Here is a 56,139-nt window from a genome sequence, read left to right on the forward strand (position 1 = left end):
GCTCGTGCGGCCTCGATCCAGATCAGTTTGCCGTCCGGTGTCCGGGCTTCGGGGGAGTCGCGCCGCAAGCGGGTGGTGTGGCCGAGAGCTTTTCCGAAGGCCCGCCGGACCTTGTGCTCGCGCCGGAACTCTTCGGTTGCCGCGGAGTAGTTCCGGCGCCGTGTCGGGTCACGCATCCACGCCAGTTCAACGGTCGTGAAAATCTCCAACTGAGCGTATTTCATGCCTTTATTGTTCTCAGGGAGTTTCATGATCGGAAGGGTGGGTGTGCCATTGTCGGGTTGAGGTGGATCACACGACTTCGAATGGCAGATAGCGAGTATTCGGTAAGCCGTAAAGTGGTGGTGGATGGGTCCCGGGAGGCGATCCTCGTGCTCATCGTGCCATGAGTTCGTTGGCCGTCTTGGTGTCATCGGCACGAGCGTGCGCCATAGCGTCCTCCTCACAAGGCGCAGATGCGACGAAACCGAAACTTACCACCACGTAACTCCCCGGGCTCGGTCGGCAAGTGCCGTCCCGTTGCATCGACAGTTAGCAATCTTTACGTAATACTCGGGTAACACCTCGCAGAAGATCGACCACTCCGTACGAGAGGACGTTCTCCGTGACAATGAATGCAGGTTTCCCGGGCCGAGCGCTGTCGCGTAGCTGCCGGCGCCTCCTGGTCTTCCTCACCGCGGCTGTCACTGCACTCGTGGGCAGCGTGGTCATCCAGCAGCAGCCCGCACACGCCGCGTGGAACCTCGTGTGGGCCGACGAGTTCAACGGGTCCGGTGCGCCCAGCAGTGCCAACTGGAACTACAGCGTCGGCAACGGCCTCAACCCCGGCCTCAACGCTTTCGACGGCTGGGGCAACGGCGAGTGGGAGTGGTACCGCCCCGAGAACTGCACGCAGTCCGGCGGCAACCTCGTGATGCGCGCTAACTGGCTCACTACGCCTATCACGGTCAACGGCCGCAACTTCTATCAGACGTCGTGCCGCATGACGACGGACACGAAGAAGTCCTTCCAGTACGGACGCATCGAGGCGCGCATGGCGCTCCCCACCGCCACCGGCTCGTGGCCGGCTTTCTGGATGCTGGGTGACGCGTGCGACGAGACGTCCACGAGCGCCTACAACCCGGCGCAGACCTACTACGATCGTCTGCCCACCAACTGGGCCAGTTGCGGCGAGGTCGACATCATGGAACACGCAAACGCGAATGCGACCGTAACCAACAACATCTTCTGGGATCTCCGCACTGGCGTGTTCCCGTGGACAGCGGGTCAGAACGCCAACTACGTCGCGAACCCCGCCGTCAACAACGCCGCGGCCTTCCACGTCTACGCGATCGAGTGGACGGCCGCGCAGATCCGCTGGTACATCGACGGTGTGCAGACGCACGTGATCGACACGACGCCGGCGACCTTGGAGGAGTTCCGCAAGCCGTTCCACGTCATCTTCAACCTGGCGCTGGGCGGCACATACCCCGGACAGAACCCTGTGCAGAGCCAGTTCCCGCTCACCGCATCGATCGACTACGTCCGCTACTACCAGGACGGCGGGGCCACGACGCCGCCTCCCACGGGGGGAGCCGCGACGCAGATCAACGGGCCCAGCGGCAAGTGCGTCGACGTGGCGGGCGACAACACGGGTGGCAACGGCGCGGCTGTGCAGTTGTGGGACTGCCAAGGCACGGCGGCGATCGACCAGCAGTGGACGTGGAACGGGCAGACGCTCGGCACCCTCGGCCGCTGCCTCGACGTACAGGACGCCGGAACAGCCAACGGCGCCAAGCTTCAACTCTGGGACTGCAACGGCAGCGGGGCGCAGAACTGGGTGCAGGAAGGCAATCGGATGCGCAATCCCCAGAGCAACCGGTGCATCGACTCGCCATCAGGCGCCACAGCGAACGGGACCCGAGTGCAGATCTGGGACTGCAACGGATCGGCCGCACAGTACTTCGCGAAGGCCGCGTGACGGCCGGCCGAGGGGCACGCTGACGGTCAGGTCGCGGGAGCGGACAGGCTCCCGCGACCCGTCCGCTCGTTCCCGGATACGACCTCCGCCGCGCTTCGACCGGCACACGACGGCGTCCTTCCTGACCGCCGACGAGGTCGATGCTCTGCTCGCCGACACCACCATCGACTGCAGTGGCCAGCAGTATCGGCCTGCGTGGCGGCGACGCACGAGCGGGAGGCGCTGCTCGAGTGGTACGACAAGTCGGTGCAGCATCCGAGCCCCCGCCCCAAAAGGCGATTCGCACGCAATTCTGAATCGGTCGGGTCATCGACCCTGACTAACCCTGCGGCGACGCCGTGACTCGATGCACTCAATTCGGCATGTCCGCGCCCGCTGCTCCGTGGACGCAGCGTAACAGTCAGCCGGGTGCGCCGAGCGTGGTCGACGGCATGAGAGTGATGCCAATCTGGGCTGGGTTTGATTTTGTTCTGCTCTGCGGTTTGCATTTGACAACCTTCATGCGCGAGTCATGGGTCAGCACTCTGGCGATGAAAAACAATTGCGTAGTCTCTGTGGTGTGGTTAGGTCGGCGCATGTCGATCACGATGCGGCTTGCGACGCCGGATTCGTTGAGCGAGATCGTTGAGGCGTTAGCGGTCTGGCAGCACACCGGCGGGCCGGTGCAGCTTCATCCGGGCGACCTTGGGTGGCACTGGAGGTTCGGCGGGCGGGAGTTGGCGCAGGCCGTCCGGGTGTGGACCCGTAACGGGCAGATCCTGGCCGTTGGCATGGTGGACGACGGGGTGATCCGCATGGGTATCGCACCGAGCGTCGACGAGGACGCCGCGTTCGCCGCCCGGCTGCTGGCCGATCTGTCGGATCCGGGGCAGGGGGTACTGCCCGACGGCGCCGGGGCCGTCGAGGCCCGCTTCGGCGCTGCTCTTCGAGACCTCCTGCGTCGCAGCGGTTGGGTGCCCGACGAACCGTGGACCCCGTTGTCTCGCGAACTGATCGAGCTGGTGGAGGACTGCGGGCTCAGGGTCGAGGTCATCGAGGCGCACGACGTTCGGGATCGGATCGTTGATGATCGGGTCGCGGTGCATCTGGCGGCGTTTGCCAACTCGACGTTCACTGTGGAGCGCTGGCGCGCGATGGCCGCTGCCCCGCCTTACCGTCGGGCCCGGTGCCTGGTCGGTTACGACGGCGACGGCGATGCGGTCGCCGCGGTGACGGTGTGGTCGGCCGGGGACGGGCGACCGGGTTTGCTCGAACCACTGGGCGTTCATCGGGATCACCGTGGCCACGGATACGGCCGCGCCATCACGGTGGCCGCGGCCGCCGCGTTGCAGGAGATGGGGTCGTCCAGTGCGACAGTGTGCACCCCGAGCAGCAACGTCGGCGCCGTGGCGACGTACGTCTCGGCTGGCTTTCAGAAGATCCCGGACGTTACCGACTTCCGCCGCACGAGTTGACCGTGCCACCGCAACCGTGGAGGTAGAGGAAGCTCCCCATGATGAGTTTTCGCTTCTCGACGCGCGCGTCAGCACGACGCACTACTTTCGGCACGAGCGTGCGCGGGGGCATCCGCAACGCCAGGACACTCCCTAACCGATCTGCGTGGGACGCGCGCATTCTCGGCGGCTTGAGAACGTGCCGCCGGAATAGTGGTCGAAGATCGGTTTGTTGCTCGATCGCGGCAGGTTTGCTGCCGGCTCGTACGCGTAGAGCCGCCACGTCGCCCATGTCGTGTCCGTTCCCGCTGGACTCGCCGCCGGTCGTGGACTTTGGTTGAGTGATTTCAAGTGCGCCGGCGGGGTCGCGGAAGGCGCAGTCGCGGATGCCGTAGGGCTGGTCGGTGGGTTCCTGGACGACGGGCGTTGATTGTCGTGTCAAGCCCCGGGGTGTGACGCAGAGTTCGGTGTTCGTAGGTTAGTAGGCGGCGGCGTACTTCACCAGCCAGCGGCTGGTGAACCGGCCCCAGTCGAACAGGTCACCGGCGGCACGTCTGCGGTCACGTTCATGGTCAGCGGTGGCCTGTGCCCGGTGGGAGTTCGCCTCACGGAACAACGCTCGTGCGGCCTCGATCCACATCAGATTGCCGTCCGGTGTCCGGGCTTCGGGAGAGTCGCGCCGTAGCCGGGTGGTGTGGCCGAGAGCTTTTCCGAAAGCCCGCCGAACCATGTGCTCGCGCCGGAACTCTTCGGTTGCCGCGGAGTAGTTCCGGCGCCGTGTCGGGTCACGCATCCACGCCAGTTCAGCGGTCGTGAAGATTTCCAGCTGAACGTATTTCATGCCTTTATTTTTCTCAGGGATTTTCATGATCGGAAGGGCGGGTGTGCCATTGTCGGGTTGAGGGGTGTCACACAAATTCGAATGGCAGATAGCGAGTATTCGGATAGCCGTAAAGTGGTGGGCGGATGGCTTTCTGGAGGCAATCCTCGTGCTCACCGCGCCACGAGTTCGTTGGCCTTCTTGTTGTCATCGGCAGATCAGCAAATGCGATAAGCGGCTTGTGCGAGCAAGCGGGTGAACCGCTGGCCGGGTCGTGGAAGGGGCGGGGCGCAGCAGAACGGGCCGCGGCAGGGTTCGCCGCGGCCCGTTCTTGACGTGCTGGTGCTACTTCAGGCCGAAGGCACGGGTGATCGTCTGTTCGACGCTGTTGCCGTACGTGTCCTTCGCAGCGGCGCGGAGCGTGACGTGCTGCGCGCTCTTCGGGGCTTTCAGCTCGGTGGTCCAGCCGGCCTTGGTCTTGGACAGGCGCTGGGTGACCCAGGTGGCGCCGTCGTTGTAGGAGACGTCGAGGGTGACCGTCTTGATGGATGCGGTGCTCGGGGCGCCGGCCAGGTGGGACGGGAGGACGGTGATCGGGGTGGAGCGGGAGGCCCTGTCCGTGAGGTCCGTGTCGACCTTGTAGTCGAGTTGGATCAGTGGGAGCCGGGTGGTGGTGGCGTCCGAGGTGAAGTCCCAGGTTGTCTTTGTCTTGGTGGAGTACGGGAGGACCGTGGGGTCGCCCTCGGTCGTGGTGACGAGGCGGTAGGGCAGGCGCTTGGGGCTCAGGCCGGTGTTGGAGTCGATCCAGCCCCAGGTGTTGGCCTCGATGACCTTCTTACCCTGCGACAGTGTCACGGTCTGGCCGAGGGAACCTTCCGGCACGGCGTCGCCGGCGTGGTTCTCGCCGGAGCCGCCCCAGCCCGGGACCTCGACGACGATGGTGTCGCCGTCGCGGTGGGGGAGGGTGCCGAAGTCGTTGATGCGCGGGCGGACGATCGCGGCAAGCCACTTCTCGCTGGTGCGGCTGCCGGGCTCGTAGGTGCGGGTGCCGCTGCGCTCGAACGATCGCAGGTCGTCCAGCTCCTGCGACCAGCGGACGTCGTCGTCCGCGGTCACCCAGTCGGTGCGGAAGCGGTCGACCTTGATCGTGGAGGAGGAGCCGACGCGGACGGGCAGGTCCGGGTTCAGGTCGTAGCGCCGCTCGGTGAGCTCCCGGTCGGAGGAGTTCTGGAAGTCGACGTCGACCCGGGCCAGGTCACGCTCGGACGGGCGGTAGACGAGCGACTTCGGTGCTCCGCCCGGCCAGTACTCGGCCAGGTCGTACAGGTAGTCGGTGGTCGGGTGGGAGGTGAGGCGAAGGGTCACGCGGCCCTTGGCGAGCTGTGTGATCAGGCGCTCGCCGCCGTCCTTGGTCAGCGACGCGACGGCGAGTGTCGTCCGGCTGGTGGCGTCGAAGTAACGGCCGGTGCCGGTGTTGACGACCAGGAGTACGGCTGCCCCGGCGTTCTCGGCGGCTTCGACCTGCTCGTCGAGGTCGTTCTGGCGTACCACTGCGATCTTGTTCCTGACCCCTGCGGCCGTCATTTCCGCCGCGGAGCCCGTACCCGCGAAGACTGCCCGGATCTGTTTGGTGCCTTCGGCCGGGACGGTCGAGCCGGGCAGGACGATCAGGTCGTCGTAGGTGGTGCTGCCGTTCTCGATCGCCAGCGGGGGCTGGATCTTGCGCCACCGGGCGGTCACCGACATCTTGCCGTCGCGGGCCTTCTGACCGGGGGTCACCCAGATGCTGTCGTAGAAGCGGTCGATGATGTACGCGTCGGTGGCCTCGGCCGTGCCCAGCTCGCGGTGGTAGGCGAGGCGGATCTCGCTGTTCGCGGCGGTCTTCGGGGTGATCGCCTGGATCTCGCGGGTCGTGCTGGCCTTCAGCTCGACGGTGGTGTCGTCCTCGACGACCACCGTGGGTGCGGTGACCAGCGCCATGCCGCGGGAGTTCGGGCCGTGGGTGCCCTCGACGTCGCCCCACATCCACACGGAGTAGCGGCCCTGCGGCACGAGCACGTCGATGGGGTGGCCGTCGTTGGTGAGGAAGTAGTAGTAGGCGCCGGGCGGGTCGCCGTCGCGGAGCAGCATGATCTCGCCGGGCATGGCCTCGCCGCCGCGGCCGGTGGGCTCGATGACCAGGTGCTTGGGCTGGTCCTCGGTGCTGAGCCCGACGAGCGTGTCGGCCAGCCTGCTGCCGTCGGTGCCGGTGGCGACGATGCTGCCGGTGTAGCGGCCCTTCTCCTTCGTGAGGCTCAGGTCGGCGGAGACCGTCACCGTGGCGGTGCCGCCGGCGGGAACAACAACCTTCGGAGCGGAAAGAGAGATCAATCCGGTGGGTACGCCCGGAGCGGCGAGAGCCAGGTCCAGCGTCACGTCAGCCGCACCGGTGTTCGTGTACGTGATCGGCTTCTCGGTCGTGCCGCTGGGCTCGTCCTCGAGCGGGTGGATACCGAGGTACGCGCTCGCGGTTGCGAAGACCGTCGCCTTGGTGGTCTTGGCGATGTCGACCCGTCCGCTGCCACCGGTGTACGCGTCGTAGTCGGGCGTTTCCTTGGCCGTGCTGACCAGGGCATCCTTGAGCTGAGCACCGGTCCAGGCGGGGTGCTGGGCGGCGAGCAGGACAGCGGCGCCGGCCACGTGCGGGGTGGCCATCGACGTGCCGCTCATCGTGCGGTAGAGGCCCTCGCCCTCGGTCGAGTACTGCGACCGGGCCGCCAGGATGTCGACGCCGGGTGCGGTGATCTCGGGCTTGAGCGCGCCGTCCACCAGGCGCGGGCCGCGGCTCGAGAACTCGGCGATGTGGTCCTCGGCGTCGACGGCGCCCACGGTCAGGGCGGCGTCGGCGGCGCCGGGCGTACCGACGGTCGACTCGGTCGGGCCGCTGTTGCCCGCGGCGATGACGAACAGCGCGCCGGTCTCGGCGCTGAGCTCGTTGACGGCCGTGCTCATCGGGTCGGTGCCGTCGGTCGGGTCGCCGCCGAGGCTCATGCTGATGACCTTGGCCTTGCGGTCCCGGGCGGCCCACTCCATGCCGGCCACGATCCAGGAGTCCTGACCGGAGCCGCCGTTGTCGAGGACCTTGCCGATCTCGAGGTCGGCGCCGGGCGCTACACCCTTCTCCAGGCCGCCCGAGCCCGCGCCCGTTCCTGCGATTGTGGACGCTACGTGCGTACCGTGGCCATGTCCGTCCTTGACGTCCTCACCCGGCACGAAGCTGGCGCTCGCCTCGACCTGGCCGACCAGGTCGGGGTGTTCCGCGTCGATGCCGGTGTCCAGCACGGCGACGTCGATGCCCTCGCCGGTGTTCCCGCCCGCCCAGACCTCCGGGGCGCCGATCTGCGCGACGCTGTCGGACAGGGCGGCGTGGACCTTGCCGTCCAGCCACACCTTGGTGATGCCGTGCGCGAAGGCGGGGGTGGTGCTCGCTTTCCGCGCCTCGGGTGCCGCGGGTGCCTTGCCGGTCAGCGACGTCCAGAAGGTCCCGGCGTGCGCGCGGTCCGTGTTCACCGCGCGGCCCCGGATGCTGGGCAGCGCCCGGACCTCTGTGCTGGCCTCGGGCAGGGTGTCAGCGCTGCGCTTGGCGAACGAGGAGCTCTGGTAGCCGAGGATGACCGGCAGCTGACCGGTCGCGTTGTCGGCGTAACCCTCGCGCTGCAGGTAGGTGATGTTGAACAGGCGCTTGTCCAGCAGGCCGGTGCCGACGTACGGCGCGGCGCTCTCGGGATACACGTACGTGTCCGGGCCGACGGTGGTGATGTGCGCACCGATCTGCTCGCCGTCCGGGCCCTGCACGGTGGTGACGCCGGGCCGTACGGTCACCTTGTCACCGGTGATCAGGGTGATCGTGGTGGCTGTCACCGGGTTCGTAGCGCTGGTGTGACGGGTGGTCGCTTGGGCGTCGGCGGGCGATGGCGGGGTCACTGCCAGCACCGTTACGGCCGCCACGATCAGCGGCACGGACCTGCCGGGGGACGAAAGGCTCAACGGAATACCTCAACTCGATCAGAAGCCTGAAGTGCCGTCGACGCTATAGACGAAGCAACAGTTCTGATCGATGTGAAGGTTTTCGATCTTGTCGGTTAACGACATCGAAACCGAATGCGTAGCCGCTCGAAACGGACGGGGCCGGATCAGGTGGTGACGGGCATCGCGCGGGGCTCGTTCGGAGCGGCCTGCCTGGCGACACCCACGGCGGCCCGGACGAATGCCGCGACCTGCGGTGAGCGCGATGATGCCGGCCAGGCGACCGCGAGGGTGGCCGGGGGGAGATCCTCGACGAGGCGGTAGGCGATGTGGGGACGGGGGAACTGGCGGGCCACCCAGGCCGGGAGGAACCAGAGCAGGCTGCCCGTCTCGACCAGGTTGAAGATCTGCGACAGGTCCCGCATGGCCGGGCTGCCCGGTGGCGGGGGTGCCAGGTTGCCGGTCTCGGCGCCCGAGCCGTTCGGCAGGCGGCGCCCGGTCAGGTCGGCCAGGCGCAGTGTCGTACGCGCCGCCAGCGGGTCGGCCGCGGGCAGCGCGACCATCCGCGGCTCGATCAGCAGCGCCTCGCTGTCGAGGGCGGGGTCGTCGAACGGCATGGCCAGCAGCGCGACGTCCGCACGACCGTCGTGCAGGGCCGGGACCAGGTCCCACGGGCCGGTCAGCAGCAGCTCGACGGGCGTCGTGTCGTAGGCGGCCAGGATCGGTGCCAGCAGTCCGCCGTCGAAGTCGGCCTTGCAGGTCAGCCGCAGGCTCTGCTCCGGCCGGCCCGCGCGCCGGGCCCGCTGCGCTGCCGCGGCGATGGCGTCCAGCGCCACCCGGGCGTCGATCAGCAGGGTCTCGCCGGCCGGGGTGAGCGCGACCTGGCGGGTGGTCCGGACGAACAGGTCGACCCCGAGTTGACGTTCGAGGTCCCGGATCGCGCGGGACAGCGGCGGCTGCGCCATGGCCAGCCGCTCGGCGGCCCGCCCGAAGTGCAGCTCCTCGGCGACGGCCACGAAGTAGCGCAGTTGCCGGGTCTCCAGGTCACTCATACTTCGAGAGTATCAATCGAGATCCCATTGGTCTTTCCGCTCCGCGCCGGAACAGCGTTCACTGGAGTTGTCGATCCGACCGAAGAGGGATGAAAAACAATGATTGTGGTCACCGCTCCCACCAGCAACATCGGTAGCAAGGTCCTGCAGAACCTGCTCGACGCGGACGCCCCCGTGCGCGTCGTGGCCCGCGACCCGGCCACACTCGCACCGGGCGTCGCCGAACGGGTCGAGGTCGTCCGCGGCTCGCACGCCGACCCGGCCGTCGTGACGGAGGCGTTCGCCGGTGCCGACGCTGTCTTCTGGCTCGTGCCCGCGAACCCGAAGGCGGAGAGCCTGGACGCTGCGTACTCGCAGTTCGCGCGGGCGGGTATCGAGGCGTTCACCGCGCAGGGCGTCGGCCGGGTGGTCGGCATCTCGGCGCTGGGCCGGGGCACCGCGGTGGCCGGGCAGGCGGGGTATGTCACGGCGACGCTGGCCATGGACGACCTGATCGCCGCTTCGGGCGTACCGTATCGGGCCGTCGCCAACCCGTCCTTCATGGAGAACATCCTGCGGCAGGTCGGTGCCATCAAGAACCAGGGCACGGTCTACGGCCCCACCACGCACGACCTGGCCCTGCCGCTGATCGCGACCAGGGACATCGCCGCGGTCTCCACGCGGCTGCTGCTCGACGACACCTGGACCGGCTTCGACGAGGTGCCGGCCCTGGGCCCCGAGGACCTCAGCTACGACGATGTCGCCGCGATCATCTCCGACGTGCTCGGCAAGCCGGTCCGCTACGTGCAGACCACCCCCGAGGCCAACCTGAAAATGGCGCTCGATCAGGGTGCCTCCGAGGCGATGGCCCACGGCCGCGTCGACATGGCCACGGCCAAGAACAACGGCCTGGACCAGGGCGTCACGCGTACGCCCTCGTCGAGCACGCCCACGACGTTCCGCGACTGGTGCACCGAGGTTCTGAAGCCGGCCCTCGACGCCTGAGGTGCGAGCGCCTGCCCGAGGTAGCCCGGTCAGGCCCGCATGGTGGTGCCGCCGTCGACGTTGAAGACCTGGCCGGTCGTCCACGCGGACAGGTCGGAGAACAGGAACGCCGCGGTGGCGCCGAGGTCGGCCGGGTCGCCGTGGCGCCAGGACGGGGTGGACTGCAGGATCAGGTCACGGTAGTCCTCGGGCAGGTTGAGTTTGGTCTGCTCGGTGAGCACCAGCCCGGGGGAGAGGCTGTTGGCGCGGATCCTGTCCTTGCCGTAGCGGCGGGCGACGTGCCGGGTCAGGGCGGTGATGCCGGACTTGGTGACCGAGTAGGCGACCTTGTCGGGCATGCCCGCGTAGACGGCGTTGGAGATGGTGTTGACCACCGAGCCGCCACCGCCGGCGATCATGTGGGGCAGTGCGGCCTTGAGGGTGAGCAGGTAACCGGTCAGGTTGACGTCGATCGTGCGCTGCCACGCGGCCAGGTCGATGCCGATCGCGTCGGTGTCCTCGGCGACCTGGTCGGGGTGGATGTTGGCGGCGACGTTGAACAGGCCGTCGATGCGCCCGTACTCCTTGACGGCGCGGTCGATCTGGGCGTTGACCTGGTCCTGGTCGGAGATGTCGGCGACCACCGCGATGGCTTCGCCACCGGCGTCGCGGGCGGCCTGGGCGGTGCGTTCCGCGGAGTCGAGAACCACGTCGCTGACGACGATCCTGGCGCCGCCGGCGCCGAGCAGGGACGCCGTGGCGGTGGCGATGCCACCGGCTCCGGCGAAGACGACGACCTTGTCGGTGAGACCTTCCATGACCTGTCTCCGTTTCGTTGGTGCTACCGGACACGAAACGTACACCTGTGTACGGATGATGGCTAGTAGGCTCCCGGCATGCCCGAGGACCTGCAGCGCACGATGCGGCGAGACGCCGTGCAGAACAGGGAACGGCTGCTCGTCGCGGCCCGGCAGGTCTTCGCCGAGCAGGGTGCGGACGCCGCCCTGGAAGAGGTGGCCCGGCTGGCGGAGGTCAGCCGCACCACGCTCTACCGGCACTTCGCCACCCGCGAACAGCTCGCCGCCACGGTCTTCGAGGAGAACGTCACGCTGATCGAGAAGCGTTCGGCCGAACTGCTCGACACCGACGACGGCATCGTGACGCTCTTCGACTACGTGCTGGATCAGCAGCGGCAGAACCGCGGCTTCGCGCGGCTGCTCTCAGCGACGGACCTCACCTGGCTGACCGCACTCTCGGAGCGCACGATCGCCGCCTTCGCACCCCTGCTGGAACGGGGGCGTGCAGCGGGCATCGTGCACCCCGAGACCGGCGTCAGCGACGTGATGCTGGCCTTCCCGATGGCGGAGGGTGCCATGGCGGACAGCGACATGGCGGGGCGTGAGTCAGCTGCGGACGGGGTGCGCGCGATGCTGCACCGCGCTCTGTTCACCCGTTCGTAGCAGCTCCTGCGGGACTTCGAGACCGGCGAGCAGGCGCAGGGCGTCCTCGGTGGGGCTGCCGGGGTCGGCGGAGAGGACGAGCAGTTCCATGCTCGACTCGCCGGGCAGGGCGAAGTTCTCGTGGTGGAGTTCGAGCGGGCCGACCAGGGGATGCCGGTAGACCTTGCGGCCGTGGGTGCGGGCGCGGACGTCCGCTCGGGCCCAGAGGCGGCGGAAGCGGTCGCTGCGCATGGACAACTCGCCGATGAGGGAGGCCAGGCGGGGGTCGTCGGGGTATTTACCGGCGGCGAGGCGCAGGTGGCCGACGACGTCGAGGGTGCAGTTGTCCCAATTGGCGTAGAGGCCGCGGTCGCTCTCCTCCAGGAAGAGGTGCCGGGCGGTGTTCAGGCCCGGGATCGGGCGGCCGTAGAGGAGCCGGGCGAGGCGGTTCCCGGCGAGCACGTCCAGGCGGTGGTCGACGATCACCGCGGGGGCGCCGGCGACGAGGTCGAGCACACGCAGCAGCTCGGGCCGGACCCGCCCGCCCGGGGCCTTCGCGCGGCGGCGGCGCTGCCGGGAGAGCCGCAGGAGGTGGCCGCGCTCGGTGTCGTCGAGGCCGAGAACGCGGGCGAGCGCGTCGACGACCTGCTCGGAGGGCTGCGTCGCGCGGCCCTGTTCCAGGCGGATGTAGTAGTCGACGCTGACCCCGGACAGGTGCGCGACCTCTTCACGGCGCAGCCCATCGACCCGGCGGCGGCTGTCGGCGGGGATGCCGGCGGCCACGGGGTCGACCCGGGCGCGCCGGGTACGCAGGAAACCCGCCAGATCGTCCATCGCTTCAGTATCGCCCCGCGCTCGCCCCGGCTTCGTCGGCGAGGGTGGCCCTGCGGTTACCAGGAAGTCCGGTCCGATGGAAGCCGCGCCCCTGAAAGTCCGGCGCCGTGCCGCCCAGACTCGGTGGCATGAAGACGTTGATCGTTTACGCCCACCCGGAACCGCGGTCGCTCAACGGTTCGCTCAAGGACCTCGCCGTGACCACCCTGGAAGAGGCGGGGCATGAGGTACGGGTGAGCGACCTGTACGCGATGAACTGGAAAGCCGTCGTGGACGCCGAGGACTACGGCCCGTACGCGTCGAGCCCGTTGCGGGTCGCCCAGGACTCAGGCCGGGCTTTCGACGCGTCGGCGCTCACCCCGGACGTCGCCGCCGAGCAGGAGAAGCTGCTGTGGTCCGACACGATCATCTTCCAGTTCCCGCTGTGGTGGTACACGATGCCCGCCATCCTCAAGGGCTGGGTGGACCGCGTGTTCACGTTCCACTTCGCGTACGGCGTCGGCGAGCACAGCGACACGAAATACGGCGAACGCTTCGGCGAAGGCACCCTCGCGGGCCGCCGCGCGTTGCTCTCGGTGACCACGGGCGGCCCGGAGTCCCACTACGCCGCCCGCGGGATCAATGGCCCGATCGACGATCTGCTGTGGCCGATCCAGCACGGCATCCTCTACTACCCGGGCCTCGAGGTCCTGCCGCCGTTCGTCCTCCACAGCACCGACCGGCTGACCGCGCAGGACTACCCCGAGGTCGCCAAGGCCTGGCAGGAACGCCTGCTCACCCTCGCCACGACCGAGCCGATCGCGTTCCGGCGGCAGAACTTCGGCGACTACGAGATCCCCGCCCTGCACCTGAGGCCCGGCCTCGAGCCCGCCGACCGTACGGGCTTCGCGCTGCACATCCGCGGTTAGCGCACCTCGTCGACGCGGACCGGGCGGTGTTCCCGCAGCGACAGCGTGCAGGCCTCGGCGACCCAGCCGGTCTCCAGCGCGTCCGCGATCGTGCACGGGGACGACCTGTTGCCGGCGACGACGTCGGTGAAGGCGGTCAGTTCAGCGCGGAAGGCGGCACCGAAGCGGTCCATGAAGAACTGGTACGGGCTGCCGGCGGGGAACGTGACACCCGGTTCGACGGAGCGCAGCGGCAACCGGTCCTCCAGGCCGACGGCGATGCTGTCCACCGAGCCGTGCAGCTCGAGCCGGACGTCGTAGCCGCGCTGGTTGTACCGCGAGTTCGAGACCAGGGCGAGGGTGCCGTCGTCGAGGGTCAGCACGACGGCGGCCGTGTCCACGTCCTGGGCCTCGGCGAAGAATTCCGCGCCACGGTTGCTGCCGGTCGCGTACACCTCGACGACCTCACGCCCGGTGACCCAGCGGACGGCGTCGAAGTCGTGCACGCCGCAGTCCCGGAAGATCCCACCGGACCCTTTGATGTACGCGGCCGGCGGCGGCGCCGGGTCCAGGGTCGTGGACCGTACGGTGTGCAGCCACCCGAGCTCGCCGGACGCCACGGCGGCGCGGGCGGCCGCGAACCCGGCGTCGAAGCGGCGCGGATAGCCGATCTGCACCGGCACGCCGCTGTCCCCGACCCGTCTGAGCAGCTCCGCGGCGTCCCCGGCGTGCCGGGCGACCGGTTTCTCGCAGAACACCGGCAGCCCGGCCGCGACGGCGGCCAGCAGCAGCGCGGGATGCGCGTCGGTCGCGGCGGCGATGACCACGCCGTCGACCCCGGCGGCCAGCAGCGCCTCGGGGGAGTCGGCTGCCTCGGCGTCCCACCGTTCGGCGACCTCCTTGGTAAGCGATGTGACGGCGTCGGTGACGACCAGCGATTCCACGGTGGGCAGAGCGGCAAGGGTTCGGGCATGGAAAGCACCGATCCGGCCGAGCCCGATCAAGCCAAGTCGCACGACTGTCTCCTCACTGTGTGGCGGCGGAGCGCGTGCTCCAGGCGTACGGTGTCCCATTGCCCTTGGAGGGCCTGGTGCACGAGCTCGGCCTGGGTCTGCGGAGCGAGACCACCGACTGGCTGGTCCCGGTCGAGGTTCGTCGGGAACGCGTAGCCCTCCGCCGACGCGGCGATCACGTTCGCGGCAGACCCGGTGAACCCGCGCAGCACCGGGTAGAGCGCCGTCACCATCGCCGTGCGGTCGACGGTCTCCATCGCCCGGCCGAACGGTGACGACACCTGCAGCAGGTTGGCCATCCGCAGGATGTCGCCGGACCGGTTGGTCCCGGCGCCGTGGAACAGGGCCGGGTTGAAGAATGCCGCGTCGCCCTTGGCCAGCGGCAACTGGATGTGGTTGCGATCGAAGTACGCGGTGAACTCGGGCTGATGGAACGCGATGTACCCGGCCGGGTACTTCTGGGAGTGCGGCAGGTACAGCGTCGGGCCGCTCTCGAGGGGCATGTCGACGTGGGCGACCGCGCCCTGCAGCGTGAGCGCGGGTGACAGTGCGTGGATGTGCGCGGGATAGCCCATCGCCTGCTCCTGCGACATGAAGCCGAGGTGGTAGTCACGATGCGCGACCTGCGCGGCGCCGCCGGGGTTGACCACGTTGACCTGGGAGGTCACCTGGTAGCCGCGGCCCAGCCAGGCCTCGCTGATCAGCCGGAGCGTGTCGTTGTCGTAGTAGGCGGCGAACGCGGCCGGGTCGCGCAGGGCGAACTTGTCCAGCGCGCCCCACACCCGGTCGTTGGCACCGGGTTTGGCGAAGTGGTCACCGGCGGCCGTCCCGGCGGCCTTCTGCTCGTCGATCAGCTCGGTGAAGACGGCGGTGGCGCGGTCCACGACGGCGGGGGCGAAGGCGCCGGCGAACACCACCACGCCCGGGCCGTCCATCAGCGCCCGGACCAGCTCGGCCCGCAGCTCCCGGGTGTCCGGCACCGCGCCCGGGTAGATCAGCACACCGTCCATCACATCGGTGGCGTGTGGATAGTCCGACAGCTCCGTCTTCTGCTCGCAGACCGCCCGGAAGTCGTCGAGGCTGCAGTCCGCGGCGGTGAACCACGTAGTCATGGCCTCACGCTAAGTTCGGGTCGCGGGCCGTGGACCCTTGAGAACCCCTCAAAAGACCATCATCGTGAAGTCGTGAAGCACCCCTACAAGATCCGCGAGATCGCCGTCCAGTCCGGGCTCAGCGAAGCCACCGTGGACCGGGTGCTGAACGCCCGCGGCGGGGTCCGCGACAGCACCGTACGCGCGGTCGGGCAGGCCATCGCCGACCTCGACCGGCAGCGTACGCAGATCCGGCTCGGCGCCCGGCCGTTCCTGGTCGACGTGATCGTGCAGGCCCCGCCGCGATTCTCCGCCGCGGTCCGCGCCGCCCTGGAAGCCGAGTTGCCCGGGCTGCGACCCGCGGTGATCCGGTCCCGATTCCATCTGCTCGACGCACCGTCCGTACGCGACGTGGTGGCCGCCCTCGACCGGGTCCGCCGCGGCGGATCGCAGGGCGTGATCCTCAAGGCCCCCGACCTCCCCGAGATCGTCGCCGCGGCGCAGCGCCTCACCGTTCCCCTGGTCACCCTGGTCACCGACCTCCCGGCCAGCCCGCGCATCGCGTACGCGGGGATCGACAACCGGTCGGCCGGGGCGACCGCCGCGTACCTCGTCGACCAGTGGCTGGCCGGTCGCGCCGCCGACATCGTCGTGGTCCGCGGCCACGGCTCGTTCCACGGCGAGGACGAACGGGAAACCGGATTCCGCACCGAGACGGGCCTGCGCTCCCCGCCCCGCCGCCTCCACGAGGTCGTCGACGCCGAGGACCGCGCCGACGAGGTCTACCAGGGCATCCGCGCCACCCTGGCCACCCACCCGGCGATCCGGGCGGTCTACTCCCTCTACGCCGGCGCGGGCGGCAACACCGCGGTGATCAAGGCCTTCACCGACGAGCACCGCACGTACGACGTCTTCGTGGCCCACGACCTGGACCGCGAGAACACCACCCTCCTGCGAGCCCGCAAACTCTCCGCCGTCCTGCACCACGACCTGCGCATCGACCTCCGCCGCGCCTGCCACGCCATCATGCAGGCCCACGGCACCCTCCCCGGCCCCATCCGCACCAACCCCTCGGCCATCCAGGTGATCACCCCCCACAACGCCCCACCGGTCGAGTTCTGACCACCCGCGTCCGGGCCGCGGCTCGCGCTTCTCGCCGATTCCTAATCTGCTCCTCGCGTACGCCGATATGTCGGCGTACGCGTCCACCGGCGCGCGGTTGCCAGTCCCGATCGCCGTGAGGAATCGTCGTGCCCCATCGTCCCCTCCTGCGTTTCAACCCGCCCCCGAACTGGCCGCAGCCGCCGAAGGGCTGGACGCCGCCGGCGGGATGGGTGCCGGAGCCCGAGTGGGGTGACCCTCCGGTGGGCTGGCCGCTGTGGGTTCGCCGCAGCTGGGTCTCGCGGCATAAATTTCTGACCGGCGCCGGATCCCTCTTCGTCGTTTTCCTCCTGCTGTGCGTGATCGGATCGTTCGGTTCCGGCGACAGCACATCGAGCAGCAGCAGCTCTGTCGTCGATGCCGCGGCCACGCGAACGATCAAGGCTTCGGCATCCCCGTCCCCGTCCCCGTCGTCAGCGGACAAGGCCGCCGCGGAGAAGGCAGCCGCGGACAAGGCCGCGAAAGACAAGGCCGCCGCCGTGAAGGCTGCGGCAGAGAAGAAAGCTGCGGCGGCGAAGGCTGCGGCGGCGAAAAAGGCCGCAGCGGCGAAGAAAGCCGCTGCAGCAAAGGCCGCCAACCGGCGGGTGACCATGCCTGACCTGGTCGGGCTCAAGCTGAACATCGCCGACTACGCATGGTCGAACGTCGGTCTCACCAATGTGAGCGTCTGCCGCACGCCCGGGGGCTCTGTTCCGCTGTGGTTCTCCCACTGGCGGGTCATCGGACAATCCGTGCCGGCCGGAACGAGGATCAAGGTAGGTACCGAAGTGTGTCTCGATGCCATGAAGGACTCGGACATGTGATCGGGCAACGGTGATGCCAAGCCGCGTCCACCACGGGCCGGGGTGCTGCCGAGGGTGGGGAAGTCGCCTACGGTGGGGGGATGTCGATGATCCTGAACCGCCGCGACCTCGAATTCCTGCTGTACGAGTGGCTCGATGTCGAGTCGCTGACCGCGGACCCCCGGTTCGCGGAGCACGGGCGGGAGACGTTCGACGCGGTGCTCGACCTGTCGCAGCAGATCGCGGAGCGGGAGTTCGCGCCGCACAATCGGCGTAGTGACCTGGAGGAGCCGACGTTCGACGGGTCGGCGGTGACCGTGATTCCCGAGGTGGGCAAGGCGTTGCGGGCGTTCGCCGACGCCGGGCTGATCTCGGCGACGTTCCCCGCGTCGGTCGGGGGTATGGAGTTGCCGCAGGTGGTCGGGCGGGCGTGTTTCGCGTGGTTCCAGGCCGCGAACATCGCCACGTCGGCCTACTCGATGCTCACGATGGGTAATGCGGCGCTGCTGCTCGAATACGGGACCCCGGAGCAGATCGACACGTACGTACGCCCGATGCTCGAGGGCCGTTACACCGGGACGATGTGCCTGTCCGAGCCGCAGGCGGGCTCCTCGCTGAGCGACGTGACGACGCGCGCGGAGCGGCAGGACGACGGCTCCTACTCGATCACCGGGTCGAAGATGTGGATCTCGGCCGGGGACCACGAGCTCAGCGAGACGATCGTGCACCTGGTGCTGGCGCGGGTCGTGGGTGCCCCGGCGGGCGTGAAGGGGCTGTCGCTGTTCATCGTGCCGAAGCACCTGCCCTCCGGCGCGCGCAACAACGTCACCCTGGCGGGGCTCAACCACAAGATGGGCTTCCGGGGTACGACCAACGCCGTGCTCGCCTTCGACGGCGCGACGGGTCATCTCGTGCAGGCCGAGGGCCAGGGGCTGGCGCAGATGTTCCACATGATGAACGAGGCGCGGATCGGCGTCGGGTCGGGTGCGGTGGCGCTCGGGTACACGGGGTATCTGCACGCTCTCGCGTACGCGCGGGAACGGCTGCAGGGCCGGCCACCCGCCGGGAAGGACCCCTCGGCACCGCCCGTGCCCATCGTCCGGCACCCCGACGTGCGGCGGATGCTGCTCGCGTCGAAGAGCTACGTTGAGGGCGGCATGGCGCTCATCCTCTACACGGCCAAACTGGTCGACGTCGGCGAGACCGTGCTGCTCGACGTGCTCACCCCGATCGTCAAGGCCTGGCCGTCGCAGTGGTGCCTGCGCGCCAACGACCTCGCCATCCAGGTCCACGGCGGTTACGGCTACACCCGCGAATACCCGGTCGAGCAGTTCTACCGCGACAACCGCCTCAACCCCATCCACGAGGGCACGGACGGCATCCAGGCGCTCGACCTGCTCGGCCGCAAGGTGCTGCTCAACGACGGCCTGCGGGTCCTGGTCTCGGCCATCTCCGCGACGGCAGACTCCTCGTCCTCGCCGTACGCACCCCGCCTGCTGGCCGCCGCGCAACGGCTGGCCACGGTCACCGCGAAACTGTGGGCCGCCGGTGACCCGGACAAGGCCCTCGCGAACGCGTCGACCTACCTGGACGCCGCCGGGCACATCGTGATCGCGTGGATGTGGCTGTCCCAGCTCGACGCTGCCGGCGACGCCGAAGGCGCGTTCTACGACGGTAAGCGCCTGGCCGCCCGCTACTTCTTCGACCACGAGCTGCCCCGCGTCGGCCCGTGGCTCGACCTTCTCGAATCCGGCGACACCCTGCTGCTGGACCTGGACGACACGGTTCTCTGAGCCGCGGTGGTGGCACTTTCGTACCATCGGCGGGCTTCGAAGATCCGTCGATGGGCCGTCGTGACGAGTTCGTCTTCCCGCGAGTCTGGAGACATCGGACAAGCGAGGAGATGACGATGCGCAAGGTTCTTCTGATTGTCGCCGGGGTAGTGGTGGTCCTGTGCGGAGTCGGCGGCTGGTTCGGCTTCCAGGCACTGAACACCGGCCGCGAGATCAGCAGGTCGTCGATCACACAGCAGCAGTTCGACGCGCAGCAGGTCGGCGGTGTGGAGACCACGGTGCGTGACGCGCTGCCGACACCGCTGCAGGACGAGGAGCAGACGATCTACGGCGACGATGTCACCAAGCAGGGCAAGCCGGACGGCGCCACCTGCACCTACTACGCGATCAAGCCGATCACCGACGGTAAGGACCGGCCGCTGTTCCGGTTCTGCTTCGCCGGGGGCAAGCTCACCGAGAAGAAACAGATCAGGATCGACGGCGCATGAGGGGTACGCCAGCCGCGCCGGCCTCCTGGTGGGGTGCCGCGCGGGCGGCGGGGCCGGGCCGCCTCGCGTACGAGATCGCGCTGGCCGTCACGCTCGCGGGCGTGACGGCCGGTCTGGCGCTGATCCGCGACCAGGCCCCACTTGCGATCGCCGGCCTCGCCGTGCTCGACGTCGTGCTGGTCGTGCTGCGGCACCGGCTCCCCGGGACCGTCCTGGTCATCACGGCGGTCGTCGGCACCGTGCTCGGCCGGCTCGACACGGTGCTGCTGTTCGGGCTCGGGTTCTCCGCGGGTTACCGGATCCGCGAGGCGGGGCGGCTCGGCGCCACGCTCGTCGCGGTGCTGGCCTGCCAGATCGGTGGTGAATGGCTGAAGGCCGGCACGACCAGCGTGCCACAGGTGCTGTTCACGGCCGGCGTGTTCATCGTGGCCGTCGTGTTCCCGGCGACGCTGGCCCGGCTCTCCGCGCAGCGCCGCCGCATCCTGACCCTCATGCACGAGCGGACGGTGCACCTCAGCGAGCAGCAGCAGATCGTCGCCGAGCGGGCCCGGGTCCGCGAGGCGAACCGCATCGCCCGGGAGATGCACGACTCGCTGGGTCACCGGTTGACACTGATCTCGCTCTATACCGGGGCTCTGCGCTCCGCACCGGAACGGCCGGAGGAGACCCTGCGCCTGCTGCACGCCACGTCAACGTCCGCGATGGACGAGCTGCGGGACATCCTGGCCGTCCTGCGGGACGACTCGTCCGACGAGGAGCCACGGCGGCGCGCCACGCTCGCCGACGTCGATGAGCTGATCGCTGACGCCGGAGCGGCCGGCGTGGACATCGAGTTCGTCCGCTCGGGGAAGGCCGTCACCCTCCCCGCCATGATCGACCAGGCGGCGTACCGGACCGTCCAGGAGGGCATCACCAACGCGGTGCGGCACGCCCGGGGCAGCACCATCCGGCCGGCCGTCCGCTACGAGGACGACGCCCTGGTCGTGGAGGTCGTCAACGGCCCGGGCCGCCCGTACGACGGGGTCACCAGCGGACAGGGGCTCTACGGGCTGGCCGAGCGCGTACGGATCGCCGGGGGTGTGCTCTACCACGGCGAGGAACCGGACGGCGGGTTCCGGATCGCCGCCACCCTGCCGCTGTCCGGCACGGCACCGCGAACCCTCGGTGTGAAACCGGCCGCTCCCGACGAGTTCGGCGATGACCTGCGCCGCGTCGACCAGCGCCGTCGGGTGTGGACGGTCGCGGTGGCGCTCAGCGTGCTGCTCGTGATCGGACTGTGCGCCGGTGGGCTGTGGCTGGGCGTGCGCCAGCAGACCGTGAGCCGGGCAACGTTCGACCAGCTGCGGGTCGGCGACAGCGCGGTGGTCGTACGGAGAAAACTGCCGGACCGGACCGCCGAGTTCGACCCGGGCACCACCGCGCCACCGACGCCACCCGGCGCCGACTGTGTGGCCTACCACGCCGCGCCCGTGCTGCAGGGCCCGCGGGCCGACGGCTACCGGTTCTGCTTCCGGGCGGAGGCGCTCATCTCGAAGGAGGCGCTGGCAGATGCCGGCTGACCCGACACCGCTGCGCGTCGTGATCGCCGATGACGACGAGCTGACCCGCGGTGGCATCCGTCTCATCCTCAGCGGCATCGCCGGCGTCGAGGTCGTCGCCGAGGCGGGTGACGGCGTCCAGGCCCGTGACCTGACGATCCGGCACCGCCCCGACGTCGTCCTGCTGGACATCAGGATGCCCGGCCTCGACGGGCTGGCGGCGTTGCGCGAGATCACCCGCAGCTCCCGGGCCGCCGTTCTCATGCTGACGACGTTCGGCGAGGAGGCCTACATCGACGAGGCCCTCACGTCCGGCGCCGCCGGCTTCATCCTCAAGAGCTCGGCCGCCGACGAGCTGGAACCGGCCCTGCGCGCCGCCGCTGCCGGCGAGATGTTCCTGTCACCACCCGTGACCCGCCGGGCCGTCACCGAGCTGCGCCGGCTGCGCCCGGCCCCGCCCGGTGACGACGGCGCCCGCGCCCGCGCTCGCCTCGCGGAGCTCAGCGAGCGGGAGCGGGACGTGCTGAGACTGCTGGCCCAGGGGCTGTCCAACACCGGGATCAGCGAGCGTCTGGTCATCTCCGAGAGCACCGTCAAGACCCACGTCAGCCGCATCCTGCTCAAACTCGGCTGCGAGAACAGGGTTCAGGCCGCCCTGTTCGCTCACCGCACGGACATCATCAACTGATCGGGTACATCCGATAGGTGTACGCGGCCTGCATGGTGATGCTGTTGCCGCTCGCGGCGGGCAGCCCGAACCGTGCGTTGACCCGCCGTTGGCCGCCGTGGCAATCGGTGGCGGCCGGCACCGGGAACGTCGTGTCCTGCAGGACGAACTGCTTGATCGGCGGGCTGGTCGGGATCGTGGTGGTGGGGCCGACGCGGGCGGTGTGCGTCCGGATCGGGTCCGCGGTGCTGCCGATCGTGCAGTGGAGGCCGGATCCGTGGGATCCGGCGCCGCGTGGGCGGGACAGACGTAGGAATGCCCGATACCGCAACGATCCTTGCAGCGATCTTTAGGAAGCTGTTAGCTTTCCGGGCGCGCTGATCGACGGCACCTATAGTCGTCGCGTGTGTGCGTACCTGCTGGTCGCCGAGGATGATCCCGCCCAGGCCGAGGTCATGCGGCGGTACCTGACCGCCGACGGTCATGACGCGGTCGTGGTGCATGACGGGCGGGTCGCGCTGACGCAGGTCCGGCGGCGGCCGCCCGACCTGCTGGTGCTGGATCTCATGATGCCCGGCCTCGACGGGCTGAGCCTGTGCCGGATCCTGCGGGAGGAGTCGGGTGTCCCCATCCTGATGCTCACCGCCCGGTCCGGCGAGAACGATCTGCTGGCCGGGTTCCGGGGCGGGGCGGACGACTATCTGACCAAGCCCTACAGCCCTCGGGAGTTGCTGGCGCGGATCCGGGCGCTGCTGCGGCGCAGTGCCGGGCAGGGCGCCGCCGGTGCGACCACGCTGCGCGTCGGGGCGGTCACCGTCGACCTGAACCGCCACGAGGTGCGGATCGAGGAACAACCGGTGGAATGTACGCCGGGGGAGTTCGCGATCCTCGCGGCGCTGGCCGGATCGCCCGACCGGGTCTTCACGCGCGGCCAGCTGCTCCAGCACACCAACGGCGTCGAGCGTGACTCGGTGGAGCGCAGCATCGACGTGCACGTGCTCAACCTGCGGCGCAAGATCGAGCCCAACCCCCGGCGGCCGTCCCGGTTACTCACCGTCTATGGCGTCGGCTACAAACTCACTGCCACAAGCCTCTGATGTACGCCCCCCGCGTACCGATGCACCGCAGCCTGACGGTCCGGCTCCTGGTCGCCTCCCTGGCGATCGCCGCCGTGGCCGTTCTCGCCACCTCCTGGATCGCCTCGCAGCTCACGTCGCGGACCATCGAGCAGCAGCTCGGGCAGTCCCTGAGCGACGACAAGAGCGTCTACGACGAACTGCTCGGATATGCCGCGACGCATCCGGACTGGTCCGGCGTGCAGCCCGTGATCACCGCACGCGCCACGGCACTGAAACGGCGGATCACCCTCATGACGCAGGATCGGCGGGTCATCGCGGACTCGATGGCGGGCCCGTCGCCGGCGAGTGCCCGGCCGTCCGCCACGATCGACCCGCTGGCGGTGGATCTCGCGCTCTCCGGGCGTACCGACCGCATTGATCCCCGGCTTGTCGGCCCTTTCCGGCTGACGCCGGCCGAGCAGCGGCAGATCCGTGCCGATCTGGCCCGGTCGCTGGACTGCCTGCGCCGATTCGGCGGTGACGGGCAGGTCGTCACCGGGCCCTACGGGCGAGCGAAGGTGGTCGTCACCAGGCTCGGCAAACAGGAGTACCCGTGCGAGCTCGTCCCCGCGGCGACCCGCACCGAGCAGCGGCCGCTGACGGCGTTGCGCGAACTCGTCGCCGCCTGCGCGGGCGAAACGGATCTCGACCGGGTGTGGCTGACACCCGATCTCGTGCTCGACATCGTCGACCCGGTCACCGAACAGCCCAGTGCGGACCGGACGGCGCGGGCTTCCGGCTGCCTGGATCAGGCGAGACGTACGCAGCTCGAGCCGTACGCAGCTCCGGCCGCCCTGCTGTTCGTCACCGATCCGGCCGATCCCACCGCCCAGCCGGTGTTTCCCCTGTCCCAGGACAACCTGCTGCGCACGGGGACCGCCACTGCCGGGGTGCTGCTGTTCGTCGGGTTGCTCACCGTCACCGTCGGCCGCCGCCTGACCCGCCCGTTGCGGGCGCTGACCGAGGCCGCCCACCGCCCGGACGACCACCCGCGCGTGCCCGTCGCCCGGCGCGACGAGATCGGTCACCTGGCCGCCGCGCTCAACGAACTCGCCGAACGCCGTGAGCGGTCCGAGCACCTGCGGCAGGCCATGGTCAGCGATGTGGCACACGAGCTGCGCAACCCGCTGACCAACATCCGTACCTGGCTGGAGGCCGTCCGCGACGGACTGGCCACGGTGGACGAGCCGCTGCTCACGCTGCTGCACGACGAGACCGCGCAACTGCAGCACATCGTCGACGACCTGCGCGACCTGGCCGCCGCCGACGCGGGCACCCTGCGCATCCACCCGGAACCGACGTTCGTGAACGACGCCCTGGAGCAGGTCGTCGAGGCCCACCGCGGTGCTGCCCCGGTCCCGCTGGTCCTCGAGAGCGAGGGCGACCCCGAGGCGATCGTCGACCCTGTCCGGCTGCGTCAGCTCGTCGGCAACCTGGTGTCCAACGCCGTCCGGCACACGCCCGCCGGCGGCTCGGTCTCCGTCCGCTCCCGGGTGACCGATGGCCGGCTCATCATCGAGGTCGCCGACACCGGCACAGGCATCGCCCCGGACGATCTGCCGAAGGTCTTCGACCGGTTCTGGCGGGCCGACGAATCCCGCAGCCGCAGCACCGGGGGCAGCGGGCTCGGCCTGCCGATCGCCCGCCAGATCGCCGAGGCCCACGGCGGCACCATCACCGTCGAGAGCGTGCCCGGCGTGGGAACCACGTTCACCGTGAGCCTAAAAATGTCCTGACATTGGTGTGTGACAGTCCGGCCCATGTCTTATCGCTTGGCCATCATGGTCGCCGGTCTCGCCTGCGTTCTCTCCGGCTGTTCCGGCGGGACCACGGAAACACCCTCCGTCGCCACCTTGCGCTCCGCGCCGGCGCCATCCTCCAGTGCCGCCGCACGGCCGGTGTTCGCCTTCGACGCCACCGAGGACGACAAACTGTCCATGGCCGCGCCCTGGGCCGACTGCATGGTCAGCAACGGCGGTCCCGAGTACGAAAGCAGCGCGGAGACCCTGATCGGGAAGGGCGGAATCATCGCCGACGACGCGAAGGGCAGAGCCGCGCTCGCCACCTGCCTGTCCCTGCAGCCCGAGGCGTTCGAGGATCACCAGAAGCGCACCGACCTGGTGGCCTTCAAGGACAACCAGCGCGAATGGTACCGGTGCGCCAAGGCAGCCGGCTACAAGCTGAACACGCCCGACCCGGACACCGGCCAGTTCGGCCTCGCCGAGATCGGCCCGGACGGGGACTTCGGTTCGCCCAAGATCCAGGAGTGCCGCCGGAAGGCCTTCAAGGACTGATTCTCCCTTTTCTGTTGTCGCCGGGCGGCTGCCGCATCTACCTGGGTGGCTTCCCGGGTCGTCCTCGGCCGGTGGAGCCGACCACCGATGCCCAGGAAGGACCTGAGATGTCAGGGAACACAAGGAGAAGGCGGTGGCTCGTCACCGCCCTGGTGCTGGCCGTCCCCAGCGCCCTGATCGGGTTTGCGGCGCTCCCGTCGCAGGCCGCCACCACGCCGGTCGCGGCCGGCAACCAGCTCTGGACGTTCGCCGCCTCCACCGCGACGACCGGGAAGTTCCTGGCCAAGAGCGTCGCCTCCGGTCTGTGCATCAGCAACAAGGACGGCTCGACGGCAGGGAACAATCCGATCGTCGAGGAGACGTGCTCCGACATCGCGCGGATGCAGTGGTCGTTCAACGAGCTGTCCGCCGGTCAGCCGACGGTCGCCAAGGACGGCACCGGCACGTACTCGACGGTCCAGGCCGCGGTCGACGCGGTTCCGGCGGGCAACACGACCCGGCGGACCATCACCATCAAGGCGGGGACCTATCGCGAGAGCGTGGTCATTCCGTCGAACAAGCCGTACATCACGTTCCAGGGTCTCGGGTCGGGGCCGGCGAACACGGTCATCGTCAACAACAAGCCCGCCTCCACCGCGGGCACGACCGGGTCCGCCACGGTGTACGTGCAGGCCAAGGAGTTCCAGGCCACCAACCTGACGTTCAACAACGACTACGACGAGAACATCGCCGCGTCGCAGGCTCTCGCGCTGGCGCTCTACGGCGACAAGGCGGTGCTGAAGAACGTGCGGGTCACCGCCGACCAGGACACCCTGCTGATCTACAACAGCGCACGGGCGTACATCGCGAACTCGTACATCGAGGGGACCGTCGACTTCATCTACGGCAACGGCCAGGCGGTCTTCAACGCCTGCCAGATCTATCAGAAGCGCAGCACCGGCGGTTACCTCACGGCGGCGAACACCCCTGCGTCCCAGACGTACGGCTTCCTGATCTACAAGTCGACGATCACCGGCTCACCGACCAACCTCACCTACCTCGGCCGGCCGTGGGGTGCCGCCGCTCAGGTGACGTTCCGGGAGTCCTCGCTGAGCGCCACGATCAAGGTCGCCCAGCCGTGGACCGACATGTCCACCAACTCCTGGAAGAACGCCCGCTTCTACGAGTACAAGAACACCGGCGCGGGCGCGACCGTCAACAGCAACCGCAAGCAGTTGACCGACGCCCAGGCCGCGAACTACACGCCGCAGAAGTACCTCGCCGGCACCGACGCGTGGAACCCGGTCGGCTGATGCTCACTCGCAGATCCGCGTTGCTGGCCGCCGCGGCGACGGTGACCGCCGCCACGGACGCCCTCGTCACCGCGCAACCTACTTCGGCCGCCACCGCCCTCAAGGTCTACGTGGCCGGCGATTCGACGGCGTCGACGTACGTCACCGCGTACAAGCCGAGAACGGGCTGGGGTCAGGCCCTGCAGCTCTTCCTGACGCCCGACGCGACCGTGGTAAACGTGGCGAAGTCCGGTGCCAGCTCCAAGAGCTTCATCAATCTGGGGCGGCTCGACCACATTCTGGGCCTGATCGCGAGCGGTGATCTGCTGCTCATCTCGTTCGGGCACAACGACGAGAAGACCGACGACCCGACGCGCTACACGGAACCGTCGACGACGTACAAGTCGTACCTCAGCCAGTACGTCGACAAGGCCCGGGCCAGGGGCGCGAAACCGGTGCTGATCACACCGGTCGAGCGACGCCGGTTCACCAGCGCCGGGGTGGCCACCGCGTCGCACGGCGCCTATCCGGGTGCGATGCGCGAGCTCGCCGCCGCGAAGGGCGTACCGCTGATCGATCTCAGCGCGTCCAGCCTGGCGTTGTGGAACCGGCTCGGGGTCGAGGGGACCAAGAAGTGCTTCCTGTTCCTGACCGCCGGGCAGAGCGCCAACTATCCGGACGGGGTCGAGGACAACACGCATTTCCAGGCCCACGGCGCGATCGAGGTCGCCCGGCTGATCGGCCTCGCGATGCAGGGCCAGGGTGTGCTGCCCGCGGCGTACTTCAAGCAGCTCACGACCACGACCATCCCGGACAGCAAGATCGTCTGGCCGACCACCGCGCCTTACTGAAGGGGTTCCCGTGACCGGGAGAAAATTGGTCAGGGTTGTGTTCGCCGGGATGAACGGCGGCACCAAGGGCGGTGGCAGCAGCACCGTCGTCACCGTGAACACCGCGGCCGCGTTGAAGACGGCGCTGACCTCGGCCACGTCGCAGACCGTCAAGATCTCCGGGATGATCGCGATCACCGGGATGTACAGCGTCGCCTCGAACAAGACGATCCTGGGTTCCGGCGCGAGCTCGGGGGTCACCGGTGGCGGCTTCAACCTGTCCGGCGTCACCAACGTGATCATCCGCAACCTGGTGTTCCGCAACGCGAGCGACGACTCGATCAACGTCCAGTCGGGCAGCACCAACGTCTGGATCGACCACAACGACCTGGCGAGCGGCTACGACGGGCTGATCGACATCAAGCGTGGCTCGGACTACATCACGGTGTCGTGGAACCACCTGCACGACCACGACAAGTCCATGCTGCTCGGCCATGACGACGCGAACGGCGTCCAGGACATCGGGCATCTGCGGGTCACCTATGTGCACAACTGGTTCGACGGCACCAACCAGCGGCACCCCCGCGTCCGCTTCGGCAATCCTGTGCACGTGCTCAACAACTACTACAGCAACATCGGGTCGTACGGTGTCGGCAGCGCGATGAACGCCGGCGTCTACGTGGAGCGCAACTACTTCGAGAACGTGGCCAAGCCGACGATCACCACGGTCGCCGAGTCCGACCCGGGCAACCTCAAGATCCTCAACAACTACAAGGTCAACTCGGGTACGGAGCAGGTCCGCAACGCCGCGAGCGTGGCGGCGGTCCCGTACGCCTACACCCCGGAGGCCGCCGCCGGCGTGAAGGCGACGGTGGTCGCAGGCTCCGGTACCGGGAAGCTCTGAGCTAGACCGGCGCGGGCGCGACGGGCATGGTGACGGGCATCGTCACGGTGAACGTCGAGCCCGCGCCGAGGGTGCTGGTGGCCGTGATGGTGCCGCCGTGGGCCTCGGTGAGTTTGCGGGCGATGGCCAGACCCAGGCCGCTGCCGCCGGTGTGTCTGCTGCGGGAGCTGTCCGCGCGCCAGAACCGGTCGAAGATCTTCGGCAGGTCGGCGGTGGCGATGCCGGTGCCCGTGTCGGTGACCTCGATGGTGAGCCGGCCATCGGTGACCTGGGAGCGGACGGTGACGGTGCCTCCGGGTGGGGTGTGCCGGACGGCGTTGGAGACGAGGTTGCCGACGAGTTGGCGCAGGCGGACGGGGTCGACGATCACTTCGGGGTCGCCCTCGCACGCGAGGGTGAGCCGGACCTGGGTAGCGCCGCGGTGGGCCTCGACGACCTGGTCGAGGGCGTCGTTGATGTAGGTGGGCTCGGGGTGGATGCGCAGGGTGTCCGCGTCGGCGGCGGCCAGGTCGCGCAGGTCGTCGATGACGTGCTGCAGCAGTGCCGTCTCCTCCAGCAACAGGGCGAGCAACTGCGGGTCGGTGGGCGCCAGGCCGTCCTGCGCGGCCTCCAGCCAGGTTCGCATGTTCGTCAGCGGCGTCCGCAGCTCGTGCGCCACGTCGCTGACCATCGCCCGGCGCTGCTGCTCGGTCCGGTCCCGGCGCTCCGCGAGATCGTTGAGCGCGGTAGCGAGGTAGCCGATCTCGTCGTTGGTGGTGACCGGCACGCGGGCCTGGTCCTCGACCGGGCGTCGCGCCGCCTCGGTGAGCGTGCGCAGCGGCCGGACCAGGCGCGCACCGACCAGCACGGTGATCAGGATCGCCAGCAGCAGGACCGCACCGGTCACCGCGGCGATGCGGATGAGGTTGGCGCGCGACAGGTTGAACGTCGGCTGGGTGGTGCCGTCAGCGGGGTCGGTCACGAAGAGCAGGGCCGCGGGCGCGACGTACGGCTTGAGCTGGCTCTGCCGCGACTCCACCACGCAGGCCCGGACCTGTTTTGCGCGGGCGACGCTGGGGGGCTTCTCGCTTTCGCCGAACATGGACGTGAAGTCCGTACCTATGGAGATCTTCGCCCGGTAGTTGTCGGTGCCCAGGCACGCCAGGGTCATCGTGGTGAGCTGGTCGAGGGCCGGTGTCTCGGTCTTCGTGGGCTCGTCGAGGTCCGGGCCCGCCAGGCAGTCCGGATAGGTGATCGCGGTGGTGGTGCCGGGTTGCCGGACAGTCGGCCGGCCGTTCGCCGCGACAGAGATCTCGGCGGCGATCCCCACCTTGGTGAGACAGGAGACCTGCTTGTCCGCGGCGGCCCGCAGCGTCCGGCGCTCGGCGGAGGTCAGTTTGTACGGCCCGACCGCGCGCGGGTCGATGGTCTGCGTGCCGCCGGTCAGTTTCCCGTCGAGGTGCAGCGGGTCGACGGTCGCCGACGGCCGGGCATCGGCGAGCGACGGCCCCGGGGCGGAGTCGGCGATGATCTGCCGGTCCTGCGTGGTCGTGAGGGTGATCCGGCGGCCGAGGGCGCGGGCGCGTCCGGCGACGACGGGACCGACCTCCGACCAGTCCTTGTGGGTCGCCGCGTAGCCGAGCAGCGTGTCGTAGACGCTGGTGTCGTCCGCCAGCGAGCGGCCCTGCTCCTGACGGACGGCCTGCGTGGTCGACTGAACCACGAGCCAGGCCGTCGTCACGGTCGCGCAGATCGCCACCAGGATCGAGGTCGCGAGCAGCCGGACGATCAGGCTGCGGTGCGGGGGCACCCGGGTCAACTCGCGCCGCCGGTCAGCTTGTAGCCGATGCCGTAGACGGTCAGCAGCTGGGCCGGTCGCCGCGGATTCTCCTCGATCTTGCGGCGCAGGTTCATCACGTGCACGTCGATGGCCCGTTCCATGGAGTCGCGGTCCAGGCCGCTGGTGTGTTCGAGCAGCTGGCCACGGGTGAAGACCCGGTCGGGCTGCCCGGCCATCGCGGCGAGGATCGCGAACTCGTCCGGCGTGCACTCGATCCGCTCCCCGGCGACCGTCACCTCGTGCCGGTGCGGGTCGACGGCGAGCCGGCCCGCCCGGATGACGCCGGTGGAGTTCGGGGCCCGCTGCGTGCGGCGCAACAGGGTCCGGACCCGGGCCATGAGCTCCCGCGGGCTGTACGGCTTCGTGAGGTAGTCGTCGGCGCCGAGCTCGAGCCCGAGCACGAGGTCGTCCTCGCTCGCCCGGGCGGTGAGCATCAGGACCGGCACGTCGGACTCCTCGCGCAGGATGCGGCACACGTCGAGCCCGTCGAGCTTCGGCATCATGACGTCGAGCACGACCAGCTCCGGCCGACTGGCCCGGACCTCGTCCAGTGCGGCCCGGCCGTCGTGCACGACCGTGGCCCGGTGCCCGTCGGCCTCGAGATAGCGGCGCAGGATCTCGGCCTGGCGTACGTCGTCCTCCGCGACCAGCACGAATGCGCCCATGGCGGGAACTCTACTTTTTGGCGGCGACTTCGCGCTGGCAGGCGTCAAGGTATTCCCCGGTCAGGGCGATGGAGCGGGAGTCGTTGTCCTTGCCGCCGGCCGAGATGCCGATGCCGTCGTCGTTCACCTCGACGTACTTGACGCCCTTGGTCTTGAGGCACTTGACCGTGTCCCGCGCGAAGTCCTTGGCTTCCGGGTTCGCGGGGTCGGTCTCCCACGGCGGCAGCGGCCAGAAGTTCTTGCACTTCTCCTGCGCCTTCCGTAGCTCCTCCGGGACGTCGTCACCCTCCGCCCAGCTCGCTCCCGACTTCTCGTCGGCGAAACCCTGGGCCTTCATGCATTTCTGGTACGGCTTGACGAGCGCCTGGTAGTCGGCCTCGGTGTCGTCCAGCCGTTGCCGGGGCCGCTCGGGCGTCGCGGACGCCGACGGGGCCGCGCTCGCCGAGGGCGGGACGAGGGTCGCCACCCGCGGTTTCTCCGCCTCCGGCTTCCCCTGGCCGCACCCCGTCATGCCGAGAACCGCGATCATCGCTACCAGACCGAGCCGTGCAGACGTCCTGAACACCCGTTTCTCCCTCGCTCATCCGTCATCCGGGGCAAGGATCGCGAACGGTTATGAGGAAGCTGTGAGCACGGACATAGGGTCAGGTATCGTCCCCCTTCGATGGAGGTTCCCCCATGACCCCGTCCGTCGCCCGGAGAGCGCTGTGGCCGGTGCTTGTCGCCGTGCTCGCCCTTATGCTCTCGTCCGCCGCTCCCGCACAGGCCGCGACCGGCACTTTTCGCAACCCGGTCGGCACCGGACCCGATCCGTTCATGACGTACTTCAACGGCAACTACTACCTGACGATGACGAAGGGCGACTCGATCACGATGCGGCGCTCACCGAGCGTCGCGGGGCTGCTGAACGCCCCGGCCGTCGAGGTGTGGCGCGACACCGACACGTCCCGCAACCGTGACGTGTGGGCGCCGGAGTTCTACCGCGTCGGCACCCGCTGGTACCTCTACTACACGGCGGACAACGGCGTCGACGAGAACCACCGGTTGTTCGTGCTGGAATCCGACGCCGACAACCCGCTCGGCCCGTACCACTTCAAGGCCCGTCTCGTGCCGCCGAACCGCGACGTGTTCGCGATCGACCCGTCCCTGATGCAGCACAACGGCAAGCTCTACCTGGCGTGGGCGGGGACGAACGCCTACCAGCACAACGGCATCAACGTCGCCCTGCTGTCGAACCCCTGGACGGTCTCCGGCAACGCTGTCGCGCTGAACGCCGCCGGGGGCTGCGCCGAGGTCCGGGAGGCGCCGGAGTTCCTCTACCGCAACGGCCGCACCTGGATGACCTACTCGACGTGCGACACCGGAAAACCGGACTACCAGTTGTGGCAGCTGAGCATCGCGGGCACCGCCGACCCGCTCGTCCCGGCCAACTGGGTGCAGCGCAGCGGAGCCGTGTTCGCCCGTTCCGACGCGCACGGCGTCTTCGGCCCCGGTCACCACGCGTTCTTCACCAGCCCGGACGGCACCCAGGACTGGATCGTCTACCACGCCAAGACCACGAGCGTCTTCACGTACGACAACCGCACCACCCGGGTGCAGCGGATCGGCTGGAACGCCGACGGCAGCCCGAACCTGGGCGAGCCGCTCGCGGCGGGTGCCACCCAGGACCTGCCCTCGGGTGACCCGGGACCGTCCACCGGCTGGATCAACGATGACGGTCGGAGCAGCGGTGCGGGCTCCCTCGCGTACGCGGGGACCTGGAATTCCGGCACCACCTGCGCCGCGCAGTGCTTCTGGGGCGACGACCACTGGAGCGCGGCGACCGGTGCCACGGCGACCTTCACGTTCACCGGGACCCAGGCCGCCCTGCTGTCGGTGCGTGACGTCGGTAACGGCATCGCCGCGATCAGCGTCGACGGCGGCGCCGAGCAGCGGGTCGACTTCTACGGCGCGATCCGGGTCGGGGAGAACGTCAACTACCTTTCCCCCAAGCTCGCTCACGGTACGCACACCCTGCGCGTCCGCGTCACCGGTGAGAAGAACGCCGCCTCCACCGCCGCGAACATCAGCATCGACCGCGCCGAGATCTGGACCAGCTGACCCCCGGCAAACCACTCAGCGGAACAGAACCCGGACAGCGTGCAACACTTCCGAGCTCATAATCGTCTATAAGGGTGTGAAGTCATTTCGCTGCCGTAGCGCCCTCCAGCGGCAACCCGTCCCCGTCGAGAGCTACGGGTGGGTGCTGGAGGCGTTACGTGAGCACTTCGAGACGATCGGCACGGCGGCCGGCGGGCCGGACGAGGCGAAAACGGACGCCATCGTCGCGGCCAGCCGCCGCCTCGCCCGCCGGCACCGGATCCAGTTCGCCGTCCTGGCCTGCGTCCTGACGCTCGCCGCCGCCGCGGCCGGCCTCGAGGCCGGCACGCTGCTCTGACCGCGCACTTCTCCAGCCGGCGAAGGTCTGGCGAAGTCTGGCGAGGGGCTGGTGAGGGGCCGGCGACCCGCGTGCTATTCGGTCGGCGGGGGCCCCGCCACGCGTACGTGGAAGGCATCGGCCGAGGCCAGGATCGCGCCGATGTCGAAAGCGGGCGGGGCCTCGTCGACGCTGGAGACCGGTGAGCCGTTGGCCGTGAACCATTCCTCGACGTTGCCGGGGGCGAAGACGGCAGCCAGCCGGGCGGTTGTGCTGCGGACGAGATAGCTGTGCGCGACGCCGCGGGGGCCGTACGCCACCTGGCCGGGCTCGAGGTCGAACTTCTGGTCACCGACGAAGAACGTGATCTTCCCGTCGAGGACGATCCAGACCTCCTCCTCGTCCTCGTGGATGTGCAGGGGCGGCGCGTGGCCGGCGGAGTCGCTGAACTCCATGACGGACAGGGCGCTTCCGGTGGCCGCGCCGGGCACGAGCACGCGGGCCTGTCCACCGAGGAACCAGAAGGGCTTGGCGGTTTCGGGCAGAGTGGTCATGTCGGGAACGCTAGGAGGCCCGGCGGCGCAAGGCTTCAGTCAAAAGACTCAAACGGATCATGCACGTGTACGCAGGGTGCTCGGCGAGACCCCGCGGACCCGTTTGAACGCGGCGCTGAGGGCGAACGGGCCGGCATACCCGACCTCGCGCGCGATCGTCTCCAGCGTCGCGTCACTGTGGGTGAGCAGATCGGCGGCGCACGACAGCCGCCACTCGGTCAGGTACGTCATCGGTGGCACGCCCACCAGCTCGGTGAACCGGCGCGCCATCGCCGCGCGGGAGCAGCGTGCCTCCGCGGCCAGGGCGGCGACGGTCCAGGGGTGTTCCGGCCGGGCGTGGATGCAGGTGAGCGCGGTCCCGACGAGCGGATCCTCCTGGGCCGTGTACCACCGGGGCGGGTGCGCCTCGGGCCGGGCCAGCCAGGTGCGGACGGCGGTGATCAGGATGAGGTCGAGCAGCCGGTCCAGGATGACGTCCTGGCCGGGGGCGTCCCGGTCGACCTCGTGGATGACGTGCCGGATCAGCCCGGAGTCCCACTCTCCGGGCCGCAGCACGACCAGGGCGGGCAGCGCCGCAAGCAGCGACCGGCTGATCTCGGCGGGGGAGTGGTACGTGCCGGTCAGCAGCATCGTGGCGCCGTCCGGATCGTTGCCCCACGATCGCAGCCCGAGCGGTCCCATCGCGCGGGCACCGGTCACGCCGGGGATCGGCCGGCAGACCTGGTCCGGCCCGATCGCTACCTGGGGTCGTCTCCCGGCAGAACCGGCCACGGTGTACGGCTCCGGACCACACACGATCGCCACGTCCCCCGGCGCGATCTGTGCCGTCGCCGGGCCCGCCTCGATGTGGGCCGAGCCCCGGACGACCGCCACCAGGGTCAGCGGCGCCTCGTCCTCGATCCGCATCGACCACGGCTCGGACAGCAGCGAGCGCAGCAGGAACGCTCCCCGCGCCCGCGGGTTGAGCAGGCCGCCCAGCGGGTCCATACGGCCCAGCGTAGACGCTCGCGTATGCGGTCGCGGGGCTGCCGCATGGCTCGGCGTACCGGGCTGCGGTGCCATGGAGGCATGACTCGTACCTGGGATGTCCTCACCGCCGTGACCACCGTCGGCAGCGGCCTGCTCGCCGGCGTGTTCTTCGCGTTCTCCGCGTTCGTCATGAGCGGTCTGCAGCGGCTGCCGGGCCCGGACGGCGCGGCAGCCATGCGCTCGATCAACGTCACCGCGCAGCGTCCGCCGCTCATGATCGCCCTGTTCGGCGTCTCCGCGTTGTGCCTCGCCACGATCGTCCGCGCTCTCGCCACCTGGTCGGTGCCGGGAGCCGCGTGGTTACTGACCGGCGCGGCCCTGACCCTCGTCGGCGCACTCGGCGTGACCGTCGCGGTCAACGTGCCGCTGAACGACCGCCTCGACGCCGGCACGGTCACCTGGGCGCGCTTCCTGGCCGGCTGGGAACCGGCCAACCACGCCCGGACCGTCCTCTGCCTGGCGGGCTGCATGGTGCTGCTGATCGGAGCGGTCCGCCGGCATCAAGGACTGTGAATGCGCGGTTCAGTCGGTGTCCAGAGCGGACGTGTTGTATTCGGCGGGATCGACGACGAACAGTTTGGAGTTCCCGCATGAATTCACCACGCATCCGCCGCGGGGTGGCCGCGGCCGGCGGCGTTCTGCTGGCCTGTGTGCTGCTTCCCGTGAGCGCGCAGGCGGATCCCGCAGACACCGGGTCGCTCGGCGTTGTCGACATCGACCCCGGCACCGGGACGGTACGGCGGCTGGCCCGGCTCGACGGCTTCCTGACCGGGCCGAGCAAGGCTGCTCCCGAGAGCATCGCGCGTACCTATCTGGTGGCGAACCGCTCTGTTGTCGGGCTGACGAAATCCGAGATCGCGGCCCTGCGGTTACGCAAGGACTACGTGGACATCGAGGGCACGCATCACCTGAGCTTCGTGCAGAGCGTGGGTGGGGTCGAGCTGACCGGCAACGGCCTCAAGGTCCACATCGCCAGGGACGGCAGGATCATCGCGATCGACGGTACGCCGGTGGCCGGCCTGCCGGCGTCGGTCGGCACCGCGAAGGTGGCCGCGCCCCCGACGTCGTCCGAGGGCGACCGGGTCCGCCAGGTCGTCGTCAACACCGCAGCGGGCCCGAAGCTGGCCTGGGAGGTGACCGACACGGACGAGGGCTATCAGAGCGTGGTCGACGCCACCGACGGCACGGTCCTCTCCCGGCGCAGCCTCGTCGCCGAGCACCACGCGACGACCTGGGAGAACTACCCCGGCGCCCCGGCCGGCGGAACGCAGCAGACCGTCTCGCTGAACAAGTGGCTGCCGTCGAACGCGGCGAAGCTGGACGGCAACGTCGCGCACGTCTACACCGACGTCAACGCCGACAACACCGCCCAGGCCTCGGAGGAGGTGCTCCCGAACGCCCGGACCAGCTTCAACTTCCCGTTCACCGACTTCTCCGCCACGGTCGGCGCGCCCTGCTCCACCCAGCGGCAGTGCTCCTGGGACCCGGCCGTGCCCTACTCCTGGCAGGCCAACCGGGAACAGAACGCGACGCAGCTCTTCACGTACATCGGGACCTGGCACGACCACCTCGCCGCGGGCCCGATCGGCTTCACCCGCGCGGCCGGCAACTTCGAGGCCGTCGACGGCGACCCGGTCGTCGGCGAGGCCATGGACGGCGCGGACACCGCCGCCGGTCTGCCCGACAGCGACCACTTCAACAACGCGAACATGGCGACCCCGCCCGACGGCATGTCGCCCCGCATGCAGATGTACCTGTTCAACAGGTCCGCTTCCGTGCTGGCCGGCAACTCCGGCGACGCCGCCGACATCGTCTACCACGAGTACACCCACGGCCTGTCCGACCGCCTGGTGGTCGACGCGAGCGGCAACTCCACCATCATCAGCGCCCAGGCCAAGGCCATGTACGAGGCCTGGAGCGACTGGTACGGCCTGGACTACCTCGTCGACAGCGGCCTCGAACAGGACGACCCGGTCGACGGCGACGTCCGTGAGGGCGACTACATCCTGGGCGGCCGCTCGGTGCGCAGCGAAGCCATGGACTGCCCGGTCGCCAGCACCGAACCGGTCTGCGCGGGCAACCCCACCGCGGGCGCCGGCGGCTACACGTACGGCGACTACGGCAAGATCTACTCCCGCGGCGGCGCGGAGATCCACGCCGACGGCGAGATCTGGGCCCAGACCCTGTGGGACCTGCGCGCAACCATCGGCAGCTGGAAGTCCCGCTCCCTGATCACCCGAGCCATGGAACTGGCCCCCACGGACCCCTCCTACCTCGACATGCGCGACTCGATCCTCCTGGCCGACCGCGTCGTCGACCACGGCCACAACCAGACCGCGATCTGGCGTACGTTCGCCGCCCGAGGCATGGGCCTGCACGCAACCACCGAGGGCGCCACCGACATCACCCCCACGGAAGACTTCACGGTCCCCCGGCGCAGCTGAGCCTCGCGGGCCTTACATGTGCGAATGAGGACGGCGGCGGTCCCTGCGACAAACTCGATCTCCCGAACATCCCCGCAGGGACCGCCGGTGAAGTGCCAGGTCGTGCGGTCGACGAGCGCGCTAGTCGACACCGAATGTCCGAAGGAAGAAGTTCTTTTTCGAGAAATTCTCGGGTGATAACATTCACCAAGGACGGCGACGGTGTGGCCGGGTTCGAGTTGTGGAGATCGTTATGACGGTTAGTGACGCGCAAGCATCCGGGCCCCGACCTTCACTCGATTCCGAGCTCACCTGGCTGCTGCACCGGGCAGCTCAGCACATGCACAATGCCACCGGCGATCAGGCTCAGAAACACGGACTCACGCTGCGCGAATACATCGTGCTGAGCGCACTCGACAAGGCTCCCGGCCTCACTCAGGGAGAGCTCGGTAAGACTCTTAGCCTGGACAAGACCACCTTGATGAGCCAGCTCGACCGGCTCGAGCGCAAGGGTCTGGTGGTTCGCCGCAGCGCCCCTGGTGACCGCCGGATTCGTATCCCGGAGATCACCGAGAGCGGCGCAGCTCTTCGCGCCACAGTCGCGGAGGCCAGCGCCGCCGTCGAGGCCTCGGTGCTCGACGGGTTCAGCCGGGACAACGTCGCGTCGCTGCGCCAGATGCTCTTCGCCATCATCGGTGACAGCGAAGACCGAGGTTCCTGCTTGTGACGCCCGCAGCGGATGCGCTGCGGCACCTTCACTTTTAGTACTTCGGCGGGCGCTGAAGGTAAGTATTATTCTCAGGCAAGAACTTCTTGTCTCAGACATTCTCAGCTCGTATGGTATTTGCATGCCCTCGCTGACCGAGCCCAACCCGTGGTCACAGCCGCTGCCCGAGGCCTTCCCGCCGGCGGACCTGGCCATCTACCATCTGCCCACCGGCACCTACACGACTCGCGCGGCCCTGGCCTTCAAGGGCGGGTCGTTCGGCGACAAACGGCAATTCGCCTCGTCAGCGGTGTTGGTGCAACACCCCGACGGTGATCTGCTGATCGATGCGGGCTTCGGCGCCGACGTCGCCGCGCACATCGCGATGCTGCCCCGCTTCGTGCGCGCCCCTCACCAAACGGGTCTGACGGTCAGCAGTCAGCTGGACGCCATCGGCTACGACCGCCGTCGGCTGCGCGGTGTGCTGCCGACCCACTCGCACTGGGACCACGTCAGCGGCCTCGACAGCCTGCACGGCACACCCATCTGGATGAACGCGAACGAACGTGGGTACGCGGCCGGCGATCCGGACGGCAAGGTCTACCGCAGCGTGTCCCAGGGCCACGACATCCACGAGTACGGGTTCGACCACAAGCCCTACCTGGGCTTCGCGACGAGCTACGACGTGTACGGCGACGGCTCGGTGGTCATCGCCCTCGCCGGCGGCCACACCACCGGCTCGGTCATCGTCTTCGTCACCCTGCCCACCGCCAAGAGGTATGCCTTCATCGGCGACCTCACCTGGCAGATCGACGGAATCCGCCGTCGTGTCGAACGGCCCTGGCTGCTGAGCAAGCTCGCCGACAGTGATCCCGAACAGCTCCGGCAGGGCCTTCGCCGCGTGATCGCTGTCGAAGGGCACATGCAGATCGTCCCCGCCCACGACCTCGACTCCTACCAGGGAATCCCCTTGCTGTCCGCGCGGGCGGCCGGACAGCCCGGCCAGGACCGGACCGCGCCGACGGATCCAGCCCTCAATACCGGAACCGACACTCCCGCCACCACGACAGGAAAATGACACCGTGCCGACCGGCTGTCACTGGGCGACCTTGAAGAGGTCGTTGAGCTGGTTGTTGAGGTCGGTGAGGGAGCTGACCGGTTCGCTGCCGAGGTAGACCGCGTCGAGGCGGGGCTGGAGCAGGGCGGTGATGTCGGCGGCGTTGGTGGTCACCGGGAACAGGAACGTGGTCTTGTCGCGGACCTGGTTGGTGAACGGGGTGACGTCGAGGTTGCGTTCGGTCTTGTTGTACGCGATGGCGAGGTCGGTGGCCCCGGGGCGGGCGGGGAACACCACGCCGGACTGGCCGATGAGGTCCTGGCACTGCTCGCCGGACATGAACTTCACCCACTTCGCGGCGTTCTCCGGCTGCTTCGACAGGGTGGTGACCGAGTCGGCGAGGCCGTTGAACATGGAGGCTCGTTTGCCGGTGGGGCCGATCGGGGTGGGGGCGATGGCGATGTCGAGCTTCTTGCCGTTGGCGTCGGTGAGTTTGCTGAACGTCGAGATCATCCAGGATCCGCTGATGCCCATGGCGGCGATGCCCGACTGGATCTGCTTGTCGGTGCCGATGGAGTTGCTGCCGCCGATCTCGGCGTACGTGGGGAGGTAGCCCTTGTCCTTCAGGCCGAAGTACCAGCTCAAGGTGTCCTGCAGGGCCGGCTGGTCGAGGTTGAAGTGGGTGCCCCAGGGGTTCTTGTCGGTGACCTGCCAACCGGCGCTGGCGGCGAACGCCGACCACTGGGTCTGACCCCAGCCACCACCGCCGGCGCCCTCGGACGCCAGGCCGTGGGTCTTGACGTGCGTCTTGTCGAAGCCGGGTTCGTCGCCGCGGACGCCGTTGGCATCGATGGTCAGGTGCGCGACGAGTTTCTCGAACGTGCCGCCGTCCTGCGGGTTCCAGGAGAGGTTCTGCAACTGCGCCGGGTCGACGCCTGCGGCGGTGAGGGCGGCCTTGTCGTAGAAGAGCGCGACGGTGTCCCAGTCCTTCGGGGCGCCGTACCGTTTGCCGTCCTGGCCCTTCCACAGCTCGGCGAGGCCCTGCTGATAGTCGGCGTCCCGGATGTCGCTGGTGGGGCCGAGGTCGTCCAGGGGCCGGAGCACCTCGAGATCGACGTACTGGGCGAATCGTGCCAGGTGGTCGGTGAAGACGTCGGGGGCGGTGTCGGCGATGAAACCGGCGGTCAGCTTGGACCAGTAGCTGTCCCAGCCGTACTGGGAGATATTGATCTGCAAGCTCGGGTTTTCTTGGTGGAAGGCATCGGCGCATTTCTGATAGCCGGGCTGCTGTCCCGAGTCCCAGAGCCAGTATTCGATGGTGCCGTCGCGGCCGCCGGTGCCGGCGCCGCCGCACGCGGTCAGCAGGGTCAGGGTCAGGGCGGCCGCTGCGGCCAGGAGTCTGCGTGTCATCACTTGATCCCGCTGAAGCCGATGGAGTTGACGATGCGTTTGGCGAAGACCATGAACAGCAGCAGCATGGGCAGGGCGGCGACCAGTGTCGCCGCCATCAGCCCCGCCCAGTCCGGCCCGGTCTGCGGGGTCTGCGACTTGAAGACGCCGAGCGCGACGGTGAGCACCCGCGACTTGTCGGTGTAGCTGACCATCAGCGCCCAGAAGTACTCGTTCCAGACGGAGATGTAGGTGAGGATCGCGAGCGTCGCGATCGGGGCGGTGGACATCGGCAGGATGAGCCGGAAGAAGACCCGCACCTTCGACGCGCCGTCGATCAGGGCCGCTTCCTCGACCTCCTTGGAGATGCCGAGGAAGAACTGACGCAGGAAGAACACCGCGAACGGGGTCATCAGCATGCTCGGCAGGGCGATCCCGAGCAGCGTGTCCACCAGGCCGAGCTGTTTGATCAGGACGAAGTTCGGCAGCAGGGTGAAGATCGCGGGGATCATCAGGCCGCCGAGGAAGAACGCGAACCACTTCTCGCGGTGCTTCCACTCCAGCCGGGCGAACGCGTACGCCGCCATCGCCGAGAAGAACACCTGGCCGACGGTGACCAGGGTGGACACCACGACGGAGTTGAACAGGTAGCGCCAGAAGTCGATCGGCTGCCCGGCACCCCCGGCGTCGATCGCCTCCTGACCGCTCTGCAACCCGAAGACCCGCTCGAAGCCGCCCCACGACGGCTGGACGGGCAGCAGGCTGTCCGACCCGGCGTAGAGGGCGTTGTTGCTGGACAGCGCGGTGCGCAGCATCCAGTAGAACGGGAACAGGCTGCCGGCGATGACCAGGACCATGAAGGCCCAGGCGAAAGCGCGGCCGATGCCGAACCTGCGCGGTTCAGGCGGATCGACCGTACGCGCGGGAGGTGTGGGCCCGGCCGTGGTGACCGGGGGAGCGGTGTCGATAGCCATGGGTGATCCTCAGTTCAGGTCGGAGGAGTCGGCCCGGGTGACCCGGTACTGGACGAACGTGATGATCACGAGGACGAGCAGCAGGGCCACGGACATGGCGGAGGCGTAGCCGAACTGGAAGCGCCCGAACGCGACGTCGTAGATGTAGTACTGCAGCACCCGCGACGAGTCGACCGGCCCGCCCCGCGTGGCGATGGCGACGGTGTCGAACACCTGGAACGAGCCGACCACCGTGATGATCAGGACCAGCGCGAGCACGGGTCGCAGCAGGGGGACGGTGATGCTGCGGAACATCCGGGGTTCGCTGGCGCCGTCCATCCGGCCCGCCTCGTACATCGTCTCGGGAATGGTCTGCAGGCCGGCGAAGATCAGCAGGGCGGTGTAACCGACGTGGCGCCAGACGTTGATCGCGGCGATGGTCGGGATCACCCAGGCGTCGGACGACAGGAACGGGATCCGGTCCATCCCGAGGGCGGCGATCAGGGTGTTCCCGATGCCGAGCTGGTAATCCAGGATCCAGAGAAAGACCATGGCAGCAACAACATTGGACACGAGGTACGGCGTGAGCACAGCCCCGCGTAACCAGGTCCGTCTCGTGAGCCGTTGCATCAGCACGGCGATCACCAGCGCGATCACCGTCTGCAGGACGATGTTGACGAAGACGTAGTAGACGGTCACCCGCATCGAGTTCCAGAACACCGGGTCCTGGACCATCCGCACGTAGTTGTCCAGCCCGTTGAACTCCGGCGGCGTGAGCAGGTTGAACTTCGTGAAGCTCAGATAGATGCCGCGCAGGGTCGGCCACACCATGAAGACCAGGAACCCGATCAGCGCGGGCGCGATGAACAGCAGCGCGAGGCGGGTGTCGTCACGTTTCTTCGCTGGTGGGGTGCGGTCCGGGCGGGTCGTCGCGCTCAGAGCCATGGATCCTCCTTCGCGAGCTGTCCGTACTTTTAACCAGACTGAAAATAAACCGACATCGATCTAGTGACAAGGGTCACTATTTACCCTTGATGCATGGCCGCGCTGTCCGCTTCCGAGCTCGCCGTGACCCGCCACCTGCTGGTCCACGGGCCGACGACGCGTGCCGACCTCGGCGACCGGCTCCAGTTGTCGTACGCGTCGATGTCACGGCTGGCCCGCTCGCTGACCAACGGCGGGCTCGTCACCCAGGACGCCGAACCGGACTTCACCATCGGGCGCCCGCGTCAGATCCTGTCCGCGGTGCCGGGTGCGCGGCACGTCGTGGGCTGCAAACTCACGGCCGACATGGCGTACGGCGTCGCGTGCGACATGTTCGGCGAGGTCCTCACCACCGCGAAGGCGACCCTGCCGGCCCGGGACGCGGACGGCGTCGTACCCGTCGCCGCGGTCGTACGGACGATCACCCGGCTGGTCCGCAGACTCGCCCGCAAGGTGCCGCCCGTCGACGGCATCGCCGTATCACTCGGCGGCGTCGTCGTGAACCGCTCGATCGTCCGCGAAGGAACGTTCCTGGGCTGGCGCGACATCGACCTCGCCACCCCCCTGCGCCGGGACACCGGCCTCCCGGTCATCGTCACCAACGACGTCACCGCCCTGGCCCGCGAACAGCTCTGGTTCGGCGCCGGCCGCACCCACTCCACGTTCGGCCTGATCACCGTCGGCGCGGGCCTGGGCTTCGGCGTCGTCCGCGAAGGCATCGTCGCCGAGGAACTCATCGACAACGGCCACCTGCTCGCCCACTCGCCCCTCGACAGCCGCGGCCCTCGCTGCGGACTTGGGCACGCCGGATGCGTGGCTGCCTACCTCGACCGTGCCGCCGCCGCCCGTCGCCCGCGGGTCGCTGTTGAGGATTCCGCCCGGGCCCTCGGAAACCTGGCCGCCACGTTCGCCGGCGCGCTGCAGACCACCCGGATCGTCCTCGCGGGGGAGGACGTCGCCGAGATCGCCGCGAACCCCGCGATGACCGCCACGGTCGCCGACCGGCTCCGCCCCGGCCCCGACGAGACGCAACGCTGCACCCTCGACATCACCACGGCCACCCTGAGCTTCACCGACTGGGCGCGCGGCGCGGCCGTGGCGGGCGTACAACACGTCCTGGGTGCCCTGTGAGAAGCCTGGCCGGTGACTACACCCGGCGCGGCCCGGGAGGCGATCCAGATCTGGAACGACGCCGTCCCCACCATCAAGTTCATCGAGCGGGACACCGAGGCTCGCTGCGGGTTAAGGCCTACACCACGGCGAACGGCACGTCGTCGCACGTCTACATGAACGGTGCCGGCCGCGGCTGGGTCTACCTCGAGAACGGGGACACGCTGCTCTACAGGCCCCGCATCGTCGCCCACGAGCTCGGCCACATCCTGTCCCTGAACGACATCGGCAGGACCGACCCCAGCTGCTCCAAGCTCATGTCCGGCGCCCAGGGCGACACCGACTGCCAGAACGATCACCCCGACCCCGCGGAGATCGCCGAGGCCACCACCTTCTTCGACCGGAATGACGTCGGCGACCCGGTCCCGTGGTTCCACGGCTGAGCCCACCGGGGGGTGATGGCGAGATTGCGGAAGCTGACCCCGGCCTGACGTCTCAGGGCTGAGCGCGCCACTCGTCGCGGGTCAGGTCGAATCGGAGATCGCCGTCGTCGGGGGACGCCGGCCGGGGGTGCAGGCCGAGGCGTTGGAGCAGGGTGGAGGAGGCGGCGTTGGCCCGGTCGCAGCCGGCCGTGACGTGCTCGACGCCGAGGATGTCGAACACGTACCGCAGGAACGCGACCATGGCTTCCCGTGCGTAGCCCTGGCCGTGGAACGCGGGGTGGAACTGGAAACCGACGTCGCCCTCGCCGGCGGACACGAGGTACACCCCGACGTCACCGATCACCTTGCCGGATTCGAGATGCTGGACGGCGTACCCGTGCCAGGCGCTGGTGGCTCTTTCGTCGAGGACGGCCTGAGCGGCCAGATATCGGGCCGCCTCCTCGGCGGACTGCGGTGCGCCCTGAAGGAACTTTCGCACCCTCGGATCCGATTGGTACGCACAGAAGTCGTCCACATCCGCCATCGTGAACCGGCGAACAACAAGACGGTCGGTACGCAACGGCTCGATCACCCCGGCAGAGTAGCAACCGGCAGGCCCCCGCGAGCGAGCCTCAGGCCGCACTCGTCAGCGCGGCGCCGATGGCCTGATGCAGTGCCGCGCGACTGATGGTCACTGTTTCCTCGGGTGCGCCGCAAGCGTCAACGAATGTCAGTCGCGCTTGGTGCCTTCGAGGAAGGCGTCGGCGAGGACGTGGCCGTTGGCGGCGGTGAGGATGTCGGGCAGGCCGGTCAGGGGGTGGTCGGCGGGGATGGGGGTGTTGAGGGCGTAGAGGTGGAAGCCGTAGTGGTGGAGGCCGTGGCCGGGGAGGGGGCGGGGGCCGAGGTAGCCGGTGCGGCCGCGGACGCAGGGGACGTACCTGATGGCTTTGTTGTCCGGGGTGAGGTCTCCTTCCGCGAGGCCGGGGGTGGCGGGGTCCAGCAGGGCGATCGTGTGCAGGCCGGGGCGGTTCATCGGGACGTCGATGTCCTCCAGGATGAACAAGAGCTGGGCGGTGCCGGCCGGGATACCGGACCAGGCCAGGGCGGGGGCGATGTTCGGGCCGAGGTCCAGGGAGCAGTGCCGGTCGGGGATCTCGCCGCCGTGGGTGAAGGCGGGGCTGGTCAGGGTGATCGTGCGGGTGGTGGCCAGTTGGGGTGCGTTGCGGACGCTGAGGGCGAGGTCGGGGCGTTTGTTACGCAGCAGGCGGCCGAGCGGGTAGAGGATCGTGCCGAGGACGGTCATGGTTCTCCTGGGGGCGGGCCGAGCAATCTGTAGTATTACTATGGAACTGCTTAGTTATACTTCGCAACTGTGCGTGACACAAGCCACGATCTCGGCGCCGACCTGCAGTCCGCGGTCGCCCGGATCTACAGCCGGTTCCGGTCCGAGCGCTCCGAGGGCGAGCTCGGCGACGCCGCCGTCGGCGTGCTCATCGCGCTGGCCAAGAACGGGGCGCTGACGCTCACCGAGCTCAGCGAGCGGGCCCGGGTCACCACCGGGTCGATGAGCCAGACCGTCAACCGCCTGGTCACCGGCGGCTACGTGGACCGTGCCCGGGACCCGGCCGACGGGCGGCGCATGCTCATCGAGACGACCCCGGCGGGTGCCGAGGTGGCGGCCGAGGCCCGGGCGCATCGCGTGAGCTGGCTCAACGCGCGCCTCGCCGAGCTCACCCCCGCCGAGCGGGCCACCCTGGCGGAAGCCTCGGCCCTGATCAGGCGGATCGCCGACTCATGACGGCTCGGGGTAGGCGCCCTCGATGCGGACTCCCCGGTAACGGCCGCCCTTCTCGATCAGATCCTGGCTGATTGCCTGCCGGTAGGCCTCCTTGTAGGCCCGGCCGAGCGTGACTTCCTTGCGTGCCGCCTCGCGTCCGGCGTCGGTCCAGTAGGCGCTCCTCGGCGGCGTCGTCCACCGGCCGTTACCGGGGATGAACTTGAGGTATTCGGTCACCTGTGCCGTTGCCTGGGTGATGCGCTCGGTGTACCGGGTGACCACCGATGGGGCGCTGCCCGGTGCGGGGGGTACGACGCTCGCGTAGCGGGCCCGGAGGTCGAGCCACTCGCCGGCGTCGATCAGCGTGGACGGCTGCGGGCCGCCGTAGAAGGTCTCGAAGTGGGTGCCGAACGCGGGTGCGGCCAGCGGCAGGCCGAATGGTTCGGCGCGGGGCCGGCCGCACAGGGGGCAGGCGCCGTCGTACCAGAGTGCGTCGCCCCGGTGCGTCGCGCCGGGGATGTCGATCGCGCCGCAGGTGCAGGGATGCAGCTGAAGATAGATCTCGGCCTCGGCCAGGGTGCGGGCTATCGGGGTACGGCTCCGGCGGAAAAAGCTCATGGGCGGTCTCCGATCGCGGCGGCGAGGCGGGCGGCGAGTGCGGCTTCCTCGTCGCGGTGCAGGCGCCGGAGCACGGCCGCCCGGACACGATGGACCGCCGGGTCGTCCTCGCCGATGCCGGAGGCGATGTCCAGCATCGCCAATGCCTCCTCGTCGCGGTGCAGGTGCTGCAGCGCGTCGCCGAGCAGGGCGTACACCGAGGCCAGGGCGGTGAAGTCGGGGTTCTTCGCCGCGGCGAGCGTTCGTTCGCCGATGCGGACGCAGTCGCGGGGGCGCCCGGCTCTCGTGAGAGCCTCCATCCGCATGGCCGCCGCGTACAGATGGGCGGGATCGTGGCCGAGCGCCCTGTCGAACGCCGTGGCCGCGAGGGTCGCACGGCCACCGCGGAGGTGGATGACGCCGGTGTAGTGGTGCGCGTCCGCGTGCCCGGGATCGATGCGGGCCGTGGTGGTGAAGCTGCTGAGGGCCTCGTCGTGGCGGCCGAGCCGGAACAGCAGGAGGCCCCGGGTGAAGTGGGAGCCGGCCGGGGCGCCGGGCAGGCCTACGGCCTCGTCGAAGGCGGCGAGCGCCTGCTCCCATCGGCCGTCCTGGAACATCCGCAGGCCGCGGTGGTGTGCCGCCATCGCCGGGGTGAGGCGGGTGCGCCGGTCGGTGTCGGGATCGGTGACCGTGTCGCCGCACTCGTGACAGCGCCGGGACGGGCCGAGGCCGGCGGTGCACCGGTCGCAATAGGTACGGCCACAACCCGGGCAGTAGGTGTGTGTCCGCGACCAGTCCTCCGGGTTGTCCCGGGCGAGCCGGTTTCCCCCTGGCACCGTTGATACGGAGATCAGTCTGGTGCAGGCCCCGTTCTTCCCGTTGCAGCCCAGCACGGTCATCGCAGCGGCCTCTCCGGGAAGTCGATATCCCAGTCCAGTTCCCAGAGCCGGGCCACGGCGGCGTCCCGGACAAGCACGAAGCGCCCGTCGTCGCTGCCGGTGGCCTCGTCCCCGGGGCCGAGCACCCCGGCGGCCGTGCCCGTGTCGAGGTCCCACACCCGCACCACGTGGTCGTGCCCGGCGGAGATCAGGAAGCGCCCGCCCCGGACGGCTATGAGAGACCCGACCCCGGCGAGGTTCATGCCGGAGATCCGTCCTCGGTGACCGGGCAGGGTGTGGCGGCCGGCTCCGGAGGTGACGTCCCAGACCCGGATGGTGCCGTCCTCACCGGCGGTGACCGCGGTACGCCCGTCGTCCGTGAACAAGCCGTGCCGGACCGGTCCGGCATGCCCGGCCAGCCGATGCACCGGCTCGCCTCGCTCGACGTCGAAGGTCCACACCACCCGGTCACCCCACTCCCGCAGCAGGGCGGTCCTCCCGTCCCCGGAGACCCCGAGCGGATCCGAGATCAGCGGCCCGTGAGGCCCGCGCCGTTGGCGGCCGTCGTGCACCTGCCACAGCGAGAGCTGCCGTCGTAGATCGGTGACGAACAGCAGCTCGCCGGTCGGGCCGAGCCGTACGGAATCGGCCTGGCCCGGGGCTCCGGGAGGGTTCGGGATCCGCCGTGCGGCGGCGAGGTCCCACAGCCGGAAAGAGCCGGCAGGATCCCGCGTGACGGCGAGGCTGCCGTCGCCGCTCACCCTGATCGACGAGATCGTCCCGGACGGCCGGGCGAGCGTTCGCGGGTTGTCCGGGCCGGCGAGATCCCACAACCGCAGCCCGTGTCCGGGATCCGCGGTCAGCAGCCGGCCCGTGGCAGCGAGCGCCATGGCGGTGACCTGATCGGCGAGGGTCAGGTGCGGGTCACCCGAACGGGCGCCGCGGATCTGGATCTCGCTGTCGGCCTGGAGCACGATGTGGCGCCCGTCCGGTGTGATCGCGGCGCTTCTCCGGTCACCGGGGACGGGAATCTCCTGGATCGGCCAGGCGTCGAGCAGGGTCGAGGGCCGGCCCTGCCGGCCGACCCGGGCCCAGAGATCCAGCAGCGCCGGATCGCGGCGATGCCCGGGAAGGTCCCGCGCCTTGCGGAGCGCCGCGGCGGCTGCGGCACCGGTTGCGGGGTCCGTGGTGTCGAGGGCGCGGCGCACGGCGGTGAACGCCGCGCTGATGGTCTCGGCGCCGAGCGGCCTCGCGTAGGACCACGACATCCGCGGCCCGGCCCCGTTGAACTCGAGGAAGGCGCGGGTCTTCCCGCCCGGTGCCGTGGTCACGCCGCCCGCGCCCGTGTCGGTGATGGGGTCACTGTCCTCGATCGAGCCGCGTCTCCGGAGCATCCGGCCGGATGTCAGGTCCCAGATCTCGTCGTGGTTCAGCACCGCGTACGTCTCGTCGATGCTCACGGCCTCGACGTCGGGATCGTCACCCGCCGCCGGCGGCAGCGGCCGGGACAGCCCCATCCCGGGCGGCTCGTCGTCCGTCAGCTCGTCGTCCGTCAGCTCGTAGGAGAGCGCGACCGCGCTGGGCAGGCCCGGATCGTGCCGCGTGCCCGTGAAGCTGTGCCGCGCCGACGGGTCCAGGTCGGTCCCGCGGCCGTAGGGGACGGAATCAAGCAGGAAGCCGCTCTGGGCGTCCCAGGTGCGCAGTCTCAGGAGAAGCAGGTCGAGCCACGTGATCGCTGACCCGTCCGGCGTGAACCGCAGCCGGCCGACGGTGTCGCGCGGGAATCGGATGCCCGGTTGCAGCGTGTGGCGGCGGACCCCGGTGCTGACGAGCCAGGTGGTGACGGAGCTGTCCACGCAGGCCGCCACGAGGACGGCTCCCGTGGGATCCAGCGCGAGAGCACTCGGCTCGGCAGGCAGCGTGATGCGCGCCCGCTGCGCGCCCGTCGTCGCATCGTGAACGGCCACCACGGCGCCGTGCGTGCCGCAGGCCGCCGTGGAGCCGTCGGCGCTGACCGCGACGAACCCGTCGGCTCCGGCCCAGCTCGATAGCAACTCGCCGCTGGCCACGAGCCGCACCTGGGCCGAGCCGTTCCCGAGGGCGATGATCACCCGCCCGTCCGGGGTTACCGCCGTAGCGGTGGGAGCTATGCCGGTGAGCAGCTGCGCCGCGGCAGCGGGATGACCGCCTTCGAGCAGGACCATCGCGCGCAGGTGATCGACCTCCGGGTCCTCGTCGCGGGCCGACGCGGCGGCCCGCAGGTCCGCGTCCAGCCGGGTCGACGTCATCTCCCCGCGGCGCCAGCGGTGCAGGCCGAGGTTGTAGACGGAGTGCCGGTGGTACGGCTCGGCAGCTAGGGCTTCCTCCCAGGCGTGCCGGGCGTCGTCCGGGCGGCCGAGGTCGAGCAGCGACAGGGCGCGATTGTTGTTCTGGTCGGCTCGCAGGGCGGCCGCGCTGGGCTCCTCCCGGTCGTACGGGCTGCCGATCTCCGCCCGGTAGATCGCGAGCAGCTCGCTGATCGCCTCGTCCATGCGGACCGTTCGCCGGCGGGGATCCGTCTCGAAGCACCGGCGCAGCAGTGCCGCCAGCCGTGCGGGCATCGCCGGGATGGAGGTGTCTCGCTGGTCGTCCACCAGCCAGGCCGCGAAGAAGGTGTGGGCGTTCTCGCCGGCCTGCAGCGGCGTCGTGCCGGCGAAGATCTCGAAGACCGTGATCGCCCAGGACCAGATGTCGGTCGCCTTGGTCAGCGTCGCGGCGCCCTGCCCCTGCTCGGGTGAGCGGTACGCCGGTGTGAAGAGCCCGGCCCCGGTGACGGCGAGTGTCGACCCGGGCCGTGCGGGTGCCGCGCCGGCCGCCACCGCACGGGCCCGGGCCAGGCCGAAGTCGGTGATCTTCACGGTGCTGTCCGGTTCCTCGGTGAGCAGCACGTTGGACGGCTTGAGATCCTGGTGGATGAGTCCCGAGTCGTGCGCGTGCCGCAGCCCCCAGGCGAATTGAACGACTACGCCGAGCAGCCGTCGCAGGACATCCCGGTCGTCACCGCGGTAGAGGCGGCGTTTCGTGATCGCCTGTTCGAGGGTGCCGCCGGCGACCCATTCGGCGAAGACGAGCGGAGCGTCCTCGTAGCGGCGTACGTAGGCGCAGCTGACGGTGTGCGGGTGCAGGCCGAGGCGTACCCAGGTCTCGGCTTCCCGGGCGAAGAGATCCACCCGCTGCGGGGTGACCTCCTTCGCCACTTTGATCGCCAGGTCGATGTCCCAGCCGAGATGGCTGACGTGATAGACGGTGCCCATTCCGCCAGACTCGATCACGTCGTTCACCCGGTAAAGATCCAGAACGGTCTCACCCGTACGCCATTCGACCCCCATGAATTCAACAGTAGACACTCGTCGCTACCGTTGTCCGAAATGGCGCCGATCGATGGGTATGGTGATCATGGCTTTCCGGTATCTCGTCTATGTCAGCGACCGCAAGATTGACATGTTGCTGCCACAGCTCGACGCCGGTGCCACCCGGCAGCGCAAATGGGAGATCGGGTTCGACCTCAAACTGCTGAAGGCCAAGGCGACCGACGAGCCGCGGGCCGGGGCCGACCGGGTCACCCGGCTCGAGCGGGTCGTGCGATGGCTGCACGACCATGGCGATCTCGGCACCGTCGACAACCCTGGTCAGTTCGTGTGGGGCCTGATGCCGCTGCGCTGGGGGCCGATGATCGGTCAGGACGGGCATTCGATGATCTATCTCGGCGGCCGGGACGAGAAGACCGTCGTCGGGCTGGGTGGTTCCCGGGAGCACGTGTTCGGGCTGCCCGGCCAGGAAGCCGGGCAGGGCAGTCCGCTGAGCCGGTCGATGCTGCCGTCGTTGTTGCAGGCGATCACGCCGCCTGGGCACGGCACAGGTGTCGACGGCGACGAGGACGCGCTCGCCGCCGTGCACGCCGCCTCGACGGGATTGCGCGGCCCGGCCCAGAACATGGAGTTCATCGCGAAGCGGCTGCTGCAGGGGCCCGGACCGGACGGCACCGTGGTGCTGCTGGGCTCGCCGCTGTATGTCGCGCTGGTCGATTGAGCCGCGACGCATGCCGGCCGCCGAGAGCCCGCTGGAGTTCCCGGGACTCACTATCAGCCACGAGCTCGGCCGGGGTGCTCAGGGCACGGTCTTCCTCGCGTACGACCGCGACGGGCGTCCGGTCGCCCTGAAGGTGCTGACCGCGGGCACCCCGGAGCAGAACCGGCTGTGCCTGCGCGAGCTGCGCATTGCGAGCGTGCTGCGGCACCCGAACATCGCCGAGTTCCTCTTGGCCGGTGAGGACCCGGTGCCGCACATCGTGAGCGCGTACTACCCGGAGGGCAGCGTGTACTCGCGCGGTGTCCTCCCGCCGGAGGAGGCAGTCCCGATCATGCTCGGTGTGCTGGACGGGCTCGCCTATGCCCACGACGCACATCTGCCGGACGTGCCTCTGGCGGACGGCACCACCCGGGGAGCCCGTGGAGTCGTGCACCGGGACCTCAAACCGCAGAACGTGCTGCTCGCCGGTGGCGTCGCCCGGATCGCCGACTTCGGCCTGGCCAAGGCGTACGAGCTGGCCGGATGGTCCGGGAACACCCGGACCGGCGACCTCGGCGGCAGCGCCGGTTTCCTGCCCCGGACCCAGCTTCTGCGATACCGGCGGGTCACGCCCGCGGTGGACGTCTGGGCGGCGGCTGCCACGCTCTACTGGATGCTGACCGGTCACACCCCCCGTGACTTCCCGCCGGGCTGTGACCCGGTCGGCGTGGTGCTGCGCGAAGACCCGGTCCGGATCGGGGCGCGGGGCGCGGTGCCGGCCCGGCTCGCCGGCGTCGTGGACGAGGCCCTGGCCGAGGACCGGGTCATGACCGTGGCCGCGTTTCGCGCGGCGTTGGTGGAGACGGGCGTCGCAGGCTCATGAGCCAGCGGGGAGGTAGATGCCGGGGGTCTGGCCGGTGATGCGGCGGAAGGCGGTGATGAAGGCGCTGGGTCTGCGGTAGCCGACGGCGCGGGCGGTGGTGTTGACCGGGGTGCCCGTGGCCAGCAGGGGGACGGCGGCGCGGATGCGGGCGTGGGTGCGCCAGGCCGCGAAGGTCAGGCCGGTCTCGGTGGGGAAGAGGCGGGAGAGTGTACGCACGCTGGAGTGCACGTGATCGGCCCAGTCGGCCAGTTCGCGCTGGTCGGCGGGGTCGGCCAGGAGGCGTTCCGCGATCGCCCGTGCCCGTGGATCCGTCGGCACGGTGATCGGGATGTCGTGGGTGGCCAGCGGGGCGAGCAGGGCGAACAGGAGCGCCTCGCTCGGGGTGCGGGTGGGATCGTGGGGCTCGGTCCCGTAGAGGTGGCGGATGAGCTCGCGCAGCAGTGGGCCGACGGCGACGCCGGTCGGGGCGGGCCAGGTGATCGGGCAGTGGGCGGCGTCGAGGTGGATGACCGACATCTCGCCGTCGTGCAGGACCGTCCCGCCGTGCTCGACGCCGCCGGGCACCCACAGGCCGTAGCCGGGTGGGATCAGCCAGTCCCGGGCGCCGGCGATGCCCAGGACCGTCGCGGTCGCGCTCCACAGCAGCACCGGCTCCGGGTGGGAGTGGGTCCGCTGCTGACCGGCGGCGGGGGTGCCCCGCTCGATGCTCAGGATCGGTGAGACGGTCACGGGATCCTTCCGGGTTGGCGCGTACGCGTTATCGGTTGGCCGCCATGCGCTCAACAGCCATCCTACGGTGATCAGCATGCAGCTCATCTCAACCGTGGCGGGGCTCGAAGCGATCATCGGTGAGCCTATGGACGCGGTGATGCGCAAACAGGTGGACGCGCTCGACGAGGGGTGCCGGCGGGTGCTGGCAGCCGCCCCGATCGCCGGTCTCGGCTACTGCGACGCGGACGGGCGGCCGCGCACCACGGTGGTCGGCGGGTGGCCCGGGTTCGCCGAGGTCGAGTCGCCCCGGCGGATCTCGGTGCGGTTGCCGCAGGGGGAGGCGGAGCCCGTACCCGGAGGTGGGGTGTCGTTCGCGTTCCTGTTGCCCGGGGTCGGCGAGGTGTTGCGGCTCAACGGGTCGAGCCTGGCGACGGGTACGGCGGGGCGGCTCGTCGTCGCGGTGGAGCAGGCGTACGTCCACTGTGCCCGCGCGGTGGGGCGTTCCGGGTTGTGGGCGGCGCCCCGGCCGGGACCGGCTGCTGCAGCGCGTACCGATGAAGGGCCCTTGACGGATCCCCGGGTTGCCGCCTTCCTGGCAGCGACGCCGTTCCTGGTCGTCTCGTCATGGGATGCCGCTGGGGGCAGCGACAGCAGTCCGCGCGGCGACAATCCGGGGTTTCTGCGGGTGCTCGACGGGCGGACGCTGGCCGTGCCCGACCGGCGTGGAAACAAGCGGGCCGACACCATGCACAACCTGCTCACCGACGACCGGTTGTCGCTCGTCGCGCTGGTGCCGGGGCGGCTGGAGGTGCTCCGGCTTAGCGGGCGGGCCGAGCTCACCGACGATCCGAGTCTACTGAGGACGATGGCCGTCGGAACGCAGATCCCGCACGCCGCAATGGTTCTCACCGTTTCGGAGGCGATCGTCGGGCCGAGCGATGCCATCGCCTCGTCGCAGGTGTGGGACCGGACCCGGCACGTCGACCTGAACGCCGTACCCGATCTCAACGCGCTCGCTGCCATCCACCTCGCCTCGAACATGTCGCAGGGCATCAAGGGCCGGATGGTACGGCTGCTCGTCCGCCAGCTCGGCAGGTTCCCGCGGGTGACGCGACCGCTGACCGCTGCCATGTTCAGCAAACAGCTGCAGAGCGAGGGATACGGGCCGAACCCGCAGACGGCACCCACACCCGGGCGGACGGTGCGGGTCGCCGAGGTCATCCGGGAGACGGCCGACGCGACGACCCTCGTGCTCGAGGACGGCGCCGCGTTCGACTTCCTCCCCGGCCAGTTCTTCACGCTGGTACTCGACATCGGCGGGCGGGTTGTGCGGCGCGCGTACTCGGCGTCGTCAGCGCCCGGATCCACCCGGCTCACGCTCACGGTCAAGGCCACAGCCGACGGGTACGCCTCAGCGCACGTCCGCGACTCCGTCAGGCCCGGTGCCGAGCTGCGGATCCTCGGGCCCTCCGGGTCGTTCAGCGTCGACCGGCCGGCCAAGGAACTCGTACTGATGGCTGCCGGCAGCGGCATCACACCCATGATGAGCATCATCCGATCGACGCTCGCCGGCGCGCACGACACCCGGATCACGCTGCTCTACGGCAACCGGGCCGAGTCCGGCATCATCTTCTCCGCCGCGCTCGCCGACCTGGCGCGGGCGCATCCCGGCAGGTTGACCGTGCACCACGTGCTCTCCCGGCCCGGACAGCGCTGGCGGGGCCGGCGCGGACGCCTCGACCAGGAGACCGTCCGGAGCCTGCTCGCCGAGGCAGCGCCCGGCGACGAGGCGCACTTCTACAGCTGCGGCCCGGCGGGGATGCTGACCGGCGTGGCCGAGGTCCTCGACGATCTCGGGGTGCCCGCCGCACGCCGGCACGAGGAGACGTTCGCAAGCCTCGCGGTCCAGGCCGGCGAGGGCACCGAGCAGACGATGACCATCGGCGACCTGGGCACCGTCACCGTTGCCGCGGGGCAGACGCTGCTGGACGCCGGTCTCGAGGCGGCGCTGCCCCTGCCGTACTCCTGCACCGTCGGCAGCTGCGGCGAATGCCGGATCCGCCTGACCAGCGGCGAGGTCACGATGGCCGAACCGAACTGCCTCAGCCCGGCCGACCGCGACAACGGCTACATCCTCGCCTGCGTCGCCCAGCCCCGCACCGCCGTCACCGTCGAGATCACGGGTGTCCAGCAGTTGTCGTGACTCCTGGTCGGATCAAGGCTTGCGGCCGACAGCCCCGTAGGCGGCGATGCCCGGGGGCCGCTGATCGGCAGGCAGCGGCTCGGGCCAGTCGGTGACCCACTCGACACCGGGTCCGATGAGGTCCAGGCCCGCGAAGAATTCGCTGAACTGCTCCCGGGACCGCGTGAACGCGTCGATTCTCCCGGCTGCTACCAGGGCGCGGTACGCCGCTGCCTGCTCCGGTGAATTGCCGTCGATAGTCATGTGCGAGGCGACCAGGTAGCTGCCGGAGGGCAACGCGTCGAGAAGCCGCTGCACGATGTCGTGTGCCTCGGCGTCGTTCTCGATGAAGTGCAGGACAGCAACGAGCATCAACGCCAGGGGCCGGTTGAGATCGATGGCGGCTCTGACCTCGGGATGGTTGAGGATCTTGTCGGGCCGGCGAAGGTCCTCCTCGATGTAGCAGGAATGACCTTCGGGGGTACTGGTCAACATCGCCCTGGCGTGGGTGAGCACCAGGGGGTCGTTGTCGACGTACGCCACCCGGCTGCGGGGGTTGATGCGCTGAGCGACCTCATGGGTGTTGTCCGCGGTGGGCAGGCCCGTCCCGATATCGAGGAACTGGTCGAGGCCCTCGGTGGCGAGGAATGCGACCGCACGTTGGAGGAAAGCCCGGTTTTCTCGGGCCGTGAGTTTCGCTGAGCCGGAAACCCTTTCGAATTCCTCGCCGGAATCACGATCCACGGGGAAGTAGTCCTTGCCGCCCAGCAGGTAGTTGTAGCGCCGGGCCGGGTGCGCGGTGCTCGTGTCGATCCGGTGGGCGTGGGCCCAGGCCTCGTCCATTGAAGGTTTCCTTGCGCCTCAGATGGCTGGTTTCCAGATGTGGACCGCGTTGGCCTGGTCGGCTGCGGCTACGACGAGGGTGCCGTCGAGGTCGGTGGCGGCGACGGCGTTGATCAGCTTGCCTTTGAGTGTGCTCAGTTCCGTCAGGCTCTCGTCCAGGATGACGGTGCCGTTCTCGAAGCCGGCGACGACGACGGTGCGGTCCGCGGTGGGGACCATGACCACTGCGCCGTTGCGGGCGTGGTCGTGCTGTTCGAGGACGTGGAGGAGGGTGCCGGTGAGGGCGTCGTGGAGTTCCAGGTTGTCCATGCTCGGGCCGTCGTACTCGTAGTCCTCGGCGCTGGTGTCGCG

General features: G+C 69.4%; 54 protein-coding genes and 1 pseudogene (1 of these 55 only partly in view). 29 read left to right on the forward strand and 26 right to left on the reverse strand.

Annotated features, from left to right (window positions below; translation table 11 throughout):
• A partial coding sequence (locus Aco04nite_RS19305; RefSeq protein ID WP_212998636.1) for a hypothetical protein occupies window positions 1-251 on the reverse strand: 251 nt, incomplete at its 3' end.
• Window positions 252-610: 359 nt separating this feature from the next.
• Between Aco04nite_RS19305 and Aco04nite_RS48925 the strand changes: the two genes are divergently transcribed.
• Entirely contained in the window at window positions 611-1,960 is a 1,350-nt protein-coding gene (locus Aco04nite_RS48925; RefSeq protein WP_244876125.1) for a ricin-type beta-trefoil lectin domain protein, read from the forward strand.
• Between the two features lie 419 nt (window positions 1,961-2,379).
• Window positions 2,380-3,414, forward strand: a complete 1,035-nt coding sequence (locus Aco04nite_RS19315; RefSeq protein WP_244876118.1) for a GNAT family N-acetyltransferase — start codon at window positions 2,380-2,382, stop codon at window positions 3,412-3,414.
• A 328-nt stretch (window positions 3,415-3,742) separates the two neighbouring features.
• On the opposite strand, the pseudogene Aco04nite_RS19320 reads toward Aco04nite_RS19315, so the two are convergent.
• From Aco04nite_RS19320 to Aco04nite_RS19335, 4 genes and pseudogenes are all read right to left on the reverse strand, one after another.
• Window positions 3,743-3,814, reverse strand: a pseudogene (locus Aco04nite_RS19320) (VOC family protein); the annotation flags it as partial.
• 57 nt (window positions 3,815-3,871) lie between these two features.
• A complete protein-coding gene (locus Aco04nite_RS19325) occupies window positions 3,872-4,234 on the reverse strand; it encodes a hypothetical protein (RefSeq protein ID WP_212998637.1) in 363 nt (120 codons plus the stop codon).
• A gap of 324 nt (window positions 4,235-4,558) precedes the next feature.
• Window positions 4,559-8,239, reverse strand: a complete 3,681-nt coding sequence (locus tag Aco04nite_RS19330) for a S8 family serine peptidase (RefSeq protein ID WP_212998638.1) — start codon at window positions 8,237-8,239, stop codon at window positions 4,559-4,561.
• 146 nt (window positions 8,240-8,385) lie between these two features.
• Window positions 8,386-9,270: a LysR family transcriptional regulator gene (locus Aco04nite_RS19335; RefSeq protein WP_212998639.1), complete on the reverse strand. Its 885-nt coding sequence runs from the start codon at window positions 9,268-9,270 to the stop codon at window positions 8,386-8,388.
• 99 nt (window positions 9,271-9,369) lie between these two features.
• Here Aco04nite_RS19335 and Aco04nite_RS19340 point away from each other — a divergent pair, with 99 nt between their 5' ends.
• Complete coding sequence (locus tag Aco04nite_RS19340; RefSeq protein WP_212998640.1) at window positions 9,370-10,254, forward strand: NAD(P)H-binding protein; 885 nt, start codon at window positions 9,370-9,372, stop codon at window positions 10,252-10,254.
• A 29-nt stretch (window positions 10,255-10,283) separates the two neighbouring features.
• Here the strand turns inward: Aco04nite_RS19340 and Aco04nite_RS19345 are convergent, their stop codons facing one another.
• Window positions 10,284-11,051, reverse strand: a complete 768-nt coding sequence (locus tag Aco04nite_RS19345; protein ID WP_212998641.1) for an SDR family NAD(P)-dependent oxidoreductase — start codon at window positions 11,049-11,051, stop codon at window positions 10,284-10,286.
• Window positions 11,052-11,129: 78 nt separating this feature from the next.
• Between Aco04nite_RS19345 and Aco04nite_RS19350 the strand changes: the two genes are divergently transcribed.
• Window positions 11,130-11,693, forward strand: coding sequence for a TetR/AcrR family transcriptional regulator (locus Aco04nite_RS19350; RefSeq protein WP_212998642.1), 564 nt, complete (start codon window positions 11,130-11,132; stop codon window positions 11,691-11,693).
• On the opposite strand, the gene Aco04nite_RS19355 is transcribed toward Aco04nite_RS19350, so the two are convergent.
• On the reverse strand, window positions 11,637-12,506 hold the full coding sequence (locus tag Aco04nite_RS19355; protein ID WP_212998643.1) for a helix-turn-helix transcriptional regulator: 870 nt from the start codon (window positions 12,504-12,506) through the stop codon (window positions 11,637-11,639). The two genes, Aco04nite_RS19350 and Aco04nite_RS19355, sit on opposite strands and share 57 nt — an antisense overlap.
• A gap of 128 nt (window positions 12,507-12,634) precedes the next feature.
• Between Aco04nite_RS19355 and Aco04nite_RS19360 the strand changes: the two genes are divergently transcribed.
• A complete protein-coding gene (locus tag Aco04nite_RS19360; protein WP_212998644.1) occupies window positions 12,635-13,414 on the forward strand; it encodes an NAD(P)H-dependent oxidoreductase in 780 nt (259 codons plus the stop codon).
• Here the strand turns inward: Aco04nite_RS19360 and Aco04nite_RS19365 are convergent.
• Window positions 13,411-14,409: a Gfo/Idh/MocA family protein gene (locus Aco04nite_RS19365; protein WP_212998645.1), complete on the reverse strand. Its 999-nt coding sequence runs from the start codon at window positions 14,407-14,409 to the stop codon at window positions 13,411-13,413. The two genes, Aco04nite_RS19360 and Aco04nite_RS19365, sit on opposite strands and share 4 nt — an antisense overlap.
• Window positions 14,394-15,518, reverse strand: a complete 1,125-nt coding sequence (locus tag Aco04nite_RS19370; RefSeq protein ID WP_212998646.1) for a phytanoyl-CoA dioxygenase family protein — start codon at window positions 15,516-15,518, stop codon at window positions 14,394-14,396. The genes Aco04nite_RS19365 and Aco04nite_RS19370 overlap by 16 nt, the downstream gene beginning before the upstream one ends.
• Window positions 15,519-15,590: 72 nt before the next feature.
• On the opposite strand from Aco04nite_RS19370, the gene Aco04nite_RS19375 reads away from it, so the two are divergent.
• From Aco04nite_RS19375 to Aco04nite_RS19400, 6 genes are all read left to right on the forward strand, one after another.
• Window positions 15,591-16,619, forward strand: a complete 1,029-nt coding sequence (locus Aco04nite_RS19375; protein ID WP_212998647.1) for a LacI family DNA-binding transcriptional regulator — start codon at window positions 15,591-15,593, stop codon at window positions 16,617-16,619.
• 242 nt (window positions 16,620-16,861) lie between these two features.
• Window positions 16,862-17,461 carry a PASTA domain-containing protein gene (locus Aco04nite_RS19380; RefSeq protein WP_212998648.1) on the forward strand — a complete coding sequence of 200 codons (600 nt, stop codon included), beginning with the start codon at window positions 16,862-16,864 and terminating at the stop codon, window positions 17,459-17,461.
• Between the two features lie 80 nt (window positions 17,462-17,541).
• On the forward strand, window positions 17,542-19,233 hold the full coding sequence (locus Aco04nite_RS19385; protein ID WP_212998649.1) for an acyl-CoA dehydrogenase: 1,692 nt from the start codon (window positions 17,542-17,544) through the stop codon (window positions 19,231-19,233).
• 116 nt (window positions 19,234-19,349) lie between these two features.
• Complete coding sequence (locus tag Aco04nite_RS19390) at window positions 19,350-19,721, forward strand: hypothetical protein (protein ID WP_212998650.1); 372 nt, start codon at window positions 19,350-19,352, stop codon at window positions 19,719-19,721.
• Window positions 19,718-21,280, forward strand: coding sequence for a sensor histidine kinase (locus Aco04nite_RS19395; RefSeq protein ID WP_212998651.1), 1,563 nt, complete (start codon window positions 19,718-19,720; stop codon window positions 21,278-21,280). The genes Aco04nite_RS19390 and Aco04nite_RS19395 overlap by 4 nt, the downstream gene beginning before the upstream one ends.
• Window positions 21,270-21,947, forward strand: coding sequence for a response regulator (locus Aco04nite_RS19400; protein ID WP_212998652.1), 678 nt, complete (start codon window positions 21,270-21,272; stop codon window positions 21,945-21,947). The genes Aco04nite_RS19395 and Aco04nite_RS19400 overlap by 11 nt, the downstream gene beginning before the upstream one ends.
• On the opposite strand, the gene Aco04nite_RS19405 is transcribed toward Aco04nite_RS19400, so the two are convergent.
• Window positions 21,940-22,257, reverse strand: coding sequence for a hypothetical protein (locus Aco04nite_RS19405; RefSeq protein ID WP_212998653.1), 318 nt, complete (start codon window positions 22,255-22,257; stop codon window positions 21,940-21,942). The two genes, Aco04nite_RS19400 and Aco04nite_RS19405, sit on opposite strands and share 8 nt — an antisense overlap.
• Before the next feature lie 73 nt (window positions 22,258-22,330).
• On the opposite strand from Aco04nite_RS19405, the gene Aco04nite_RS19410 reads away from it, so the two are divergent.
• The 6 genes from Aco04nite_RS19410 (at window position 22,331) to Aco04nite_RS19435 (ending at window position 28,343) form a co-directional block, all read left to right on the forward strand.
• Window positions 22,331-23,023 (forward strand): response regulator, encoded by a 693-nt coding sequence (locus tag Aco04nite_RS19410; protein ID WP_212998654.1) that lies wholly within the window; start codon window positions 22,331-22,333, stop codon window positions 23,021-23,023.
• Window positions 23,023-24,780: a sensor histidine kinase gene (locus tag Aco04nite_RS19415; RefSeq protein WP_212998655.1), complete on the forward strand. Its 1,758-nt coding sequence runs from the start codon at window positions 23,023-23,025 to the stop codon at window positions 24,778-24,780. The genes Aco04nite_RS19410 and Aco04nite_RS19415 overlap by 1 nt, the downstream gene beginning before the upstream one ends.
• A 24-nt stretch (window positions 24,781-24,804) precedes the next feature.
• Complete coding sequence (locus tag Aco04nite_RS19420) at window positions 24,805-25,338, forward strand: hypothetical protein (protein WP_212998656.1); 534 nt, start codon at window positions 24,805-24,807, stop codon at window positions 25,336-25,338.
• A 107-nt stretch (window positions 25,339-25,445) separates the two neighbouring features.
• Window positions 25,446-26,630, forward strand: coding sequence for a pectinesterase family protein (locus Aco04nite_RS19425; protein ID WP_212998657.1), 1,185 nt, complete (start codon window positions 25,446-25,448; stop codon window positions 26,628-26,630).
• Window positions 26,630-27,460: a rhamnogalacturonan acetylesterase gene (locus Aco04nite_RS19430; protein ID WP_212998658.1), complete on the forward strand. Its 831-nt coding sequence runs from the start codon at window positions 26,630-26,632 to the stop codon at window positions 27,458-27,460. Before Aco04nite_RS19425 ends, Aco04nite_RS19430 begins: the two co-directional genes overlap by 1 nt.
• A gap of 10 nt (window positions 27,461-27,470) precedes the next feature.
• Window positions 27,471-28,343 carry a pectate lyase family protein gene (locus Aco04nite_RS19435; protein WP_244876119.1) on the forward strand — a complete coding sequence of 291 codons (873 nt, stop codon included), beginning with the start codon at window positions 27,471-27,473 and terminating at the stop codon, window positions 28,341-28,343.
• Window position 28,344: 1 nt separating this feature from the next.
• On the opposite strand, the gene Aco04nite_RS19440 is transcribed toward Aco04nite_RS19435, so the two are convergent.
• Genes Aco04nite_RS19440 through Aco04nite_RS19450 form a run of 3 tightly spaced genes read right to left on the reverse strand, consistent with a single transcriptional unit; the run spans window position 28,345 to window position 31,392 of the window.
• Window positions 28,345-30,132 (reverse strand): sensor histidine kinase, encoded by a 1,788-nt coding sequence (locus Aco04nite_RS19440; protein WP_244876126.1) that lies wholly within the window; start codon window positions 30,130-30,132, stop codon window positions 28,345-28,347.
• 5 nt (window positions 30,133-30,137) lie between these two features.
• The gene (locus Aco04nite_RS19445; RefSeq protein WP_212998660.1) at window positions 30,138-30,827 is read right to left on the reverse strand and encodes a response regulator; all 690 of its coding nucleotides are present in this window, start codon (window positions 30,825-30,827) and stop codon (window positions 30,138-30,140) included.
• A 10-nt stretch (window positions 30,828-30,837) separates the two neighbouring features.
• Complete coding sequence (locus tag Aco04nite_RS19450; protein WP_212998661.1) at window positions 30,838-31,392, reverse strand: hypothetical protein; 555 nt, start codon at window positions 31,390-31,392, stop codon at window positions 30,838-30,840.
• A 113-nt stretch (window positions 31,393-31,505) separates the two neighbouring features.
• On the opposite strand from Aco04nite_RS19450, the gene Aco04nite_RS19455 reads away from it, so the two are divergent.
• Both Aco04nite_RS19455 and Aco04nite_RS19460 read left to right on the forward strand, forming a co-directional pair.
• Window positions 31,506-32,927 (forward strand): glycoside hydrolase family 43 protein, encoded by a 1,422-nt coding sequence (locus Aco04nite_RS19455; protein ID WP_212998662.1) that lies wholly within the window; start codon window positions 31,506-31,508, stop codon window positions 32,925-32,927.
• 76 nt (window positions 32,928-33,003) lie between these two features.
• Window positions 33,004-33,264 (forward strand): hypothetical protein, encoded by a 261-nt coding sequence (locus Aco04nite_RS19460; RefSeq protein ID WP_212998663.1) that lies wholly within the window; start codon window positions 33,004-33,006, stop codon window positions 33,262-33,264.
• Window positions 33,265-33,338: 74 nt separating this feature from the next.
• Here Aco04nite_RS19460 and Aco04nite_RS19465 read toward each other — a convergent pair whose 3' ends face one another.
• Window positions 33,339-33,797 carry a cupin domain-containing protein gene (locus Aco04nite_RS19465; RefSeq protein ID WP_212998664.1) on the reverse strand — a complete coding sequence of 153 codons (459 nt, stop codon included), beginning with the start codon at window positions 33,795-33,797 and terminating at the stop codon, window positions 33,339-33,341.
• Between the two features lie 57 nt (window positions 33,798-33,854).
• Window positions 33,855-34,784 carry an AraC family transcriptional regulator gene (locus Aco04nite_RS19470; protein WP_212998665.1) on the reverse strand — a complete coding sequence of 310 codons (930 nt, stop codon included), beginning with the start codon at window positions 34,782-34,784 and terminating at the stop codon, window positions 33,855-33,857.
• Window positions 34,785-34,865: 81 nt separating this feature from the next.
• On the opposite strand from Aco04nite_RS19470, the gene Aco04nite_RS19475 reads away from it, so the two are divergent.
• The 4 genes from Aco04nite_RS19475 (at window position 34,866) to Aco04nite_RS19490 (ending at window position 39,033) form a co-directional block, all read left to right on the forward strand.
• Window positions 34,866-35,339: an anthrone oxygenase family protein gene (locus Aco04nite_RS19475; protein ID WP_212998666.1), complete on the forward strand. Its 474-nt coding sequence runs from the start codon at window positions 34,866-34,868 to the stop codon at window positions 35,337-35,339.
• 77 nt (window positions 35,340-35,416) lie between these two features.
• Entirely contained in the window at window positions 35,417-37,270 is a 1,854-nt protein-coding gene (locus Aco04nite_RS19480) for a M4 family metallopeptidase (protein ID WP_212998667.1), read from the forward strand.
• 220 nt (window positions 37,271-37,490) lie between these two features.
• A complete protein-coding gene (locus Aco04nite_RS19485) occupies window positions 37,491-37,976 on the forward strand; it encodes a MarR family winged helix-turn-helix transcriptional regulator (protein WP_244876120.1) in 486 nt (161 codons plus the stop codon).
• A gap of 121 nt (window positions 37,977-38,097) precedes the next feature.
• On the forward strand, window positions 38,098-39,033 hold the full coding sequence (locus Aco04nite_RS19490; protein ID WP_212998668.1) for an MBL fold metallo-hydrolase: 936 nt from the start codon (window positions 38,098-38,100) through the stop codon (window positions 39,031-39,033).
• Window positions 39,034-39,051: 18 nt separating this feature from the next.
• On the opposite strand, the gene Aco04nite_RS19495 is transcribed toward Aco04nite_RS19490, so the two are convergent.
• The 3 genes from Aco04nite_RS19495 to Aco04nite_RS19505 are packed head-to-tail and all read right to left on the reverse strand — an operon-like array spanning window position 39,052 to window position 42,299.
• Window positions 39,052-40,422, reverse strand: a complete 1,371-nt coding sequence (locus Aco04nite_RS19495; RefSeq protein WP_212998669.1) for an ABC transporter substrate-binding protein — start codon at window positions 40,420-40,422, stop codon at window positions 39,052-39,054.
• The gene (locus Aco04nite_RS19500) at window positions 40,422-41,375 is read right to left on the reverse strand and encodes a carbohydrate ABC transporter permease (protein WP_244876121.1); all 954 of its coding nucleotides are present in this window, start codon (window positions 41,373-41,375) and stop codon (window positions 40,422-40,424) included. Before Aco04nite_RS19500 ends, Aco04nite_RS19495 begins: the two co-directional genes overlap by 1 nt.
• Before the next feature lie 9 nt (window positions 41,376-41,384).
• A complete protein-coding gene (locus Aco04nite_RS19505) occupies window positions 41,385-42,299 on the reverse strand; it encodes a carbohydrate ABC transporter permease (protein ID WP_212998670.1) in 915 nt (304 codons plus the stop codon).
• Window positions 42,300-42,392: 93 nt separating this feature from the next.
• Between Aco04nite_RS19505 and Aco04nite_RS19510 the strand changes: the two genes are divergently transcribed.
• Together Aco04nite_RS19510 and Aco04nite_RS50240 are read left to right on the forward strand one after the other, a co-directional pair.
• The gene (locus Aco04nite_RS19510) at window positions 42,393-43,469 is read left to right on the forward strand and encodes an ROK family transcriptional regulator (RefSeq protein ID WP_212998671.1); all 1,077 of its coding nucleotides are present in this window, start codon (window positions 42,393-42,395) and stop codon (window positions 43,467-43,469) included.
• A complete protein-coding gene (locus Aco04nite_RS50240; RefSeq protein WP_438874926.1) occupies window positions 43,466-43,891 on the forward strand; it encodes a snapalysin family zinc-dependent metalloprotease in 426 nt (141 codons plus the stop codon). Before Aco04nite_RS19510 ends, Aco04nite_RS50240 begins: the two co-directional genes overlap by 4 nt.
• Window positions 43,892-43,943: 52 nt before the next feature.
• Here Aco04nite_RS50240 and Aco04nite_RS19520 read toward each other — a convergent pair whose 3' ends face one another.
• Together Aco04nite_RS19520 and Aco04nite_RS19525 are read right to left on the reverse strand one after the other, a co-directional pair.
• Window positions 43,944-44,462, reverse strand: a complete 519-nt coding sequence (locus Aco04nite_RS19520; RefSeq protein WP_212998673.1) for a GNAT family N-acetyltransferase — start codon at window positions 44,460-44,462, stop codon at window positions 43,944-43,946.
• A 138-nt stretch (window positions 44,463-44,600) separates the two neighbouring features.
• Complete coding sequence (locus tag Aco04nite_RS19525) at window positions 44,601-45,173, reverse strand: YbhB/YbcL family Raf kinase inhibitor-like protein (RefSeq protein WP_212998674.1); 573 nt, start codon at window positions 45,171-45,173, stop codon at window positions 44,601-44,603.
• Window positions 45,174-45,242: 69 nt separating this feature from the next.
• Between Aco04nite_RS19525 and Aco04nite_RS19530 the strand changes: the two genes are divergently transcribed.
• Window positions 45,243-45,668, forward strand: a complete 426-nt coding sequence (locus Aco04nite_RS19530) for a MarR family winged helix-turn-helix transcriptional regulator (RefSeq protein ID WP_212998675.1) — start codon at window positions 45,243-45,245, stop codon at window positions 45,666-45,668.
• Here the strand turns inward: Aco04nite_RS19530 and Aco04nite_RS19535 are convergent.
• From Aco04nite_RS19535 to Aco04nite_RS19545, 3 genes are read right to left on the reverse strand one after another with little or no spacing between them, the layout of a single operon-like run.
• Entirely contained in the window at window positions 45,663-46,265 is a 603-nt protein-coding gene (locus tag Aco04nite_RS19535; protein WP_212998676.1) for a hypothetical protein, read from the reverse strand. The genes Aco04nite_RS19530 and Aco04nite_RS19535 overlap by 6 nt on opposite strands.
• Entirely contained in the window at window positions 46,262-47,080 is an 819-nt protein-coding gene (locus Aco04nite_RS19540; protein ID WP_212998677.1) for a tetratricopeptide repeat protein, read from the reverse strand. The genes Aco04nite_RS19535 and Aco04nite_RS19540 overlap by 4 nt, the downstream gene beginning before the upstream one ends.
• A 59-nt stretch (window positions 47,081-47,139) precedes the next feature.
• Window positions 47,140-50,490, reverse strand: a complete 3,351-nt coding sequence (locus tag Aco04nite_RS19545; protein ID WP_212998678.1) for a WD40 repeat domain-containing serine/threonine protein kinase — start codon at window positions 50,488-50,490, stop codon at window positions 47,140-47,142.
• 67 nt (window positions 50,491-50,557) lie between these two features.
• Between Aco04nite_RS19545 and Aco04nite_RS19550 the strand changes: the two genes are divergently transcribed.
• Together Aco04nite_RS19550 and Aco04nite_RS19555 are read left to right on the forward strand one after the other, a co-directional pair.
• The gene (locus Aco04nite_RS19550) at window positions 50,558-51,190 is read left to right on the forward strand and encodes a DUF7019 family protein (RefSeq protein WP_212998679.1); all 633 of its coding nucleotides are present in this window, start codon (window positions 50,558-50,560) and stop codon (window positions 51,188-51,190) included.
• A gap of 10 nt (window positions 51,191-51,200) precedes the next feature.
• Window positions 51,201-52,052 carry a serine/threonine-protein kinase gene (locus Aco04nite_RS19555; protein WP_212998680.1) on the forward strand — a complete coding sequence of 284 codons (852 nt, stop codon included), beginning with the start codon at window positions 51,201-51,203 and terminating at the stop codon, window positions 52,050-52,052.
• Here the strand turns inward: Aco04nite_RS19555 and Aco04nite_RS19560 are convergent.
• Window positions 52,047-52,781 carry a helix-turn-helix transcriptional regulator gene (locus Aco04nite_RS19560; RefSeq protein WP_212998681.1) on the reverse strand — a complete coding sequence of 245 codons (735 nt, stop codon included), beginning with the start codon at window positions 52,779-52,781 and terminating at the stop codon, window positions 52,047-52,049. The genes Aco04nite_RS19555 and Aco04nite_RS19560 overlap by 6 nt on opposite strands.
• A gap of 76 nt (window positions 52,782-52,857) precedes the next feature.
• On the opposite strand from Aco04nite_RS19560, the gene Aco04nite_RS19565 reads away from it, so the two are divergent.
• A complete protein-coding gene (locus Aco04nite_RS19565) occupies window positions 52,858-54,966 on the forward strand; it encodes a 2Fe-2S iron-sulfur cluster-binding protein (RefSeq protein ID WP_212998682.1) in 2,109 nt (702 codons plus the stop codon).
• A 12-nt stretch (window positions 54,967-54,978) separates the two neighbouring features.
• On the opposite strand, the gene Aco04nite_RS19570 is transcribed toward Aco04nite_RS19565, so the two are convergent.
• Window positions 54,979-55,788, reverse strand: a complete 810-nt coding sequence (locus Aco04nite_RS19570; RefSeq protein WP_212998683.1) for an SAM-dependent methyltransferase — start codon at window positions 55,786-55,788, stop codon at window positions 54,979-54,981.
• Window positions 55,789-55,806: 18 nt separating this feature from the next.
• A protein-coding gene (locus Aco04nite_RS19575) for a WD40 repeat domain-containing protein (RefSeq protein WP_212998684.1) crosses the window boundary here: on the reverse strand, window positions 55,807-56,139 show its 3' end. 2,496 nt of this gene lie beyond the right edge of the window; 333 of the gene's 2,829 nt are visible here — the last part of the coding sequence; its start codon lies beyond the right edge, outside the window; it ends in the stop codon at window positions 55,807-55,809.

The sequence above is a fragment of the Winogradskya consettensis genome (assembly GCF_018332715.1).
GTDB lineage: Bacteria > Actinomycetota > Actinomycetes > Mycobacteriales > Micromonosporaceae > Actinoplanes > Actinoplanes consettensis.

Coding starts and splice junctions, on each gene's coding strand:
- Aco04nite_RS48925 (WP_244876125.1), top strand. CDS start 611: ATGAATGCAGGTTTCCCGGGCCGAGCGCTGTCGCGTAGCTGCCGGCGC.
- Aco04nite_RS19325 (WP_212998637.1), bottom strand. CDS start 4,234: ATGAAATACGTTCAGCTGGAAATCTTCACGACCGCTGAACTGGCGTGG.
- Aco04nite_RS19335 (WP_212998639.1), bottom strand. CDS start 9,270: ATGAGTGACCTGGAGACCCGGCAACTGCGCTACTTCGTGGCCGTCGCC.
- Aco04nite_RS19340 (WP_212998640.1), top strand. CDS start 9,370: ATGATTGTGGTCACCGCTCCCACCAGCAACATCGGTAGCAAGGTCCTG.
- Aco04nite_RS19345 (WP_212998641.1), bottom strand. CDS start 11,051: ATGGAAGGTCTCACCGACAAGGTCGTCGTCTTCGCCGGAGCCGGTGGC.
- Aco04nite_RS19350 (WP_212998642.1), top strand. CDS start 11,130: ATGCCCGAGGACCTGCAGCGCACGATGCGGCGAGACGCCGTGCAGAAC.
- Aco04nite_RS19355 (WP_212998643.1), bottom strand. CDS start 12,506: ATGGACGATCTGGCGGGTTTCCTGCGTACCCGGCGCGCCCGGGTCGAC.
- Aco04nite_RS19360 (WP_212998644.1), top strand. CDS start 12,635: ATGAAGACGTTGATCGTTTACGCCCACCCGGAACCGCGGTCGCTCAAC.
- Aco04nite_RS19370 (WP_212998646.1), bottom strand. CDS start 15,518: ATGACTACGTGGTTCACCGCCGCGGACTGCAGCCTCGACGACTTCCGG.
- Aco04nite_RS19385 (WP_212998649.1), top strand. CDS start 17,542: ATGTCGATGATCCTGAACCGCCGCGACCTCGAATTCCTGCTGTACGAG.
- Aco04nite_RS19390 (WP_212998650.1), top strand. CDS start 19,350: ATGCGCAAGGTTCTTCTGATTGTCGCCGGGGTAGTGGTGGTCCTGTGC.
- Aco04nite_RS19395 (WP_212998651.1), top strand. CDS start 19,718: ATGAGGGGTACGCCAGCCGCGCCGGCCTCCTGGTGGGGTGCCGCGCGG.
- Aco04nite_RS19400 (WP_212998652.1), top strand. CDS start 21,270: ATGCCGGCTGACCCGACACCGCTGCGCGTCGTGATCGCCGATGACGAC.
- Aco04nite_RS19415 (WP_212998655.1), top strand. CDS start 23,023: ATGTACGCCCCCCGCGTACCGATGCACCGCAGCCTGACGGTCCGGCTC.
- Aco04nite_RS19420 (WP_212998656.1), top strand. CDS start 24,805: ATGTCTTATCGCTTGGCCATCATGGTCGCCGGTCTCGCCTGCGTTCTC.
- Aco04nite_RS19425 (WP_212998657.1), top strand. CDS start 25,446: ATGTCAGGGAACACAAGGAGAAGGCGGTGGCTCGTCACCGCCCTGGTG.
- Aco04nite_RS19430 (WP_212998658.1), top strand. CDS start 26,630: ATGCTCACTCGCAGATCCGCGTTGCTGGCCGCCGCGGCGACGGTGACC.
- Aco04nite_RS19445 (WP_212998660.1), bottom strand. CDS start 30,827: ATGGGCGCATTCGTGCTGGTCGCGGAGGACGACGTACGCCAGGCCGAG.
- Aco04nite_RS19455 (WP_212998662.1), top strand. CDS start 31,506: ATGACCCCGTCCGTCGCCCGGAGAGCGCTGTGGCCGGTGCTTGTCGCC.
- Aco04nite_RS19465 (WP_212998664.1), bottom strand. CDS start 33,797: ATGACCACTCTGCCCGAAACCGCCAAGCCCTTCTGGTTCCTCGGTGGA.
- Aco04nite_RS19470 (WP_212998665.1), bottom strand. CDS start 34,784: ATGGACCCGCTGGGCGGCCTGCTCAACCCGCGGGCGCGGGGAGCGTTC.
- Aco04nite_RS19475 (WP_212998666.1), top strand. CDS start 34,866: ATGACTCGTACCTGGGATGTCCTCACCGCCGTGACCACCGTCGGCAGC.
- Aco04nite_RS19480 (WP_212998667.1), top strand. CDS start 35,417: ATGAATTCACCACGCATCCGCCGCGGGGTGGCCGCGGCCGGCGGCGTT.
- Aco04nite_RS19490 (WP_212998668.1), top strand. CDS start 38,098: ATGCCCTCGCTGACCGAGCCCAACCCGTGGTCACAGCCGCTGCCCGAG.
- Aco04nite_RS19495 (WP_212998669.1), bottom strand. CDS start 40,422: ATGACACGCAGACTCCTGGCCGCAGCGGCCGCCCTGACCCTGACCCTG.
- Aco04nite_RS19500 (WP_244876121.1), bottom strand. CDS start 41,375: ATGGCTATCGACACCGCTCCCCCGGTCACCACGGCCGGGCCCACACCT.
- Aco04nite_RS19505 (WP_212998670.1), bottom strand. CDS start 42,299: ATGGCTCTGAGCGCGACGACCCGCCCGGACCGCACCCCACCAGCGAAG.
- Aco04nite_RS19510 (WP_212998671.1), top strand. CDS start 42,393: ATGGCCGCGCTGTCCGCTTCCGAGCTCGCCGTGACCCGCCACCTGCTG.
- Aco04nite_RS19525 (WP_212998674.1), bottom strand. CDS start 45,173: ATGACCGTCCTCGGCACGATCCTCTACCCGCTCGGCCGCCTGCTGCGT.
- Aco04nite_RS19535 (WP_212998676.1), bottom strand. CDS start 46,265: ATGAGCTTTTTCCGCCGGAGCCGTACCCCGATAGCCCGCACCCTGGCC.
- Aco04nite_RS19545 (WP_212998678.1), bottom strand. CDS start 50,490: ATGGGGGTCGAATGGCGTACGGGTGAGACCGTTCTGGATCTTTACCGG.
- Aco04nite_RS19550 (WP_212998679.1), top strand. CDS start 50,558: ATGGCTTTCCGGTATCTCGTCTATGTCAGCGACCGCAAGATTGACATG.
- Aco04nite_RS19555 (WP_212998680.1), top strand. CDS start 51,201: ATGCCGGCCGCCGAGAGCCCGCTGGAGTTCCCGGGACTCACTATCAGC.
- Aco04nite_RS19565 (WP_212998682.1), top strand. CDS start 52,858: ATGCAGCTCATCTCAACCGTGGCGGGGCTCGAAGCGATCATCGGTGAG.
- Aco04nite_RS19570 (WP_212998683.1), bottom strand. CDS start 55,788: ATGGACGAGGCCTGGGCCCACGCCCACCGGATCGACACGAGCACCGCG.